At 68.9% G+C, this 55,040-nt stretch carries 55 protein-coding genes and 2 pseudogenes (1 of these 57 running past the window's edge); 36 read left to right on the top strand and 21 right to left on the bottom strand.

Translation table 11 applies throughout. From position 1 onward, the window contains the following. The first annotated feature begins 381 nt into the window (after window positions 1-381). The 6 genes from CXQ97_RS10800 to CXQ97_RS10830 all read left to right on the top strand — a co-directional run bounded on the left by CXQ97_RS10800 (window position 382) and on the right by CXQ97_RS10830 (window position 6,048). Window positions 382-1,467, top strand: coding sequence for a 2-keto-3-deoxygluconate permease (locus CXQ97_RS10800; protein WP_104180883.1), 1,086 nt, complete (start codon window positions 382-384; stop codon window positions 1,465-1,467). Continuing rightward, on the top strand, window positions 1,464-2,771 hold the full coding sequence (locus tag CXQ97_RS19505) for a four-carbon acid sugar kinase family protein (RefSeq protein WP_181035045.1): 1,308 nt from the start codon (window positions 1,464-1,466) through the stop codon (window positions 2,769-2,771). The genes CXQ97_RS10800 and CXQ97_RS19505 overlap by 4 nt, the downstream gene beginning before the upstream one ends. Further along, window positions 2,768-3,793, top strand: a complete 1,026-nt coding sequence (gene pdxA, locus CXQ97_RS10815; protein ID WP_104180884.1) for a 4-hydroxythreonine-4-phosphate dehydrogenase PdxA — start codon at window positions 2,768-2,770, stop codon at window positions 3,791-3,793. Before CXQ97_RS19505 ends, pdxA begins: the two co-directional genes overlap by 4 nt. Before the next feature lie 43 nt (window positions 3,794-3,836). Then, the gene (locus tag CXQ97_RS10820) at window positions 3,837-4,712 is read left to right on the top strand and encodes a GntR family transcriptional regulator (RefSeq protein WP_181035046.1); all 876 of its coding nucleotides are present in this window, start codon (window positions 3,837-3,839) and stop codon (window positions 4,710-4,712) included. A gap of 307 nt (window positions 4,713-5,019) precedes the next feature. After that, the gene (locus CXQ97_RS20560; protein ID WP_306739855.1) at window positions 5,020-5,247 is read left to right on the top strand and encodes a hypothetical protein; all 228 of its coding nucleotides are present in this window, start codon (window positions 5,020-5,022) and stop codon (window positions 5,245-5,247) included. Window positions 5,248-5,331: 84 nt separating this feature from the next. Next, the gene (locus tag CXQ97_RS10830; RefSeq protein WP_104180886.1) at window positions 5,332-6,048 is read left to right on the top strand and encodes a hypothetical protein; all 717 of its coding nucleotides are present in this window, start codon (window positions 5,332-5,334) and stop codon (window positions 6,046-6,048) included. Between the two features lie 32 nt (window positions 6,049-6,080). Here CXQ97_RS10830 and CXQ97_RS10835 read toward each other — a convergent pair whose 3' ends face one another. After that, on the bottom strand, window positions 6,081-6,923 hold the full coding sequence (locus tag CXQ97_RS10835; RefSeq protein ID WP_104180887.1) for a glycosyltransferase family 8 protein: 843 nt from the start codon (window positions 6,921-6,923) through the stop codon (window positions 6,081-6,083). 33 nt (window positions 6,924-6,956) lie between these two features. Beyond that, a complete protein-coding gene (locus CXQ97_RS10840; protein ID WP_104180888.1) occupies window positions 6,957-8,339 on the bottom strand; it encodes a D-arabinono-1,4-lactone oxidase in 1,383 nt (460 codons plus the stop codon). A 168-nt stretch (window positions 8,340-8,507) separates the two neighbouring features. On the opposite strand from CXQ97_RS10840, the gene CXQ97_RS10845 reads away from it, so the two are divergent. Continuing rightward, complete coding sequence (locus CXQ97_RS10845) at window positions 8,508-9,422, top strand: 2-hydroxyacid dehydrogenase (protein WP_104180889.1); 915 nt, start codon at window positions 8,508-8,510, stop codon at window positions 9,420-9,422. A gap of 4 nt (window positions 9,423-9,426) precedes the next feature. On the opposite strand, the gene CXQ97_RS10850 is transcribed toward CXQ97_RS10845, so the two are convergent. The 3 genes from CXQ97_RS10850 to CXQ97_RS19510 all read right to left on the bottom strand — a co-directional run bounded on the left by CXQ97_RS10850 (window position 9,427) and on the right by CXQ97_RS19510 (window position 11,626). Beyond that, a complete protein-coding gene (locus CXQ97_RS10850) occupies window positions 9,427-10,452 on the bottom strand; it encodes a glycosyltransferase (RefSeq protein ID WP_104180890.1) in 1,026 nt (341 codons plus the stop codon). Beyond that, window positions 10,446-11,258 carry a glycosyltransferase gene (locus CXQ97_RS10855; protein ID WP_104180891.1) on the bottom strand — a complete coding sequence of 271 codons (813 nt, stop codon included), beginning with the start codon at window positions 11,256-11,258 and terminating at the stop codon, window positions 10,446-10,448. Before CXQ97_RS10855 ends, CXQ97_RS10850 begins: the two co-directional genes overlap by 7 nt. A 65-nt stretch (window positions 11,259-11,323) precedes the next feature. After that, the gene (locus CXQ97_RS19510) at window positions 11,324-11,626 is read right to left on the bottom strand and encodes a hypothetical protein (protein WP_146069628.1); all 303 of its coding nucleotides are present in this window, start codon (window positions 11,624-11,626) and stop codon (window positions 11,324-11,326) included. On the opposite strand from CXQ97_RS19510, the gene CXQ97_RS19850 reads away from it, so the two are divergent. Next, window positions 11,625-11,762, top strand: coding sequence for a hypothetical protein (locus CXQ97_RS19850; protein WP_181035047.1), 138 nt, complete (start codon window positions 11,625-11,627; stop codon window positions 11,760-11,762). The two genes, CXQ97_RS19510 and CXQ97_RS19850, sit on opposite strands and share 2 nt — an antisense overlap. Before the next feature lie 120 nt (window positions 11,763-11,882). Here CXQ97_RS19850 and CXQ97_RS20635 read toward each other — a convergent pair. The 3 genes and pseudogenes from CXQ97_RS20635 to glnT form a co-directional block, all read right to left on the bottom strand. Then, window positions 11,883-11,978: pseudogene (locus CXQ97_RS20635) on the bottom strand (NAD-dependent epimerase/dehydratase family protein); the annotation flags it as partial. 237 nt (window positions 11,979-12,215) lie between these two features. Further along, a complete protein-coding gene (locus CXQ97_RS10865; protein WP_104180892.1) occupies window positions 12,216-13,211 on the bottom strand; it encodes an alpha/beta fold hydrolase in 996 nt (331 codons plus the stop codon). 5 nt (window positions 13,212-13,216) lie between these two features. Beyond that, on the bottom strand, window positions 13,217-14,578 hold the full coding sequence (gene glnT, locus CXQ97_RS10870; RefSeq protein ID WP_104180893.1) for a type III glutamate--ammonia ligase: 1,362 nt from the start codon (window positions 14,576-14,578) through the stop codon (window positions 13,217-13,219). 192 nt (window positions 14,579-14,770) lie between these two features. Between glnT and CXQ97_RS10875 the strand changes: the two genes are divergently transcribed. Then, entirely contained in the window at window positions 14,771-15,475 is a 705-nt protein-coding gene (locus tag CXQ97_RS10875; RefSeq protein ID WP_104180894.1) for a TetR/AcrR family transcriptional regulator, read from the top strand. Between the two features lie 123 nt (window positions 15,476-15,598). Then, window positions 15,599-16,969: an ammonium transporter gene (locus CXQ97_RS10880; RefSeq protein WP_104180895.1), complete on the top strand. Its 1,371-nt coding sequence runs from the start codon at window positions 15,599-15,601 to the stop codon at window positions 16,967-16,969. Window positions 16,970-17,091: 122 nt separating this feature from the next. Here the strand turns inward: CXQ97_RS10880 and CXQ97_RS10885 are convergent, their stop codons facing one another. The 4 genes from CXQ97_RS10885 to CXQ97_RS19855 are packed head-to-tail and all read right to left on the bottom strand — an operon-like array spanning window position 17,092 to window position 20,490. Beyond that, window positions 17,092-17,712: a TetR/AcrR family transcriptional regulator gene (locus tag CXQ97_RS10885; protein ID WP_104180896.1), complete on the bottom strand. Its 621-nt coding sequence runs from the start codon at window positions 17,710-17,712 to the stop codon at window positions 17,092-17,094. A gap of 53 nt (window positions 17,713-17,765) precedes the next feature. Further along, on the bottom strand, window positions 17,766-18,863 hold the full coding sequence (locus tag CXQ97_RS10890; protein ID WP_104180897.1) for an alcohol dehydrogenase catalytic domain-containing protein: 1,098 nt from the start codon (window positions 18,861-18,863) through the stop codon (window positions 17,766-17,768). Next, complete coding sequence (locus tag CXQ97_RS10895; protein WP_104180898.1) at window positions 18,860-20,317, bottom strand: cytosine permease; 1,458 nt, start codon at window positions 20,315-20,317, stop codon at window positions 18,860-18,862. The genes CXQ97_RS10890 and CXQ97_RS10895 overlap by 4 nt, the downstream gene beginning before the upstream one ends. Continuing rightward, complete coding sequence (locus CXQ97_RS19855; RefSeq protein ID WP_181035048.1) at window positions 20,314-20,490, bottom strand: hypothetical protein; 177 nt, start codon at window positions 20,488-20,490, stop codon at window positions 20,314-20,316. Before CXQ97_RS19855 ends, CXQ97_RS10895 begins: the two co-directional genes overlap by 4 nt. Window positions 20,491-20,621: 131 nt before the next feature. Between CXQ97_RS19855 and CXQ97_RS10900 the strand changes: the two genes are divergently transcribed. From CXQ97_RS10900 to CXQ97_RS10930, 7 genes are all read left to right on the top strand, one after another. Further along, complete coding sequence (locus CXQ97_RS10900) at window positions 20,622-21,419, top strand: nitrilase-related carbon-nitrogen hydrolase (RefSeq protein WP_104180899.1); 798 nt, start codon at window positions 20,622-20,624, stop codon at window positions 21,417-21,419. Between the two features lie 190 nt (window positions 21,420-21,609). Further along, complete coding sequence (locus tag CXQ97_RS10905) at window positions 21,610-22,728, top strand: hypothetical protein (protein ID WP_146069629.1); 1,119 nt, start codon at window positions 21,610-21,612, stop codon at window positions 22,726-22,728. A 137-nt stretch (window positions 22,729-22,865) separates the two neighbouring features. Beyond that, window positions 22,866-26,486: a TM0106 family RecB-like putative nuclease gene (locus CXQ97_RS10910; protein WP_104180901.1), complete on the top strand. Its 3,621-nt coding sequence runs from the start codon at window positions 22,866-22,868 to the stop codon at window positions 26,484-26,486. A gap of 59 nt (window positions 26,487-26,545) precedes the next feature. Beyond that, window positions 26,546-26,869, top strand: a complete 324-nt coding sequence (locus CXQ97_RS10915) for an NIPSNAP family protein (protein ID WP_104180902.1) — start codon at window positions 26,546-26,548, stop codon at window positions 26,867-26,869. Window positions 26,870-27,032: 163 nt separating this feature from the next. Next, a complete protein-coding gene (locus CXQ97_RS10920) occupies window positions 27,033-28,811 on the top strand; it encodes a BTAD domain-containing putative transcriptional regulator (protein ID WP_104180903.1) in 1,779 nt (592 codons plus the stop codon). Window positions 28,812-28,933: 122 nt separating this feature from the next. Beyond that, window positions 28,934-29,770: a class I SAM-dependent methyltransferase gene (locus CXQ97_RS10925; RefSeq protein WP_104180904.1), complete on the top strand. Its 837-nt coding sequence runs from the start codon at window positions 28,934-28,936 to the stop codon at window positions 29,768-29,770. Between the two features lie 160 nt (window positions 29,771-29,930). Beyond that, complete coding sequence (locus CXQ97_RS10930) at window positions 29,931-30,269, top strand: TfoX/Sxy family protein (RefSeq protein WP_146069630.1); 339 nt, start codon at window positions 29,931-29,933, stop codon at window positions 30,267-30,269. A gap of 17 nt (window positions 30,270-30,286) precedes the next feature. Here the strand turns inward: CXQ97_RS10930 and CXQ97_RS10935 are convergent, their stop codons facing one another. Then, a complete protein-coding gene (locus CXQ97_RS10935) occupies window positions 30,287-30,703 on the bottom strand; it encodes a hypothetical protein (RefSeq protein WP_104180906.1) in 417 nt (138 codons plus the stop codon). 180 nt (window positions 30,704-30,883) lie between these two features. Between CXQ97_RS10935 and CXQ97_RS10940 the strand changes: the two genes are divergently transcribed. Further along, a complete protein-coding gene (locus tag CXQ97_RS10940; RefSeq protein ID WP_104180907.1) occupies window positions 30,884-31,759 on the top strand; it encodes a glycosidase in 876 nt (291 codons plus the stop codon). Between the two features lie 172 nt (window positions 31,760-31,931). Here the strand turns inward: CXQ97_RS10940 and CXQ97_RS10945 are convergent, their stop codons facing one another. After that, window positions 31,932-33,461 carry a PucR family transcriptional regulator gene (locus CXQ97_RS10945; RefSeq protein ID WP_104180908.1) on the bottom strand — a complete coding sequence of 510 codons (1,530 nt, stop codon included), beginning with the start codon at window positions 33,459-33,461 and terminating at the stop codon, window positions 31,932-31,934. A gap of 93 nt (window positions 33,462-33,554) precedes the next feature. Here CXQ97_RS10945 and pxpA point away from each other — a divergent pair, with 93 nt between their 5' ends. From pxpA to CXQ97_RS10970, 5 genes are read left to right on the top strand one after another with little or no spacing between them, the layout of a single operon-like run. Beyond that, window positions 33,555-34,298, top strand: a complete 744-nt coding sequence (gene pxpA, locus CXQ97_RS10950; protein ID WP_258062495.1) for a 5-oxoprolinase subunit PxpA — start codon at window positions 33,555-33,557, stop codon at window positions 34,296-34,298. Between the two features lie 34 nt (window positions 34,299-34,332). Next, a complete protein-coding gene (locus CXQ97_RS10955; RefSeq protein WP_104168640.1) occupies window positions 34,333-34,572 on the top strand; it encodes an acetyl-CoA carboxylase in 240 nt (79 codons plus the stop codon). Window positions 34,573-34,575: 3 nt separating this feature from the next. Next, window positions 34,576-35,925, top strand: a complete 1,350-nt coding sequence (locus tag CXQ97_RS10960; protein WP_104180909.1) for an acetyl/propionyl/methylcrotonyl-CoA carboxylase subunit alpha — start codon at window positions 34,576-34,578, stop codon at window positions 35,923-35,925. Further along, entirely contained in the window at window positions 35,922-36,824 is a 903-nt protein-coding gene (locus tag CXQ97_RS10965) for an allophanate hydrolase subunit 1 (RefSeq protein WP_104180910.1), read from the top strand. The genes CXQ97_RS10960 and CXQ97_RS10965 overlap by 4 nt, the downstream gene beginning before the upstream one ends. After that, a complete protein-coding gene (locus tag CXQ97_RS10970) occupies window positions 36,814-37,776 on the top strand; it encodes a biotin-dependent carboxyltransferase family protein (RefSeq protein WP_104180911.1) in 963 nt (320 codons plus the stop codon). Before CXQ97_RS10965 ends, CXQ97_RS10970 begins: the two co-directional genes overlap by 11 nt. A gap of 18 nt (window positions 37,777-37,794) precedes the next feature. On the opposite strand, the gene CXQ97_RS10975 is transcribed toward CXQ97_RS10970, so the two are convergent. After that, window positions 37,795-38,859: a LacI family DNA-binding transcriptional regulator gene (locus CXQ97_RS10975; RefSeq protein ID WP_104180912.1), complete on the bottom strand. Its 1,065-nt coding sequence runs from the start codon at window positions 38,857-38,859 to the stop codon at window positions 37,795-37,797. Window positions 38,860-39,082: 223 nt separating this feature from the next. Here CXQ97_RS10975 and CXQ97_RS10980 point away from each other — a divergent pair, with 223 nt between their 5' ends. The 10 genes and pseudogenes from CXQ97_RS10980 (at window position 39,083) to CXQ97_RS20345 (ending at window position 48,652) form a co-directional block, all read left to right on the top strand. Next, complete coding sequence (locus tag CXQ97_RS10980) at window positions 39,083-40,108, top strand: asparaginase (protein WP_104180913.1); 1,026 nt, start codon at window positions 39,083-39,085, stop codon at window positions 40,106-40,108. A 70-nt stretch (window positions 40,109-40,178) separates the two neighbouring features. Then, entirely contained in the window at window positions 40,179-41,066 is an 888-nt protein-coding gene (locus CXQ97_RS10985; protein WP_104180914.1) for a polysaccharide deacetylase, read from the top strand. Continuing rightward, window positions 41,066-42,454 (top strand): MFS transporter, encoded by a 1,389-nt coding sequence (locus CXQ97_RS10990; protein ID WP_104180915.1) that lies wholly within the window; start codon window positions 41,066-41,068, stop codon window positions 42,452-42,454. The genes CXQ97_RS10985 and CXQ97_RS10990 overlap by 1 nt, the downstream gene beginning before the upstream one ends. Then, entirely contained in the window at window positions 42,441-43,205 is a 765-nt protein-coding gene (locus CXQ97_RS10995) for an SDR family NAD(P)-dependent oxidoreductase (protein WP_104180916.1), read from the top strand. Before CXQ97_RS10990 ends, CXQ97_RS10995 begins: the two co-directional genes overlap by 14 nt. Beyond that, entirely contained in the window at window positions 43,202-43,963 is a 762-nt protein-coding gene (locus CXQ97_RS11000; protein WP_104180917.1) for an SDR family NAD(P)-dependent oxidoreductase, read from the top strand. Before CXQ97_RS10995 ends, CXQ97_RS11000 begins: the two co-directional genes overlap by 4 nt. A gap of 22 nt (window positions 43,964-43,985) precedes the next feature. Further along, window positions 43,986-44,348, top strand: coding sequence for a hypothetical protein (locus CXQ97_RS11005; protein ID WP_104180918.1), 363 nt, complete (start codon window positions 43,986-43,988; stop codon window positions 44,346-44,348). 415 nt (window positions 44,349-44,763) lie between these two features. Beyond that, a complete protein-coding gene (locus tag CXQ97_RS11010; protein ID WP_104180919.1) occupies window positions 44,764-45,777 on the top strand; it encodes a matrixin family metalloprotease in 1,014 nt (337 codons plus the stop codon). A gap of 96 nt (window positions 45,778-45,873) precedes the next feature. Further along, window positions 45,874-46,419, top strand: a complete 546-nt coding sequence (locus tag CXQ97_RS11015; RefSeq protein ID WP_104180920.1) for a heme-degrading domain-containing protein — start codon at window positions 45,874-45,876, stop codon at window positions 46,417-46,419. Between the two features lie 408 nt (window positions 46,420-46,827). Next, window positions 46,828-48,120: pseudogene (locus CXQ97_RS20340) on the top strand (DUF222 domain-containing protein); the annotation flags it as partial. A gap of 190 nt (window positions 48,121-48,310) precedes the next feature. Further along, window positions 48,311-48,652, top strand: a complete 342-nt coding sequence (locus tag CXQ97_RS20345) for a hypothetical protein (protein ID WP_258062518.1) — start codon at window positions 48,311-48,313, stop codon at window positions 48,650-48,652. Between the two features lie 139 nt (window positions 48,653-48,791). Here the strand turns inward: CXQ97_RS20345 and CXQ97_RS11030 are convergent, their stop codons facing one another. Continuing rightward, complete coding sequence (locus CXQ97_RS11030) at window positions 48,792-49,451, bottom strand: SDR family oxidoreductase (protein ID WP_104180921.1); 660 nt, start codon at window positions 49,449-49,451, stop codon at window positions 48,792-48,794. 315 nt (window positions 49,452-49,766) lie between these two features. Further along, window positions 49,767-50,525, bottom strand: a complete 759-nt coding sequence (locus CXQ97_RS11035) for an SDR family NAD(P)-dependent oxidoreductase (RefSeq protein ID WP_104180922.1) — start codon at window positions 50,523-50,525, stop codon at window positions 49,767-49,769. 134 nt (window positions 50,526-50,659) lie between these two features. On the opposite strand from CXQ97_RS11035, the gene CXQ97_RS11040 reads away from it, so the two are divergent. Continuing rightward, a complete protein-coding gene (locus CXQ97_RS11040; protein WP_104180923.1) occupies window positions 50,660-51,037 on the top strand; it encodes an STAS/SEC14 domain-containing protein in 378 nt (125 codons plus the stop codon). A gap of 131 nt (window positions 51,038-51,168) precedes the next feature. Continuing rightward, window positions 51,169-51,471, top strand: a complete 303-nt coding sequence (locus tag CXQ97_RS11045; protein WP_104181047.1) for a GNAT family N-acetyltransferase — start codon at window positions 51,169-51,171, stop codon at window positions 51,469-51,471. Here CXQ97_RS11045 and CXQ97_RS11050 read toward each other — a convergent pair. Further along, a complete protein-coding gene (locus tag CXQ97_RS11050) occupies window positions 51,468-52,046 on the bottom strand; it encodes a TetR/AcrR family transcriptional regulator (RefSeq protein WP_104180924.1) in 579 nt (192 codons plus the stop codon). The genes CXQ97_RS11045 and CXQ97_RS11050 overlap by 4 nt on opposite strands. A gap of 96 nt (window positions 52,047-52,142) precedes the next feature. Here CXQ97_RS11050 and CXQ97_RS11055 point away from each other — a divergent pair, with 96 nt between their 5' ends. Further along, a complete protein-coding gene (locus CXQ97_RS11055) occupies window positions 52,143-52,976 on the top strand; it encodes an alpha/beta fold hydrolase (protein ID WP_104180925.1) in 834 nt (277 codons plus the stop codon). Between the two features lie 92 nt (window positions 52,977-53,068). On the opposite strand, the gene CXQ97_RS11060 is transcribed toward CXQ97_RS11055, so the two are convergent. The 3 genes from CXQ97_RS11060 to CXQ97_RS11070 all read right to left on the bottom strand — a co-directional run. After that, complete coding sequence (locus tag CXQ97_RS11060) at window positions 53,069-53,830, bottom strand: SDR family NAD(P)-dependent oxidoreductase (protein ID WP_104180926.1); 762 nt, start codon at window positions 53,828-53,830, stop codon at window positions 53,069-53,071. 76 nt (window positions 53,831-53,906) lie between these two features. Further along, window positions 53,907-54,908: an acetamidase/formamidase family protein gene (locus CXQ97_RS11065; RefSeq protein WP_104180927.1), complete on the bottom strand. Its 1,002-nt coding sequence runs from the start codon at window positions 54,906-54,908 to the stop codon at window positions 53,907-53,909. A gap of 108 nt (window positions 54,909-55,016) precedes the next feature. After that, window positions 55,017-55,040: the 3' portion of an SRPBCC family protein gene (locus tag CXQ97_RS11070; protein ID WP_104180928.1), read on the bottom strand. Its footprint extends 465 nt past the window's final position; 24 of the gene's 489 nt are visible here — the last part of the coding sequence; its start codon lies off the right edge, out of view — the gene reads right to left on this strand; it ends in the stop codon at window positions 55,017-55,019.

Consider the following 55,040-nt stretch of genomic DNA (forward strand, 5'->3'; position numbering starts at 1 on the left):
GTGGCTCTGATATGGGTACGGTCCTTCCACGCCGATATTCAACTTCAGACGGGAAAAGCAGGCCGACCTTGCACCCTACCGCACCGCGAAATCACCGATGCTCACATACTGCCCGAGAGACAGCAGACAAGAAAGTGTAACGCCAAGAAACGGCGCGAGCGGGACGCCGATCTCCACGTTGATCTGGGGGTCGCGATTCCCCGGTAGAACATCTGGTAGATGTCACCGCTAGGCCTTCTACGCTGACCCGCGCCATGAAGCCTCCTCGCAGGATCTTCTTGTGTGACCCGTACACTCCCCGTACCCTTGGTACATCTTGTCCGTACTAATTGTACGCACCCTTCCGCACCCAGACCTCCCGCATAGAGAGAAGATTCGCCAATGGCAGCCGAATCGCTTCCCAAGTCCCGCATCCCCCTCTTCGACGGCATGAACCGCATCCCCGGCGGACTCATGCTCATCCCCCTGATCCTCGGCTCGATCGTCGGAACGTTCACCCCCGGCTTCCTCGAACTCGGCAGCTTCACCACAGCCCTGTTCGCCGAGTCGGCCCTTCCCCTCATCGCCGTCCTGATCTTCGCCACCGGCATGCAGATCACCGCGAAGGCGTCAGGCCCCGTGCTCGCGACCACCGGCGTCGTCCTGCTGTTCAAGACAATCATCCCCGCCGCCCTCGTCGCAGGCCTCGGCCTCGTCGTCGGCATCGACGGCATCCTCGGCATCTCGATCCTCGCCCTGCTGGCCAGCTTCGACAACAGCAACGGCGGCCTCTGGCTCGCCTTCACCGGCCGCTACGGCGACTACCGCGACCGCGGCGCCTACATGGCCTCCGCCATCAACGACGGCCCGTTCTTCACGCTCCTCTTCCTCGGTATTTCGGGCCTCGGCAACATCCCGTTCCTCACCCTCCTCGCCGCCGTCATCCCGCTGGCTCTCGGCTTCATCGTCGGCAACCTCGACGCGAAGTGGACCGAGGTCATGCGACCCGTGCCGAACATCGTCATCCCGTTCTTCGCCTTCGCCCTCGGCACCGGCATCGACCTCCGCAACGTCATCACCGGCGGCCTCAGCGGTATCTTCGTCGGCATCGCCGCCACCCTGATGACCGGCACCCTCGTCTACTTCGGCTACCGCTTCATTCTTCGCCGCGGCGCCAAGTCGGGCATCGGCATCGCTTCCGCGACGACGGCGGGCAACTCCATCGCTACGCCGGCCATCGTCGCCGCAGCCGACCCGACCTTCGCCCCGTTCGTCGAGGTCGCGACGGCCCAAGTCGCCTCCGCCGTCCTGGTCACCGCGATCTTCGCGCCGCTCCTCGCCACCTGGGTGCTCAAGCGCCAGGGCGGTCTGGACACGGACGACGCCGCGCAGGTGGTCCCCACCTCCGCCTCCGACCTCCCGCCCGCCGGCAACCCGTCCGCACCCGCCACCCTGTCGCGCGGAACCGGACAGGACGGCGACGCGTGACCGCAGCACGGCACGCGCCGATCGTCGGCATCGCGGCCGACGACGTCACCGGCGCCACCGACTCCGTGGTCCAGTTCTCCCGCGCCGGCTGGTCCTCCCGCCTGCTGCTCGGCGAACTGCTCCCGACGTCAGCAGTGCCGGGCGGCGCCCTGGCCATGAACTCCGATGCCCGGGCCATGGACACGGCGAGCGCCCGGACGGCGACGGCCGGTGCGGTGGCCGACCTGGCCACCGCCGGAGCCGACCGCCTGTACCTGAAGATCGACTCCACCATGCGCGGGAGCGTCCCGGCGCAGGTGGCCGGCGCCATCGACGCGTGGCAAGAGCAGCACCCCGGCTGCTTCGCCGTCGTGTGCCCGGCGTACCCGGCAATGGGACGGACCGTAGAGGACGGCCTGCTGCGCGTACACGGCGGGCCGGTCGAGGACTCCCCCGCGGGCCGCGACCCGGTCACCCCGGTGACCACGAGTAACTTTTCGCAGCTCCTGCCGGGGACGACCACGGTCACCCTGAGCGGCATCCCCGAGCAGGACGCACGGGCGCTGCGGGAGGCGGCGAACGGGCGAGTCGTCGTGGTGAACGCCGCGACCGACAGCGACCTCCGCACTCTCGCTGCAGCGCTCGTCGTCGCCGGCCCGACGGCGATACCCGCCGGGTCCGCCGGACTCGCCACCTCGATGGTCGCGGCCTGGGCGGACGCCGGGGCAGTACACACCGCGTCAGAACCTGCGCCTACCGCGCCGGGGCAGCGGATCGTCGTCGTCGTCAGCTCGCTGCACGACGTCGCCCGCGCCCAGACCGACCATCTGCGCAAGCAGCTGGATCCCGCCGACGTGCACGTGCTCCAGCCCGACGCCGCCCTGCTCGACCAGCCGGACCGGCTCGCCCAGTGGGCCGCCGGGGAACTGGCAGCACCCGCCACGCTGCCGCGCGTCGTCGTCATCCTCTCCCCCGAGGCCACCGCTGACGCCGGACTTCCTTTGAGCGGGGCGGAGATCGCCCGCAGCCTCGCCTCGGTGGTCCAGCAGACGCTCGATGTCACCGAGGTCGGCGCCCTCGTGCTGGTCGGCGGCGACGGTGCCCGGGCCGTCCTCGACGCGTCCCGTGCCCAGGCGTTGCGCATCACCGGTGCCATCCAGGAAGGCATCCCGGTCGGCGTCGTCGAAGGAGGCACCGCCGCCGGGACGATCGTCGTCACCAAGGCCGGCGGCTTCGGCCCCGTCCACGCCCTGACCGACACCATCACCGAACTCGCTCGAACCCTCACACATACCCCCGCCCACGCACTGGAGGCATCCTCATGAGCATCCCCACCCTCGCCGTCACCCTTGGCGACGTCGCCGGCATCGGACCGGAGATCACCGCCAAGTCCCTCCTCGGCCACGACGACCTCCGGCAGGAGTGCGTGCCCGTTGTCATCGGCGACGAGGCCGCCATGCGCCAGGGCGTGAAGAACGTGGGCGGGGACCCGGAGACGGTCCGCGTCCTGGACTCGATCGAGGACGCCATGAACAAGCCCGGCGTCATCGAACTCCTGCAGACCGGACCATCCTTGGCCGACGTGAAGCTCGGCGAACTGAGCCCCGCGGCGGGCGACGGCTCCTACCGTTTCGTCGTCGAGGCCTGCCGCCTCGCCCGCGAGGGCAGGGTGCAGGGCATCGTCACCGCGCCGCTCAATAAGGCCGCGATGCACGCCGGCGGGCACAAGTGGCCCGGCCACACGGAGTTGCTCGCGCACGAGTTCGGGGTGGAGAACTTCAGCCTCGTCCTCTCCGCGGGCGACCTCTACTTCTTCCACCTCACGACGCACGTCTCGCTGCGCCAGGCCATCGAGGACGTGACGCCGCAGCGCACCACCAACGTGATCGAACTCGTCAGCGCGTTCACGAAGGCACTCGGCAACCCGGACGAGCCCATCGGCCTCGCCGGCCTGAACCCGCACGCCGGCGAGAACCGCCTGTTCGGCGACGAGGACGCGGACATCCTCGCCCCCGCCGTCGCCGCCGCCCGTGAAAAGGGCATCAACGTGCACGGCCCCATCCCCGCGGACGCGCTCATCCCCGCCGCGGTCAAGGGCAAGTGGAACATGGTCATCGCCTGCTACCACGACCAGGGCCACGCACCCTTCAAGGCGGTCTACGGCGACGACGGCGTGAACATCACCGTCGGCCTGCCCGTCGTGCGCGTCTCAGTGGACCACGGGACGGCGTTCGACATCGCCGGCCAGGGCATCGCCCGCGAGACGAGCCTCGTGCTGTCCATGCGCCGAGCCGCTGCGCTGGCGCCGGGCTGGGACCACGTCTGGCAGACCGCGCAGAAGAAGTAGGAACGGACGGGGACCCGGGGCGGAACAGGCCATAATGACTGGAATGAAGACGCCTGATGCCCCGGGACGCCCGCTCGACGCCGACAGCGGCGAACCGCTGCATCTGCAGGTCCGCGGGCACCTGCGGGCGCAGATCATGAACCACTCCCTGCCGCCGGGCACGTCGCTGCCCAGTGAGGCGCAACTGCAGGTGCGGTACGGCGTCTCCCGGTCCGTCGTCCGGCAGGCCCTCGGCGCCCTCGCGGCGGAGGGCCTCATCGAACGGGGCCGCGGACGCGGCAGCACCGTGGCCCCACGGCGGGAACACCACCGGCTCGTGCACCGCACATCGGGACTCTCGGCGCAGCTCGGGAGCACCGGGGCGAGCGTCGGCACAGAGGTGCTCTCGCTGACCGTGCGGGACGCCGATGCGTCCACCGAGGTCCTCGGAACCGAGCAAGTGCTCGCGCTCGAACGGCTGCGGACAGCCGACGGCGTCCCGATCGCCGTCATCCACACCTGGCTCCCGGTCCCGGCGTTCTCCACGCTGACCGCCGAGGATCTGCATGACGCGTCCCTCCATGCCGTACTGGGCGAGAAGTTCGGAGTGCAGATCGCCTCCGGGAGACGGCAGATCCGGGCAGTTGCCGGTGATCAGGACCTGCTGCGGCTGCTGGAGCTGGAGGCGTCGTCGCCCGTGCTCCTGCTGGAGGGTACTAGCTTCGACCAGGACGGGCGACCGGTGGAGGTCTTCTCGACGTGGCACCACCCGGACCACGTGGTCTTCGACATCGACATCCAGAGGGACGCCTCGGCACCGGCCGTGCCGAGCGGTCCGGCGCTGTCGTCCGGGGCCGCCGATCCGGTCGCCGACCGCGCCCGTCAGCTCGGCGCTGAACTGCTGCGCTTCGCCGATCAGCTGTCCGACGCGGGCCACTGACGCGACGGACCCCTCCCGCACCGGCAAGGCGCTCGAGAATCGAGCGTCTTCGGTTACTCGCGGCACCTGTCGGAAACCCGCCAGGCAGCCGCCGATGGTGCAGCAGTGTGCAGGACCAGCCCAGCCGTAGATACAGGATTTGCCTGACGCCTGAAGGACACCCGGCTCCGTAGCCCCGTCCGCATGAACCTTCCCGTGATCGCCGGAACCATCTCGACCGTGCTGTTCGCCCTGTCGACGCTGCCGATGCTGCTCAAGGCCGTGCGCACCCGCAACATGGAGTCCTACAGCCTGGGGCACATGGCACATGGCACTCAGCAACTTGGCCAACGTGGTCCACTCGGTGTACGTGTTCAGCTTGCCGCCGGGGCCCATCTGGATGCTCCACGCGTTCTACGGTGTGGCGTCGGCCCTCATGCTCATCTGGTACCTGCGCTTCTCGAAGACGCCACGGGAGGCCGACGGCACCGACGTCGTCGCAAGCCCACGCGCCACCGACGACGCCGTGACGGCCGGCGGTCGGCGCGACGCCTGACGCGCGGACGGCCGGGCGGAAACCCCGGCCGTCCGGTCGACCGGCCGTGGTGCGGCGGGCCGGCAGGACTACCCTTGGGCCCTGATGAGGACCGAGGAGCTGACCGAACTCCTGAGCACCGGGCCGGCAGCCCACGCCCGGGGCGAATGGCGTGCCGCATTCGACGCCCTGAGCGCCGCCGACGCCTCCACTCCCCTGGACGTCGACGACCTCGAACTGCTCGGCAGCGCCGCGCGGTGGAGCGGCAACGTGAGGGAGAACTGCGAGGTCTCGGAGCGGGTCTTCCAGCACCACTGCGAGAGCCAGTCCCTGGAGCGGGCCGCAATGAAGGCGCTCGAACTCGGACTCCTCTGGGTGAATCGGGGAGACCTGGCCGTCGGCTCTGGGTGGATCAGCCGGGCCCGGCGAATCCTCCGGGACCTGCCCGAAAGCCCGGCCCACGGATATCTCCACTATCTGGAGGCCGTTCTGGAACTGGACTTTTCGGGCACCTCCCCGCCGTCGTCGTACGCCCCACGGCTCCGCGCGATGAGCGAGCACTTCGCCGGCCCCGCCCTGATGTCCCTCGGGCTCGTCCTGTCCGGACTCGCCGACGTGCGCAGCGGCGAGACAGCGCGCGGCTTCGCCGAGCTGGACGAGGCGATGCTGCCGGGGTTCGCTAACCGGATCGCTCTGGAGTGGGTGGGCGACATCTACTGCATGGTGATCCACGTGTGGCACGAACTCGCCGACTACCGCCGCATGCAGGCCTGGACTGCGCCCACAGGGATGCCACGGGGGGCGCACCCCGGCACACGGTAGAAGGGTCCGGACGAGCACCTCCGCCTGCGGAGTCAGGAGCCGACGGGTGCGCCCAAGGTGTCGGCCATCTCCCACCAGAGCCGGTTCACCTCGACGTACCGGTCGGTGGGGTCGAACGGCTTCGCCCACGGCTTGTCGATGATGTAGTGGATGTTCTTCACCGACGCCACGTCCCAGACCGACGGGTGCTGGTGCTGCAGGGTCTTCAGCGCGTTGTACACGTAGGGCAGCGGACGCCAGCGGTCGCGGTAGAACTCGTTGAGGAAGTCCTGCTCTGCGAACGGGTAGTGCGACAGGTCGTCCACGCCTGCCAGCCGCCCCACCATGTCGGCGAGGACGGCCTCGTCGGGCGACAGCACGAGGAAGCCGCCGTTCAGGTAGTTGTCCATCGCCCCCGGTTCTGTGACGTGGTCTCCGCCCCTGCAGTGGGTGTAGAAGCAGGTCTCGGGTGTCCAGCTCGGCGGATAGCTCGCGATCCGGTTGGGGTTGCACCGGCAGGCGTGGCAGGCGGCGATGGCGCCGTCGGCCAGTTCCAGCGAGAACAGCTCGTCCATGTTCCGGGTCACCAGCATGTCGGCATCCAGGAAGACGACGCGCTCGAATTCGGTAAGGCCCCAGACGGCCAGCTTGGTCCACACTTCCGCGAACCGGGAGTTGGCGTAGCTGTCCGCCGACCCCCCAGACGGGCGCAACGGTGCCACGTCGCGCAGGAGGCACCCGTCGTCCTGCAGGAGGCGCCGGGCCTGCTCGTCGATCCCCTCGGTCACCATGACCACGAGGGGGGCGGTGCTGCCGGAGGCCGCGAGCGAGGCACGCAGCGTCCGGACCCCGATCAGGTAGTCGGGTTGAGTCAGCAAGGTCACCCAGGCGTTCATCGGTGGTGTTCCTGTCCTAGTGGGCGGGTCGGGTCAGTCGAGGAGCGCATCGGTGAAGGCATTTGCGAACCTGTGCTCCGGGTCCAGCGTCTCGCGCACCCGGCGGAAGGCTTCCCACTGGGGGTAGAGCGCCGGCCAGTCGTAGAGGGACTCGTCGAAGTACTTGCCCCAGTGGGGCCTGCCACCCTCCTCGGCCAGGGCCCGTTCCACGGCCCGGAGGAAGCTGCTTCCTTCCTCGGACAGCGAACCGTCCGCCGCGTAGTAGACCACGAAGCCGAAGTAGCAGGTGTCCTGGCCGTTGGACGGGCTCAGCCATCCCTCGGACGCGCCGGTACAGCGCAGGATCACGGGGTAGTGCATGCGGGGACGCGTCTCCGCATGCCAGTCCTTGATCTTCCTGATCACCGCTCCGGCCTGCGCGAGCGGGATGCCGATCTCGACGTTGATCTGGGGGGTCGCGATCCCCTTGCAGAACACCTGGTAGATGTCACCCGTGACGTCGGTGAAGTCCCGGAAGCGCGACACCGTGCGGAGCGACTTGCCGTTGTCGGCGACGCCCTTGCTGTCGTCGCGGAGGTGCTGCAGCGTTGCCTCGATCGTGCTGTTCATGGACGTATCGGTCGTCGCGTACTCCACGAGCTGACTGCCGCCGGCCCGGTACCGCGACACCTCGTCGTCGGACGCCTCGTTGGCGGTCCACACCTGGACCTGGTTCTCCTGCGGGAACCACCACGCCTTGACCAGGATGTTTTCCCGATTCCAGGTTTCCAGGTCCGTCTCGAGCGTGCCGGCGTCGACGGCCTTCTTGACGCAGGTGTAGATCATCGACTCCCGTGCGCGCAACGTCACTGCGGTGATCACGCCCAGTGAGCCGAGGCCGAGCTGGACCGCGGGGAAGTCCGCGTGGTCATGGTCGAACTCCGCGACCGTGCCGTCGGCCAGCACCATCCGGATCGCCAGCGCGGCGCCGGCGATCGAGCTCTGCTGCAGGCCTTGACCGTGGGTTCCGGTGGACAGGGCACCGGCCAGCGTCTGCTCGGCGATCACCCCGGGTGAGGCGTCCAGCATCTGCCCCCGCGCCGTGAGGAACGCGTACACCTCGGCCAGGGAGGTCGAGCCGGCGAAGGTGGCGGTGTCCTCGGTGCTGGAGATGAGGCCGCTCAGCCTGCTCAGGTCCAGGAGCGTGCCGGCCCCGTCCGCGACCTCGATCATCCTGCCGGGCGACATCCGGCTCCCGATCATCCGGACCCGGCCGTCACTGGTGGACAGGAAGTCGCACAGCTCCGCCTCGGTGGCTGGAGCGACGACCGAGCCGGGCAGGCCCAGCCGGGAGTTCCTGGCCCAGTTGCGGAGCCGGGTGTCCTCGCCGGTGAGCTCCGGCTCCTGGTGGGGGTAGGTGAGCTGTGTGATGGCCATGACGCGTCTCCTGTAGAAGTTCGGTTCTGCCTTCGAAGCCGCACCAGCGGGCGCGGCTGATCCACCGGCAGAAGGTGTTCCCGCCGCCGGCAATGAATTTCTCAGTTCTGTAGAAGTCCTGTTTTGACCATAGCCCTGCCTCGTCAAGGGGATGTCTACACTGACAAAATGACTGTCGTATGCGTACCCGATTCGAATGCCCGCGATCTCCTCGGAGCCCTTCCCGACGAGGTCGAGGTGATCGTTTGGGACGGCGAGGGCGACAAGCCCGACCGACTGGCGGAGACCGTCTTCTGGGTGCCGCAGGTCGAGGACTCCACCGACCTCGCCGAGAAGTTCGCCGCCATGCCGAAGCTCGAGGTCACCCAGCTGACGAGTGCCGGCGTCGAGGACATCCTCGAGCACGTCCCGGACGGCGTGACCCTCTGCAGCGCGCGCGGCGTGCACGGCCCGGCGGTCGCCGAGCTGGTCCTGGCCGTCGTCCTGGCGACGCTGCGCCGGCTGCCGCACTTCGGTGAGGCGCAGCGACAGGGCCGGTGGGACCCGTTGGAGGCCGACGACCTGCGCGACAAGCGCGTCCTGATCATCGGCGCCGGTGACCTCGGAGAGCAGACCGCCCGCCGCCTGCGGAGCTTCGATGCCGTTCCCGTGCTCGTGGCGCACACGGCACGGGAGGGCATCCACGCCACCTCGGAACTGCCGGACCTGCTGCCCGGGGCCGACGTGGTGGTGCTGACCGTTCCGCTCACGCCCGACACGACGGGTCTCGTGGACGCCGAGTTCCTGTCCCGGATGCCCGACGGCGCCCTGCTGGTCAACGTGGCGCGCGGCAAGGTCGTCGACACCTCGGCACTGCTCGCAGAACTGACGTCCGGCCGGCTGCGCGCCGCTCTGGACGTGATGGAGCCGGAGCCCCTGCCCGCCGACCACCCGTTGTGGAACGCGCCGAACCTCATCATCACCCCGCACGCCGCCGGCTCCATTGCGCAGTCCGGCCCACGAGCTTTCGCGCTGGTCAACGCGCAGGTGCGCCGCTACGTGGCCGGCGAGGACCTCGTCAACGTCGTGAAGGGAGCCCACTGAGTCCTCAGGCATACGCCGTGAAGTTCGGGCCGAGGGTGTCGAGCCAGGCGACCGGATGCACGGCCACGGCGTCGGCGCCGGGCCGGGCCCACACGGCCGCGACCGCCTCCTGCAGCGCCGCCCCGGTCCGGGAGAACGGGTAGCGGTCGAGCACCCAGCGGCGGTTCGCCGCACGGACCGGCGCCAGGGCGTCGAGGTCCTGGATCAGGTCCGCCACCTGGTCGCGGATCAGCAGCGGTCGCTGGTCCGGGACCCGCCACGCGCCGGGTGCCTCGAACAGTTCGTGACCGCCACCGCCGTCGTACCCGACCACGAGGCAGCCCGACGCCAGCGCCTCGGCGACCGGCAGACCGAAGCTCTCGGTGTGCCCGAGGGCTACGAAGACCGCCGAGCCCGCCAGGGTGGCGGCCACCTCCGCCCGCGGGGCCTGGACAAGTTCCACCAGCTCCACCCCCGAGAGCCGCGGCTCGTCGGCCAGCAGCCGCTTCAGCAGTGAGGCCTCCCGCGGCCGCTTCTTGGGGAACCAGCTCACCCGGAGCTGCCCGGCGGCGTCGGGGGCGAACAGCTCGCCGTCGACCGGGTTGGGCACCACGCTCACCGGCAGGCCGGGCAGCACGGCGGACAGCACGTCGCGGCTCTCCTCGGACACCACCCAGATCGCGGGCGCCGGCGACCATCCCGGGAAATCCTCACCGGGGGCGCCGGCGGCGAAGGTGTAGAAGTGGTTCTGGTTGAAGATGACCTTGCGGGCTCCGGGTGCCGGATCGCGGCCCTGGACGGTCGGTGTCTCCGGCAGCACCAGGAGGTCGTCGGCGCCGATCGCAGTGGTGGCGCCGAACACCATCGGCACGTCGTCGGCGATCCAGTCGGTGCGGTCGTCCGGGTCGGGCAGCCACAACCAGGCCTCCAGGCCGCGCTCACGCAGCAGTCGGACGTGCTGGGTCATCACGTGCACGCCGCCGCTGTGGTGGCGGGTGGCGAAACCCGCGTAGACGATCCGCCCCGGAGACCGTCCGGGAGTGTTCACCATGCTGGAGCCGTCAGGTACCAGGACGCGCCGCTCCCGGTGTTGTGGGCAGGGAATGAGTCCGGGCCGAGCCCGACGTCGGCCCGCCACCCGTCGCCCCACTTGGCGTCCAGACCGTGGAGGATCTCCGCCCGGTTGCCCTCGGAGGTCTGACCGGTCCGGTTCATCGTCTGCCGCCGGAGGTGCGAGACGTAGGCGCCCTCCGTGACCACGCACCGCAGGCCGGCCGCCCGCGCGCGGATCGCCAGGTCGATGTCCGCGCCGTAGCCGTGCCGCGGGAAGGTGACCTCGTCCAGACCCCCCAGCTCGACGACGGAGGGCACCGCGAACGCTATGGCGGTCCCGTCACAGAAGTCGACGTCGCGCAGCACGTCACGCGGGACGTACTCCGCAGCGGTGCTCGGGATCGCATGGGCTCGCTGGTGGAGCCAGAAATCGTCGTAGCAGGCCGCCGCGAGCGCGATGTCGTCCGCGGTCGAGAAGGGCGCGAGCAATCCGTCGAGGAACCCGGGCGACAGCCGGATGTCGTTGTTCAGCACCACGCAGACCGCATGGCCATCGCGCGACGCCGTCTGCAGGGCCCAGTTGGCGGCGCCGATCCACCGCAGGTTGCGCCCCGGGCGGTGGACCTCGATGCGCCCCTCAGGCAACACGTAGTCACCGGCGTTGTCGACCACCACGATGCGCAGGGCCGGATCGAGGTCGCTCCCGTCGCGGCACAGGTCACGCACCACCGCATCGGTCAGCTCCGGCGAACCGAAGGCGGGGATGACCACCAGTGCCGATGCGGCGGTCGTCGAGGGGGTCACTGCTCCGCGCGGGCGGCGCGGCCCCCGCGGTCACCGCTCAAGGTGATGATCAACATCGGTTCCCGTCAGGTCAGGTGGACGTGTTCCACGGCAGCGAAGACTACGAAGTAGTTCTGCCAGGCCCAGCGAAAGGATGGCTCTTTCTTGTGTGATGTGCCCCACGCGGCCTGAGGTAGCTGCTCGTCCGACCGGACCGGCTCGCGCGACGGGCCGCGGAGGAACTCGAGCTCCCGGAATCCCTGCCGTGGGTCGTCGTCACCGTCTCCCCGGAGGCGGTCGGCGGCTCCGAGACCCTCAGCGGTGCCGCCGCCGCCCGCGCAAACGGCATCGACGTGCTCGGCACCCTCGGCCTCTAGGATCGGAACCATGACAAGCGATGAAGACCTCGACCCGCCCGTACCCAGCTACCTCGACGGCATCGAGCTCAAGCGGGTCCACGACGGGAAGGTCATCGAGGAACACGACGACGACGGCTCGTCGCCGTCGGACGGCGCCGACACGTAGTTCCGGTCGACACATGACGAAGGGCGGGACGTGGGTCCCGCCCTCTGTCGCACCAGGCAACACGAAACTGTCGCGGATCCGCGGGCCGAGGAAATCCCGTTCGGGGAAGAAGCCGGGGACGGTCTCGCTCGAGATGTAGACGAAGCGTTCGACGCCGAAACGGATGGCCGCTTCGAGGACGGTGAACGTCGCCATCAGGTTGGTCCGCAAGACCACGTGGGGCGGGTTACCGGTCGGCTGCGCCGTGTGCTCCGGTGACCAGGGCTTTCATGAGCCCTCGTTGAGTGGTGCGGGTGGGACGGATCGATCGGAGGGGACATGGCGATCGACCGAGCCTTCCTCGCCACGTGGTGTGGGCGACGGCCGTGACGATCATCAGGCCAGAGATGGCCTCTGAAAGCGTGACCTCACCGATACCCGACGTCCCGGTCATCCGCCCAACGCGCGACGGAGTCAGTCTCGCAGTAGCTCACGCACCGCAGCCATGATCTGTGCAGTCTCGGCCGCGCGGATGCCGGGCCGCCCCGCTAGGTGACCGAGGTCCGACACCAGCGGACGCAGCTCCCCGTGCTGCAGGAGCTCCACCTCCCGCTCGCTGTCGGCCTGCGGGAAGTACAGGTCGGTGCTGCCCGGCATCACGACGGCCCGTGCCGTGATGCTGCCGATCGCGCCCGCGAACCCGCCCGGGTGGTGCTTCCCGACGTCGGCCCGTTGCCAGGTGCCGAGCATGGCGAGGAGGTCGTTCGCGTCCTCGAGCTCATGATCGGTGGCCCAGCCCTGAACCAGCGCGTCCACCGACGCGTACCCGAGCTCCCGGTACATCCCTTCACGGAAGAAGGCCTGCGAGTACGCCCACCCCGCGTAGACCGTGCCGAACGCGCGGAGCCCCTGCACCGGCGGTGCGGTGTAGCGACCCGCCCGGAAGGCCGGATCGGCCAGCAGCGCCGACTTCACGCCCTCGAGGAAGACGACATTGTGCGGTGAGCACCGTGCCGCTCCGGCGATCGGCAGGATCGCCTCCACCAGCTCCGGGTACCGGGCGGCCCACTCGTACGCCTGCAGCGCACCCATGGACCAGCCCGCGATCAGCCTGATCCGCTGCACCCCGAGATGGGTGAGGAGCCGGTGCTGCGCGATCACGTTGTCGGCGATGTCCACTTCGGGGAACGCCGCCCCCGCGATGTCCGGGTGGGCGTTCGAGGGCGACGTCGACACCCCGTTCCCGAAGAGGTTCACCGCGACGATGAACCATTCCGCCGGGTCGAACAGTCGTCCCGGCCCGATCCACGGTTCGTAGCTGGAGGACGTGCCGGTGTAGTAGGACGGCAGCAGGATGCAGTTGCCGCCGTCGTCGTCGAGCTCGCCGTGGGTCTCATAGGCGAGATGTGCCGAGGGCAGGTCCGCGCCGGAGATGAGCCCGAACCTGCCGAGGTCGACGTCGGAGCGCATGGGGCTCAGAAGAACTTCAGGTAGCGCTTGGTCTCCCACTCGGAGACGTGGGCCTGGTATTCGTCCCATTCCTGGCTCTTGTAGTCGATGTACGCGTTGTACATCTTCTCGCCGAACACCTCGCGGGAGAGACTGTCGGCCGCGAACTCCTCGATGGCCTCCCCCAGGCTGCGCGGCAGCAGTCCCAGGCCGTTGGAGATGATCTCGGCCTCGGTGTAGTTGTACATGTTCTCAGTGTGCGGCTCCCCCGGGTCGAGATTCTCGCGGATGCCCTGAAGACCTGCGGCAAGGATGATGGCGGCACCGAGGTAGGGGTTGCCACTGATGTCGGCCGCCCGGCACTCGACCCGGCCTCCGACGAGGGGCACCCTGATCATGTTCGTGCGGTTGTTGTTGCCGTAGCTGACGAAGACGGGGGCCCAGGTGGACCCGGACATGCTGCCCTTGCGGACCAGCCGCTTGTAGCTGTTGACCGTCGGGGCGATGACGGCGCAGATCGCGGGGGCATGCTTGAGCACGCCGGCGATGAACTGGTACCCGAGTTCGGAGATACCGCAGCCGCGGGGATCGTCGTCCGTCTCGAAGAGATTCACGCCCGTCTCGATGTCCGCGAGGGACATGTTGAAGTGCGCGCCGGATCCGCTGCGGTCGGCGAACGGCTTGGGCATGAACGTGGCGAAGTAACCATGCTTGCGGACCATCTCGTTGGCCATCAGCCGGAAGAAGACGGCACGGTCGGCCATGGTGAGCGCGTCGGCGTACTTGAAGTCGATCTCGAACTGGCCTTGGGCGTCCTCGTGGTCGAAGGAGTAGACGCCCCAGCCCATCTCGTTCATCGCCTCCACCATCTCGGTGAGCCACTCGAAGTTGTCGAGTGCCGCGGGAGCCGTGTAGCAGGGCTTGCTCAGGTTGTCCCGGTCGCTGACCTCGACCGGCCCCTCGGGGGTGTCCTTGAGGACGAAGAACTCGGTCTCGATACCCAGGTTGAAGGTGAACCCGAGCTCCTTGGCAGCCTCGAGCTGGCGCTTGAGGATGTTCCGCGACGCCGCCTCGAACGGCTTGCCCTCGTGGTACAGGTCGCTGGAGAAGTACGCGACCTCCTTGCGCCAGGGCAACTGCACGGCGCTGTCGAGGTCCGGCCGGGCCGAGAGCTCCTCGTCGCTGATGTCCTGCGGCAGACCGTCGAGTGCTGCCCCGGTGAAGAGTTCCGACCCGGCGGCCATCTGCGGCAGGTGGGACAGGGGCACGAACTTCGTCTTGATGTTGCCGTGCAGGTCCACGAAGCTCGACATCGCGTACTTGACGCCTGCCTCCTGCAGCTTGCGCTGCACGGTCTCGACGGCTGCTTCTGCTGTGGTGACACTCATGTCGATCTCCTGTTCTTTTCAGCGGCGCCTGACCGCTGTTTCGATAACCTATAGAAAGTCTCGGTGGGCTCAATTTCGATACCATGTCGAAAGTGTTACGAGGCGGTAAAACCCGCCCTGCCCCTGCCTGGCTGGCACTTTCGGGACAGGACCCACCGCTAGGCTTCAGGCGGACCGACAGGAGGAGCGGGAATGGGATCAGGAAAACCGGCGGGGTCGACGGCGGGGCGGCCGAGGCTCAGTGGCGCCGCCGGCGGCTCCCCCCGCCAGGAGATCATCCGGGAGGCGACGGCGCTGTTCATCGCCAAGGGATACGCAGAGACCACGATGAGCGAGATCGCCCGCAGCGCCGGGCTCCGCCAGTCCTCGGTCTACTACTGGTTCGCCCGCAAGGAGCACATCCTGCAGGCCCTCCTCGAGGAGAACCGCGACTCCCTCCAACTGGCACAGGCACTGGAGCCGGCGGTGGACCCCGCGGCGGTGAGGCTCTATGCGGTACTGCATGCCGACGCCGTCCAGTTGTGCGCCTCTCCCCTGGACTTCTACGAGTTCGAGCGCGTCGCCCGCTCGCAGCCCCAGAACTTCGGCGCCTTCTTCGAGGACTACGGCGAACTGCACCGGCTCGTCTCCTCGATCATCCGGCAGGGTGTCGACTCCGGTGAGCTTCGGACCGCCGATCCGGACGCGGCCACGACCGCGGCGCTCAGTCTCAACGAGGGCCTCCAGCGCCACTACCGCCAGCCGCTCCCCGGGTTGCGCACGTACACGGCCGACGACGTCTCCGCCCTGAGCGCCGACACGACCCTCGCCTCGCTCCTCCGGACTCCGGACGCCCTTCCCGGCATCCGCACCGGGGCGGCTGCCCTGGCCGCAGTCAACAGCCGCGACGAGAGTTAATGCACCCGTAACGATATCGATATGGCATCGAAAAGGCTGGCGCCAAGCATTTAGATAGCGTATCGAAACGCTGCTTCCGCGGCTGTCGCGGAGTGCCTGCTTCTAGTCGTCATGGAGATTCGAATGGACACTGCTGCAATCGCGGGCAATACGGCGTGGGTACTGACCGCCGTCATCGCCGTCGCGCTGATGCTTCCGGGGCTCGCCCTCTTCTACGGAGGGATGGTGAGCCGCAGGACCACCATGAACATGATGCTCATGGTGCTCGGCGCCTTCTGCGTCGTCGGAGTCCTCTGGGTGGCCTTCGGCTACTCGGCGGTCTTCGGCAACTCGATCGGCGGACTCGGACTGCTGGGCAACCCGTTCGAGTACGCAGGCCTCGGGCAGCTGCTCACAGCCCCTGCCGACGCCGCCCTGCCACCCCTCGCGCTGGCCGCCCTGCATCTGATGTTCGCCGGCCTCACCGCGGGCATCGTCGCCGGTGCCGCCGCCGACCGCATGAAGTTCAGCGCCTGGCTCGTCTTCGCCGGCGTGTGGGCCGCCCTCGTGTACTTCCCCGTGGCGCACTGGGTGTTCGCCTTCGACTCGGCGGACGGCGCAGTGCAGGGTGGCTGGATCGCCAACACCCTGGGCGCCATCGACTACGCCGGAAGTACCGCCATCCACGTCAACTCGGGTGTGGCCGCTCTCGCACTGGCGCTCGTCCTGGGCAAGCGGCGCACCTGGCCGGTTCAGCCGAAGGCCCACAACCTGCCCTTCACCCTGCTGGGCGTGGGGCTCCTGTTCACCGGATGGATCGGCTTCGACGGCAGCGGCCTCGGTGCCGCCGACAACAACGCGGCGGTCGCCGTCTTCAACACGGTTGCCGCCACCTGCGCCGGGGTCTGTGTCTGGCTCCTGGTCGAGCGCCTCCGTGACGGGCACCCGACCACCCTCGGTGCCTCCTCCGGAGCGATCGCCGCGCTCGTCGCGATCACGCCGTCGTGCGGTGCCGTCACTCCGCTCGGAGCGCTGGCCATCGGTGCAGCGGCCGGCGCCGTCTGCTACTTCGCCGTATCCCTCAAGTACAGGCTGGGCTTCGACGACGCACTGGACGTCACCGCCCTGCACTTCATCGGCGGTGTCGTGGGCGGACTGCTCATCGGCCTCATCGCCACACCGGAGGCCCCGAGCGGAGCGACGGGCCTGCTCTACGGCGGCGGTTTCGAGCTCCTGGGCCGGCAGGCAGTCGCGATCCTCGCAGTCTTCGCCTACACCTTCACCGTGACCTGGGTCCTCGCCACGGTCCTCGATCGGACCATGGGTATCCGCGTCCCTGCGGAGGTCGAGGCACGTGGGCTCGACATCGCACTCCACGCTGAGAATGCCTACGAGAACGGCTCGGACAAGGCTCACTCGCCCCGCGGTCACGCCGAGCAGCTGCACCACCTGGAGAAGGCCGGCGCGGCCGCCGAGCCGGGGGTGGAGGAAGAGGTCCCACAGCACCGCCGGTAGCAGGACGCACAGGCGTCGAGGACGTGCGGGCTGTCGGACCACCGGTTCGACAGCCCGCACGTCCTGACGTGATGGCCGGGGCGCATCCTTCGTCCGGGTAGTTCGTCACGTCATCCGACGACTCAGTGCTGGGGCAGCAGCGTCCCCAGATGGGCGATGATCGCCGTCACGCCCGCCTCGAATCCGATATCGGACCGCCTCCCCTTCAGGGAGGCTCCTGCGAACGCACCGTGCAGCGCCGGCTGCGCGTCGGGATCAGCGAGCCAGGCCAGCTCCGGTGACGCCATGTCGAGGGCGGAACCGAGCAGAAAGCTGTCGAGGACGGTCACGGCCACCACGACGTCGTCCGCCGCGAAGCCCTGCTCCACGAGGACAGCAGCGAGGTGCTCGTAGATCTCGAGCGTGGCGGTGTCCGTCACCGCTTCCCCCACCAGCAGCGGGATCGCTTTCGCGTGCTGGCCCAGGGCGCGGCGGTAGCTCCTCGCCCACGCGGCCGCGCGGTCCTGCCAGTCAGGGCCGGCCGTGAAGAAGTCCCCCGCCGCCAACGCGTCGGAGCCGATGACCGACCGGATCCCGTTGATGATCTCCGGCCGACCCTGCACGTGGTGGTAGATGGACGACGGGCTCACCGACAGCCGTCGCGCCAGCCCCGGCAGCGTGAAGTCGCCGAACTCGTCGACCAGCTCCAGCGCTGCCCGATAGATCTTCTCCGGCGACAGAATCGCCTGGCGTGGCCGCCCCATGTTCCCCCTGACATAAGCGGCTGCGCCGCACGATCCTGCTTCCGTCGTCGTCCCTAGAACACGATGACGCTGCGCGCCCGCTCGCCGCGGCGCATCGCGTCGAAGGCCTCGTTGACCTCGTCCAGACCGATGCGGTGCGAGATGAGCCGGTCCACAGGCAACCGCCCTGCCAGGTACAGGGCGGCCAGGCGCGGGAAGTCCCGCCCGGGCACGGTCGAACCGTAGTTCGACCCGATGAGCGACTTGCCGCTCTCCGCGAGGGTCAGCGCGTCGATGGACACCGGGCTGCCCTCGGGCGGCAGCCCCACGATGACGGCCTTGCCGCCGGGGGCGATGAGCGACGGGAGGGACTCGATGGTCTGCACCCGACCGATCGCCTCGAACGCGTACGCGGCGCCTCCTCCGGTGATGGCGGCGATCTCCTCCGCGAGCCCGTCCGACGGCACGAGGGCGTGGGTGGCGCCGAAGTCCCTGGCCGCCGCGAGCTTGTCCTCGCTGAGGTCGACGGCGATGATCGGGTTCGCGCCGACGAGCCGCAGCGCCATGATGATCGAGAGCCCCACGCCGCCGGTCCCGACGACGACGGCAGACGTCCCCGCCTCGACGCCGGCGTCGTTCACCACCGCGCCGAAGCCCGTGGCGACGGAGCAGCCGATGAGGCTGGCGACGTCGAACGGGACCTCGTCGGGGATGCGGATGGCGCCGGCTTCTGGCACAACCGCGTATTCGCTCATGGACCCGACGGTCAGGTACGGGAACACGCGGTCGCCATCGAGGGTGAGCGGGCTGCTGCCGTCGGGCAGGAGGCACTCCTCGGACCGGCTGCCCGTGCACACGTAGGACTTCCCCGACAGGCACGCGGTGCAGCGGCGGCAGGGGTAGAACCAGGAGAGGATCACGTGGTCGCCCACCGCGACGTCGGTGACGCCGTCGCCGATCGCCTCGACGGTCCCCGCACCCTCATGACCCATCACCGTGGGCGAGGGCAGGGTCCAGTCGCCGTCGAGCACGTGACGGTCCGATCCGCACACCCCCGACGCCCCCATGCGGACGAGGACAGTCCCCGGGGTGGGGTCGGCGACCTCGACGGTCGTCAGGTCGAGATCCTGCGAACCGATGCGGTGGACAGCGGCGCGGGAGGTGCGGCTCATGCGCGCCCCTCGACCTTCTCTGCAGGAGCGTAACCGCCGACGCCGCGGCGGACGTAGAGGACGCGGGCGAGCACGTAGTAGACGACGGCGCCGATGATCGCCGCAGGGAAGGACGCCGTGATGTAGCCGAAGATCGGCTGCGCGGTGAGGGTGACGGGGTTGTAGATCACCAGGTAGAAGATGGCTCCGACGGCGACGGCGGCCATGCCGGCCCAGTTGACGCCTCCGTGGAAGTGGTAGGCGCTCTCCCCACGGTGACGGTAGAGGTCCTCGAGGATGACGCGCTGACGGCGCAGCAGGAAGTAGTCGGCGATGATCGCCCCGCACATCGGGGCCAGGAACGCGCCGCTGAGGGTCACGAACGTCATGAACCGCAGGTACATGAAGCCCGGGAAGAACGCGAGGATGGCCGGCAGGACGAAGAACGCCGCGCAGAGCCACGCCCACTTGACCCGGGACAGCAGGTTGCCGCTGGCCTGCCGGATGGCCAGCACCGTCGAGTAGACGATGGAGGACGTGCTGGTGATGTTGGCGAAGGCGATGAACAGCAGGATGAAGGCGCCGAGGACCGGGCCGCCGAAGGGGAGCATCCAGACGGTCGGGTCGGAGTCGCCGAGCGTCAGCGCTGCCGCCATGCCGACGATCTGCGCGATCAGCGTGGCTCCGAGCAGTCCGCCGTACGAGGGCCAGAGTGCGGCTTTCGGAGTCTTCGTCAGCCGTGCGAGGGACCCCATGACCGGGTACCACGACACGCCCACGCCGACGTTGAACTCGACGGCGAGGGCGAAGTTGAGGCGCTCGTCCTCGAACGGGGCCAGCGGTGCGGCGCTGAACAGCGTGTCCCACGAGGTGTTGATGACGAGGAAGACCATGAGGAAGACCGTCACGACGATCAGGCCCGGGGCGATGAACTTGTTGAACCGGCCGATGGTCACGGGTCCGCGGGAGAGGATCCACCAGGACACGGCGATCGCAACGAGGGCGAAGACCGTCACCATGAGGCTCTCCGGACCGAAGTCGGTGCTGAACGCGGAGTTGGAGACCTGGGTGACCGCCCTGCCGACCATGATCGCGAGCAGTGACGACCAACCCATTTCGGTAATGAGGATGACGGTGAAGACGAGGATGCCCACGCCGACGATCCCGAAGACCGGCCGGAGGATGGTGTACTGCTCGACGCCGTAGCGCTGGCTGGCGACGACGCTGGCGAGGATCATGAAGCCCAGGCCGATCGCGTTGCCGATGACCATCGCGGCGATGCCCTGCTGGAAGCCGACGAGCAGCGCCGTCGACCCGCCGACGAGGAACGCCCACGTGGCGATGGCGAGGCTGATGTTGACGCCCGTGAAGTCGGCGCCGTTCCAGATGCGCTCCTTGCGGAGGAGCGGCAGCGAACCCAGCGATCCGGTGGTTTCACCGGCGACGTCGGTGGAGTCCTGGTGGTTCCCGCTCACAGCGCCAACACCAGGAAACCGAGCAGGGTGATCCCGAGGGTCACCAGGGCGTAGATCCCGAGGTCCCGGCCGGTGAGCGCAGCCCGTGAGGCGTCGCCCTGTTCCAGGGTCTGGATCTCCTCGAGCCGCCGACGCAAAGCGGCTGCCGTAGACGCGTCTGCAGAATCCATCATTCCCACCTTCACTAATCGAATGTCATTCGGTTCGGGTCAATAGTTGTGCCTACCATGGGGCCTGTCAATGGATCGGTGCTGGGAGTCTGCACCGCCCGACAGCGTTGACCACCGTTCGAGAGGGAGGGCTCATGCCCGGACTGGCTGTACTGCAGGCCGACGGCGCGACCGGTGCCGTCGAGGAGAACCTGCGGCGGATCGATGCGTTCGCCGCTCGCGCCGCCGAGCAGGGCGCCGAGATCCTCGTGACGCCCGAACTCTTCGCGACGGGCTACGCCCCCGCGCTCGTCGCCGATTCGGACGGCCCCGGCATCCGTGCTTCGCTCGCCGACATCGCCCGCCGACACGGCATCGCCCTCGTCGGGTCGACGGTCGACGCCACCCCTGAAGGTCGCCACATCAGCGCCTCCCTCTTCGACCGCGAGGGCGCCGAGCTCACGCGCTACAGGAAAGCGCACCTGTTCGGGGCCGAGGAACAGTCCGTGTTCCAACCCGGCAACGATCTCCCGGAACTGGTCCCCCTGCTGGGTCTGACCGTCGCGCTCGGCATCTGCTACGACATCGAGTTCCCGGAGTTCGCCCGCAGCGCGGCACAGCGCGGCGCCGATGTACTCCTCATCCCCACGGCCGTGCCGACAACGGGCGACGTCGACGGTCGGGCGCCGGAATACACGTACAACGCGGAGATCATCTCGACCCTGCTCGTGCCGGCCCGCGCTCTCGAGAACGGCGTCTACGTCGCCTATGCCAACCACACGGCACCGGACTTCACGGGATTGAGCTGCATCGCCGGCCCTTACGGGACGTTCCTCGGGTTGGCGGGCCACGGCGAGGAGCTGATCTTCGCCGACGTCGACCACGCGGAGGTGCAGCGCGCCCGGCAGATCAACACCTACCTCACCTGCCGGCGGCCGGAGCTGTTCGACTGAATCTCCCGGGTGTCGCTACCGCGAGCGGTCGGGACACCCGACCGCCTGGCACTCATGGTCGGGCATCCCGCACAGGCAGTTCACCGGTGGCGGACCGGACCGCCGTCCCTCGGCCGGCGTAGACCACCGGCGCGTTCTCCTCCCGCAGAACTGCTTAGATGGAAAAATGGAGATCTCGCGTTACGCGGAAATGACTGAGACCGGGCAGCACATCCTGAAGTCCATCAATGCGGGGAGCGCGGCAGATTCCTACGACGCCGTGAAGGATCGGGCGTCACGGGACTACAGGAATGAAGCCTCGGAATCGAGCATCCTCCGCATTGCTCCCTTGCTGTTCGTCGCAGGGGGAATTCCCGACCGGAAGATCTTCATCGGGGACGTCCGGGTAGTCGTCAGCGACCTGCATCATGCGGCGTTCGAGGTCCACATCAAGACGTCGTGGTCGGAAATCAACGAGGACCACTTCGAAATGATGGAGTTCGGCCTCGACGAACTGAACGACCTGACGGTCCATAATTTCCCCCTGCTGCAGGAGTTGCCTGATTGGCCCCCGACTCCCCCGGTCGACCAGGAAGGGCTCGCGGCCTACTTCGCCAAAGCCATTTCTGAGCAGTCCCGGGATTGCATCTCCCAGCTCCGCGAGATCCGCTACGGGCTCGAGAATCGACTCGCGCACCACAGTTCCCACGATTCGGGCTCCGAGGACCATGCATCAGTGGTCTCCTCGCTCCTTCAGCTGAACATCATCCTCGGCCGTACCGCGGACCAGGCTCGTGAGGCCGTCCGTGAGGGCCTCTGGGTGTACATCAGCGATGAGGAGGCATACCACTCCTACCGGCGCCTGCAGGACCCCAGCATCATCAACGAATATCCTCCGGCCACTGCTGACCTGCGTCCGTGGATGCGGCTGCACGATGCCGCCGTCAGACAGTGCGGGGAGCTACGGAAGCAGGCCGACGCAGAAGCGGGGTCGGTCCGGGCGCTGCTGGCGTCGGCCTCGAGCATCTCGAATGCCTGGGAGGCCGAAGCCCAGTCCCGTTTCAACGTCCTTCTCGCTGTCGTCTCCGTGGGTCTCGGCGTACCGGCGCTCGTCCTGGCTCTGTACGGTGCTGAAGTGTTGGTCCCTTTGAACACACCGCCGAGGGTGCTCGCCTTCGCGCCTGTAGCAGCAGGCCTACTCCTGGCCGCGTTCATTGCAGTCCTCAAAGCACCCAAGGGCAGGCACCGGGCTATCTGGCGACTTGGCGCAGGTGTCATCCTGCTCGCTCTGGCACTCCTTGTCGCAGCGGGCATCTCCGCACCGGCGTAGGCGTCGGGGCCCGTAGGTCGTCCGCGGACAACGGGCTGCCACACAGCCTCGTCGCCAGTCCCTGGATGTCCGAGGGTCTTGCTACATTCTGAGCAGCGCGGGATCCGTCCCCGCGCACCACTGATGCCGGGGGCACCATGTTCTTGCTCGACCCGATCGCGCCGGCCCTGCAGCCGGATCTGGTCTTCTCCGCGACCGACCTCGTCGCGGCGAGCGAGTGCGAATACCGGACCCTCCGCATCCTCGACGAGAAGCTCGGGCGCACACCGAAGGCCTCGTTCGCCGTCGACGAGCTGCAGCAGCTCGCCGGCGCCCTGGGCGACGTCCACGAGCTCAGAGTGCTAGACGACCTGACCGCTAGGTACGGGCCGTGGGACGTGAAGCGAAAAGCCGGGGTGTACCGGGTGGAACGGGGCGACACCCTCGACCGCGCCGCACTGCTCGCCAAACACGAGGAGACCGCCGCCGTCCTCACCGCCGGTGCCGACGTCGTCTTCCAGGCCACCTTCTTCGACGGCGAGTTCCTCGGCTACGCGGACTTCCTGGTCCGTCGGCCCGCCGAGGACGAGTACGCCGGGCGCTACGCGGTGTGGGACACCAAGCTCGCGCGGCACGCCAGGGTCGGAGCGCTGCTGCAGCTGGCGGCCTACGGCGACCAGCTGATCCGCCTCGGCCTCGAGCCCGCCCCGCAGGTCACCCTCGTACTCGGCAACCTCGAGCACAGCGTCCACTCCCTCACCGATCTGCTGCCCGTCTACCGCGAACGCCGGGACCGGTTCCGTGCCCTCACCGCAGCACATCGCGCGGCCGACGCGACAATCGCCTGGGGTCAGGGCGGCGTCGTCCACTGCGGGCGCTGCGACTACTGCGCCGAGCAGGTGACTGAACACCGGGACCTGCTGATGATCGCCGGCATGACGTCGTCCCAGCGGAACAAACTGATCACCAAGGGCATCACCACCATCGATGCTCTTGCCGAGCTCCCCGACGCCGAGACCCGCGGCCCCCTGGTGCGGCTGCGGGACCAGGCCCGCATGCAGACGGGGACCGCCGCCGTCGACGGATCCCGCACGTTCGTCAAGAACGACGTCGAGCACACGCTCGGTTACAAGGTGCTCGCCGAGCACACGCTGGCGGCGCTGCCCGCCCCGAGCAAGGGCGACATCTTCTTCGACTTCGAGGGCGACCCCCTCTGGCAGGACCCGGCCACGAAGAGCTGGGGGCTGGAGTACCTCTTCGGTGTGATGGAGCCGGCCGACGCGGGAGATGCGCCGGTGTTCCGGCCCTTCTGGGCGCATTCCCGCCGGGACGAACGGCGGGCGTTCCTCGACTTCCTCGAGTACGTCGAGAAGCGCCGCAGCGCCCACCCGGACCTGCACATCTACCACTACGCGCCCTACGAGAAGACGGCGCTGCGCACCCTCTCGCTGCGCCACGGCGCCGGCGAGGACATCGTCGACGACTGGCTCCGCAGCAACCTGCTGGTGGACCTGTACGCGACGGTCCGGCACTCCTTGCGCGTGTCTGCGGCCTCCTACTCCATCAAGGAACTCGAGCCCCTCTACATGGGCGACCACCTGCGCACCGGTGACGTGGCCGACGCCGGCGCTTCCGTGGTCGCCTACGCGAAGTACTGTGCGGCGCGGGACGACGGCGACGAAGCGGGTGCCGCGACGATCCTTGCCTCGATCACCGACTACAACGAGTACGACTGCCTCTCCACGCTGCGCCTCCGCGACTGGCTGCTGCAGCTGCCCCGGCCCGATGCGCCGGAGGGAGCCGACCATTCCGGCGGCGGCCATGGCGCACGGACGAAGCCCGAGCCTAAGCCTGCGGACGAGCCCACGCCGGACGAGATCCGGTTGCGCGATTACCTGGCCCAGCGTGCGGCTGACCGGCCGACGGCGGAGGACCAGGCCATCGCGATGGTCGCCGCCGCCACGGGCTACCACCGCCGCGAGCGCAAGCAGTTCTGGTGGGAGCACTTCGACCGGCTCGAGAACGATCGGGACAGCTGGTCCGACCAACGGGATGTCTTCGTCGTGGAGTCCGCAACGGTGCTGGAGGACTGGGCGAAGGCGACGCCGAAGGCCAGGACTGAGTCCCGGACGATCCGGCTCCGAGGCGTGCCGGCCGACGGGTCCGACGTCCGTCCTGGGTCGAAGTGGTTCCGCATGTACGACGCCCCGGTACCCGACGGCGTGCAGGTCCCGACGGACAGCACGCTCGGCCGGGGCGGGTGCTTCGGAACGGTGGTCGAACGCGTCGAGGCTGACCCGGACGCTCCCGGCAGGACCCTCATCACGGTCACGGAGAAGTCGTCGTCGAATGTTCCGCCGTACCGGCAGCTGCCCGCGGCTCTGACGCCCGATCAGCCGGTGCCCACGGCCAGTCTGGAGGCGGCCCTCGCCGAGCTCGCGAATACGGTGGGCGCGGCATTGCCCGACCTCCCCCGGCACCCGGGCCTCGACATCCTGCAGCGCTCCACGCCACGCCTGGCGACGCGGGATACGTTGCCCGTCGTCACGCACGACGACGACGGGCAGGCCGACTACGTCACCGCCGTCACGGACGCCGTGCTCGGCCTCGACTCCTCCTATCTCGCGGTGCAGGGCCCGCCCGGCACCGGGAAGACCTATGTGGGCTCGCGCGTCATCGCCCGGCTGGTCGAGCAGGGCTGGAAGGTCGGCGTCGTGGCGCAGTCCCACGCCGTCGTCGAGCACTTCCTCGCGACGGCCGTCGACGCGGGAGTAGACCCGAAACGGATCGGCAAGAAGCTGCAGCAGGAGCACCCTGTCCCCTGGCCGCACACCTCGGACGGCGCCATCAGCACCCTCCTCGCGGGAGACGGCGGGTGCCTGATCGGTGGGACGTCGTGGTTCATGACCGGCAAGCTCGTACCGCCCGGGTCGCTCGACCTGCTCGTGATCGACGAGGCCGGGCAGTTCTCGCTCGCCAACACGCTGGCCGTGTCCCGGGCGTCGTCGCGGCTGATGCTGCTGGGCGATCCGCAGCAGTTGCCGCAGGTCACGCAGGGCTCACATCCGGAGCCCGTCGACGAGTCGGCCCTGGGCTGGCTGTCCGCCGGACATGCCACGCTCCCCGTGAGGCTCGGCTACTTCCTTGCCGACTCCTGGCGCATGCATCCGCACCTGTGCGACGCCGTGTCCCGGCTGAGCTACGACGGAAAGCTCGACGCCGCCCCGGCGGCGGCGGAACGTCGGCTGGAGGGGCTGCCGGCCGGGGTCGACGTCGTCCTGGTCGACCACACCGGCAATGTCGTCGCCTCCGACGAGGAGGCTGCGGAGGTCGTCGCGCAGGTGCGCAAGCATCTGGGCCTGACCTGGCATCCCGGCGGAACCGAGCCGTCGAGGCCGCTGGCGCAGACCGACGTGCTGGTGGTCGCCGCCTACAACGCTCAGGTGCAGCGGATTCGTGCCGCACTCGACGCCGTGGATCTGCAGGACGTCCGGGTGGGGACGGTCGACAAGTTCCAGGGGCAGGAGGCCGCGGTGGTCCTCCTGAGCATGGCCTGCTCGTCGGTGTCGGAGGCGCCCCGCGGCGTGGAGTTCCTGCTGAACCGCAACCGTATCAATGTGGCCGTCTCGCGGGGCCAATGGCGTGCCGTCGTCATCCGCTCGCGCGAGCTGACGAACTTCATGCCGACCCGACCGGCTGGTCTCGAGGAGCTCGGTGCCTTCATCGGGCTCGGTGCCGCGACGGGCTCGGCGGGGTCAGCCGCCGAGGTCCTCGCCTGACGACTGACCCGGAAGCCTAGGCTGGGTCTGACCACCAGCCCGCCAGCACAGGGAGAACCATGACCTACGAACTCCGCACGTACACCGCATCACCCGGCAAGATGGACGCCCTGATGGACCGGTTCCGCGACTCCACGATCAACCTGTTCATCGAGCACAACATGAAGAGCCTGGGCTACTGGACGCCGGTCGACTCCCCCGATGTCCTCGTCTACCTGCTCGAACACGACGGCGATCCGAAGGCGAACTGGACGGCGTTCGGCACGGACCAGCGCTGGATCGACGCGAAGTCCGCATCGGAGAACGACGGGCCGCTCGCTGCGAAGATCGAGTCCGTGATGCTGGAAGCGACCGACCTCTATCCGATCGCTGTCGCCCGGTAAGCCGTCGACCGGTTGACAGTTCACCGCGCTGAAGGGTGGAAGGTGGCCACTTCCGGGCGCCGATGGGAGTGCACTCCGGGTCACGCGCCACACCGGTGCCAGGTGTGCGTCATGAGCGCCCCGGGCCGTTCCGCCCCGCAGTCCCGCGGATCTACAGTGGGGCATGGCCGGGATCGTCATCCAGCTTCTCGGGCCTCCCTCCATCACCTCCGCCGATGGAGAGGGCCGTCAGCCGCGTGGCCGGAAGTCCTGGGGCCTGCTCGCCCACCTCCTCCTGCACGCGACCCCGACCGCCCGCAGCCAGCTCGCGGCCCTGCTCTTCGCCCGCGCTGATGATCCGCTCGGAGCCCTCCGCTGGCACCTCGCCGACCTGCGGCGCGTCCTCGCACCGGGTGCCGTCCTCGGCGGGAACCCCGTCACCCTCACCTTGCCGCCGGGGTTCCGGCTCGACACCGACCTCGGCGCAGAGCCCTTGGCCGAGGTCCCCGCCGAACTGCTCGACGGGCTCGACTTCACGGACCACCCGCCCTTCGACGCCTGGCTGACCATGGAGCGGCACCGGCTGCGGCACGCCGTGGAGACGCTCGTCTACGAGGGTGGGCTGGCGGCACTCGCCGACGGCGACACCGCGACAGCGGTCCGGCTCGGCGCCCGGGCGGTGGAGCTCGATCCGCTCAACGCCGACTTCCACGCCCTGCTGGTCCGCTCACTCGTGGCGGCGGGTGACCGCGCTGCCGCACGAACCGCTGCCGCCCACTGCGGGGACGTCTTCGAGGAACAGCTCGGCATGGGCCTGCCCGCCGAGGTACAGCACGCCCTGGCCGCCCCGGACACGAGCACGGCCGGTCTTCCCGCGACGCCCACCGCCGTCGGGTCCTACCTCGAGGCCGCGCAGGCCTGCCTCTCGGCCGGCGCGACCGCCACCGCCCTGACGCACCTCCGGGTCGCCGGAAACCTGGCGGAGCGCCTCGGGGACCGGACCCTGCAGGCGGAAGCCCTGCTCGGCCTGGCCGGAGCGCTCATCCACGGCGCGGGCGGCCGCGGTGCGGAAGTCGCAGATCTGCTGCACCGCGTCCTGTCCCTGACCGGCGATGGTCCGCCGGCCATCCGGTCGGCGGCCTTCCGCGAGCTCGGCTTCCTCGCCGTGCAGCGCGGCTTCCCCGACAGCGGAGCCCGATGGCTGGCCCGGGCGACGGCTGCTGCCGAGGGGTTCCCCGACGAACGGGCCCGGGCGCTCGGCGTGACCGGGATGCTCGCGACCGATACCGCAGACTACCCCGGCGCCGTCGTCGCCCTCGAGGAATCGGTGCGCCTCAGCGCCGGACTTGGGCGGCCGCGACAGGAGGCCTTCTCGCGGGCCATGCTCGGCCGGGTCCATCTTCTGACCGGGCACCGTGATCGTGCCGCCGTCGAGCTCGACACGGTCATGGCGCTCGTCGCCGGCGAGCACTGGACCGCGTTCACGCCCTTCGTGGAAGCCCTCCGCAGCGAGGTGCACCTCGCCACCGGGGACGACTCCGTGGCCGAGGACATGGCGGACCACGCGATGGCCCTCGCGGCATCGTTCGGCGACCGCTGCTACCTCGACGCCGCGGCCCACGCGAAGGCGCAGGTGCTGCTCGCGCGCGGGGACACCGGGGCCGCGAGCACCTGGATCCGACGCGGCGTGCAGCCCAATCCCTGGTACCGCTGGTTCCGCGGCCGTAATCTCGACCTCGCGAGCACGGCGGCCCTTGCCACCGACCCGCAGCAGGCGCTGGTGTTCGCACGGGAGCTCGGAGAACGGTCGAGCCGGTACGGGCATCGCGAACTCGCGGTCCGCGCCTACTCCGCGCGTGCGGCGCTCGGGGACGAGGCCGTGTTGCCGGCCATGACGCTGCTGGCGCGGCGCATCGACAACCCTCTGCTGACGGAGGACCTCGCCGCTCGCCACCACCTGTAGGAGAAGAGCCCGCTGGAAGGCGATGCCGTCACACGCCCGTGCACACGGCCGGCGAGAACACTGGTGCCGTCAGACACCGGGCGGACACGCCGCCCGGACCCAGCACAGGAACAGGAACCACCATGACCGATACGACCACCACCACCGACGCGGACAGGGCGCTGAAGGCCAAGCACCGCGCCATGTGGGCGCAGGGCGACTACGCCGCCGTCGCGTCCGACATCATCCCGAGCCTCGGCGTGGACCTCGTCGGCGCGCTCGGCATCACCCGGGGCCAGCACGTCCTCGACGTCGCGGCCGGGACGGGCAACGCGGCCATCCCCGCGGCGGAGCGCGGGGCGACCGTCACGGCGTCGGACCTGACCCCTGAACTCCTCGACATCGGGCAGCAGATTGCGCAGCAGCGCGGCGTGACCCTCGACTGGCGCGTTGCCGACGCCGAGGCCCTCCCCTTCGACTCGGGGGCCTTCGACACCGTGATGTCCTGTGTGGGCGTCATGTTCGCGCCGCATCACCAGCTCACGGCCAACGAGCTGGCGCGGGTCTGCCGGTCCGGCGGCAGTATCGGCCTGATCAACTGGACGCCCGAGGGATTCATCGGGCAAATGTTCGCCACGATGAAGCCGTACGCACCGCCGCCGCCTCCCGGGGCGCAGCCTCCGCCGCTGTGGGGCAACGAGGACCACGTCCGGTCGCTCCTCGAGGGTCAGGTGAGGGATCTGCGGGCCGAGCGGCGGGTCGTGCGGGTGGACCAGTTCGGGTCGCCGGAGGAGTTCGTGAACTACTTCAAGTCGAAGTACGGGCCCACGATCAGCGTCTACAAGTTCATCGGTGACGACGCGGAGAAGGCGGCAGCGCTCGACGCCGACCTGACGGCGCTCGTCACCCGGTTCAGCGCCGGCACGGGCAGCACTGCCGTGGACTGGGAGTACTTGCTGGTCACGGCCAAGCGGAACTGAAATCCGGCAGCACTTCGCACAGGATGACGATGCCCGGCACACTGTGCCGGGCATCGTCCGCGCGACGGGCACCTTCCGCCAGGTGCGCCGCCGGCCCGACCCTTGACAGGGCGATGCAGCCACCCCATATTCGGCGTGTACCTCGAGCGAAGGAGCGACAGTGCACACCCCAGATCCCCGCGACACCTTGGCGCAACGGCTCCGGGACCTCCTGGCCCCGCACCGGAACGTGCGCGAGGTACGGATGTTCGGCCTCCAGTCCTTTCTGGTCGACGACCGGCTGGCGGTCGGTGCCGGTCGGGACGGCGACCTGCTCGTCCGCACTGATCCCGCCGAGTACGACGAACTGCTGGAGCGCGGCGGGATACCGGCGCAGATGGGCGGCGACCGACCCATGGGCAAGGGATGGCTCACCGTGCCGAGCCGGATCATCGGTGACGAAGCGGACCTCGCGTTCTGGCTCCGGAAAGGCATCGGCTCCCGCGGCATACCGGGCTGAGCCGCCCACCGGACGGGTCAGCGCGGCCTCCGGTCCCGCCAGGCCGCCGTCGACCACAGTGCCCACAACACCAGGACGGGCTGGAAGAAGAGGCGGATGAGCCGGGAGGTGTCGGTATCGAGGCCAAAAGCGCTCACGCCGTCGACGTACTGGGCGATGTTGCCGGGGAAGACCGCGACGAAGAACGCCGCGACCACCCAGCCGACGAGCACGCGGCGCCTGCCGGCGAGAACCAGGGCGGCGCCGAGCACCAGTTCCACGACGCCGGACGCCACCACCACGAGATCCGTGTCGAGCGGCAGCCAGGCGGGGACCTGCGCAGCGAACTCCGACCGCGCGAACGTCAGATGGGCGGCACCCGCGAACAAGAGGAAGGCCCCGAGCACCACGCGGGCGGCGGTACGGACCGGCGAGGTGCGCGCTGGAGACGTCATTCAGCGCACAATAGCCGCAGAACGCAGGACTCGGCTAAAGTCAGGGTGCTGTCGTCCGCAGTCCCCAGCACCGTCGAGCCCGCCCGGGGAGGAATCCATCCCGTGGGATGTCCTCCGCCAGGTCGGAGAAATGCAGGGACGGAACGGCAGATTGCCGCCCGCCCCACGAAGGAGACCGCCATGGCCCCCCGGAACAGCACCAATGACCGACTGCGCACCACCCTCGCCCTGCTCGCCGCCCACCAGGCCGCGGGCACCGTCGTCGCCCCCAGTGAACTGATGGCGCAGGCCGTGGCCGAGGTCCCGTTCGACGAGAAGGAATCCGAACTCCTGGCCGGCGGTGTCCCCCGCGGCTTCAAGGCCCTGACGACGGCGACGTCGAAGCTCGTCAAGGCCGGCTGGCTCGTCAAGGGCCGCAGCGGTTGGACCGCCACGGACGAGGGTGTCCGCGCGGTCCGCGCCTTCACGGACTCCGACCACTTCGTGAACGCCATGATCAGCGGCGCCCCGGTGCCCGAGGTGGCTCCCGACGCTCCCGTGCACGCACCCGTGGCTCCCGAGCAGCTCGGCGAGGAGGCCCAGGCAGCGCAGGCCGCCGAGATCGAGGTCGATCCGACCGAGGTCGCTCAGGCGAAGGCCGCGCTCGCCGAGGACCCCACGCCCCCGGACGTCACGCCGACCCTCGAGCTGGTTCCCGATGCCGCACCGTCCGCGGGTGCGTCCGACGGGGCTCCTTCCGACGACGCCTGGCACGACCAGCCCCAGTCCGTCGCCCTCTCCGGCGACTTCGACCCGCTGTTCGGCGAGGCCGGGCACTGGAGCTCCGACCTCCGCGAACTGCAGCTGACCTACGACGCCGCAGGGAACGTCTGGCTGCAGACCCTCGAGCTGCCGGCCGGCACCTACCAGTTCAAGATCCTCGTCAACGGCTCGTGGGAGGAGAACTACGGCCGCTTCGGCGTGCGCGACGGCGCCAACCACGAACTGCACCTGCTGTCCGACACGTCGGTGACCTTCCGGTTCGACTTCGCGACCAAGGACATCGAGACCTCCTAGGCCCTGATCCCCTCGGCCCCGCCTGCTGCCCTTTCGGGTGGCGGGCGGGGCCGTCGTCGTTCCGGCTTTTCGACCCTCGATGAGCGTGTCGCTCCGAAACACGCCGCTCGTCGTGCCGGCCGACCGGAAGAACCAGGAACGACGGCGGCTGCCGCGGCGGGGCCGTCGTCGTCTACCGCCGATCGACCAGCGACATCGAGGCACGGCCCGACGACGGCAGGGCCTCCGACCGCAGGATCTGCAGAGCCATGAGGCAGGTGGCCTGGCCCTCGAGCGAGGTGAGGGACACCCGCAGCAGGCCCTCGAGCTTCCCGAGGCGCTGGGCCAGCGTGTTGCGATGGATGAACAGCTTCGCCGCCGTCCGTCCGGGCTGCGCATCGTGCTCGAGGAACGCCTCCAGGGTGCCGAGCAGGTCGACGGAATGCGCGTTGTCGTACTCGAGGACCGGCGCCAGGAGCCGGTGGGCACCCGCTCGCGCACCGGAGGAGGCCGTCGAGGCGATCAGGGCGCGGATGCCGAGATCCGGTGCGCGCACGGACGTCCGGACCTCCCCGACCATCGTCCCCGCCTGATGGATCCCCAGTCGCAGCTCGTCGATGCTGTGGCAGGGCCCCTTGAGCACGAGGGGCTGGTGCGGGAGCTCCCGGGCACACGCCGCGAGGAACCCGGCAGCAGCTCCTTCGGCGTCCGCGCCGTCGAGCGGCCCCTGCGCGAAGGCGTACAGGATGCCCACCCGGACCTGCACACGCACGTCGAGGAAGCGGGACTGCAACAGGAGGCGGATCCGCCAGGCGTTGGAGAGGTTCCGGCGTCCCGCGGTCGCCGCCAGCACGAGCGTGGGCTCGTCAATGCCCAGGCCGGTGGACCGGAAGGTCGAGGTGAACTCCTCGAGGGCGACACCGGCCCAGTCGGGCACCTGATCGAGCAGGGTCTCGAGTTCACGTTCCTTGTGCGTGGTGGTGTGCAGCGCGGTCTGCAGCTGCACGGCGATGATCGACGCCGCCGGCGCGAGCAGCGTCGCCACGGGGTGGTCCGACGTCGCCTCCCGCACGATCAGCTGGAACGAGTCGCCGCTGCCCATCGGCAGGGGGATGCTGCCCTGGCCGGCGCCCGGCACGTCCGTGAGGTCCGCGGCGGTCCAGACCGAGGCCGACGGCGAGCGCGCGATGACCACGCCCGCCGCGTCGACGATGGCGAGGGTGCCCTCGGCCGCCTGCGCGGCGGCGTCGAGCACCACCTGCAGATGTGACCCGGAGGCCGCGAGCTGCGCACACTCCTGCGCCAGCTCCCAGGACCGGTTGACCGCGGTGAACCGCTCCACCTCGAGGACGTTCGTCACGTGGCGATGGACCTGCAGGAACGGGACCGACTGCGGGATCTCCAGGAGCGGCACGTCGAGGGCCGTCGCCGCCCGGACGAGCCCGGGCGGGATGAGCCGGTGCGCCGTCCCGGTGCCGAAGGCGATGGCGGCCACCCGCACGCGGACGAGTCGCTCCACGTAGGCGGTCCACGTCCGCTGGTCCTCGATGTTCAGGCCGATCCCGTTGGTCAGCAGGACGACGTTGCTACTGAGGAACGGCGTCGGATCGATGGTCTCCGCGGGGGCGCACCAGCTGATGTCCCAGCCCAGCCGTTCCACCGACGACGGCGTGTGGAGGCGCAGTTGAAGGGCATCGGCGGCCAGCAGATCGGCGACGATCATGGGGTCCTCCTGTGTGCATCTGCACTCCGAGGGGGGAGAAGCGAGGGCGAGCGCCCACTATATCCACCCGCGGACGGTCTCTAGGGTTGTCGCATGACGGACGTCACAAACCGGCGCGGGACGCCGATGATCAATTCGGACATGGGCGAGTCGCTCGGGCTGCATTCCTTCGGCAACGATCCTGCCCTCCTCGAGACCGTGGACGCCATCAACGTGGCGTGCGGCTTCCACTCGGGAGACCCGGACACGATGGCGGAGACGGTCGCCGCGGCGCAGGCAAAGGGCGTGCTGATCGGCGCGCATCCCGGGCTTCCGGACCTCGTGGGGTTCGGGCGGCGCGAGATGAAGCTGTCCCCGCAGGAGGTGGAGCACCTGATGCTCTACCAGGTGGGTGCGCTCACCGCCTTCCTGCGGCGCGAGGGCGCCGTCCTCAACCACATCAAGCCGCACGGCTCCCTCTACGGCATGCTCGCCCGGGACGCGGATCTCATGAGGGGAGCCGCCCGGGTGGCGCAGCTCTTCGACGTATCTGTCTACGGGATCGCCGGCACCGCCCACCAGAGCGTGTGCGAGGAACTCGGTGTGCCCTTCGTGGCCGAACTGTACGTGGACCTCAACTACGGGCCTGCCGGCGAACTCCTCATCCAGCGCCGGCCGGAGCCGACGGACCCGACCGCGGCGGCGCGCCGCGTGACGCGTGCCCTCGCGGACGGCGTCGTCGAGGCCTCCGACGGCACGCTCCTCACCATCCCGTTCGACAGCATCTGCGTGCACTCCGACGCCCCCAACTCCCCCGAGGTGGCGGCAGCAGTCCGCTCCGCCCTCGATTCTCTCTGACCTTCCAGCTTCCATCCCACCCGAAAGGACCCCCGTGGCCGACATCGTCTCCCCACTGCCAGGCATCTTCTACCGCAAGCCCGGCCCTGACAAGGACCCCTACGCGAACGAGGGCGACGCCATCGAGGCGGGCCAGACCATCGGGGTGGTGGAGATCATGAAGCAGTTCTCCGAGATCCGCAGCGACGCGTCCGGCACGCTCGAGAGCTTCGCCGTCGACGACGGCGGGACCGTGAACCCCGGTGACGTCATCGCCACCGTGTCCGAGGGCTAGCGGATGGAACGCCTCCTGATCGCGAACCGCGGGGAGATCGCCGTCCGCGTCATCCGCGCCGCCCGGGAACTGGGACTGGAGACCGTGCTCGCCGCGAGCGAGCCGGACGCCGATTCCTATGCGGCATCGCTCGCCGACGAGGTCCGGGTGATCGGCCCGGCGCCGGCCGCCAAGAGCTACCTCGACGGGGCCGCGGTGCTCGCCGCGGCCTCCGGGTGTGACGCTCTCCATCCCGGGTACGGCTTCCTGTCGGAGAACGCGCGCTTCGCCCGCTCCGTCCTCGACGCCGGCATCACCTGGGTGGGCCCCTCCCCCGACGCCATCGAACTCATGGGCAACAAGTCCCGTGCACGGCAGGCCGCGGAGGACGCCGGCGTGCCGACCCTACCCGGGAGCGACGGCGCCCTGGACCCCGACGTCGACCCCCTCCCCATCGCGCGGGAGATCGGCTACCCCCTCGTGGTCAAGGCGTCCGCCGGCGGCGGAGGGCGCGGCATCCGACTGGTGACCCAGGAGGAGGACCTCGTCCAGACCCTCGACGTCGCCCGCGCCGAGGCCCAGGCGGCCTTCGGCGACCCCACGGTGTACCTCGAGCTGTTCGTCTCCCGCGCACGCCATGTCGAGGTGCAGATCCTCGGCGACGGCGAACGCGTGATCCACCTCGGCGACCGTGACTGCTCGCTGCAGCGCCGCCAGCAGAAGATCATCGAGGAGGCTCCTGCTCCCGACCTGCCCGACGACGTCCGCGACACGATCCGTGCCTCCTCCATCGAGCTCGGCCGCCAGTGCGGCTACGCGGGCCTGGGCACCGTGGAGTTCCTCTACGACCCCGACCGCGGGCAGGCCGCCTTCATCGAGATGAACACCCGGCTCCAGGTGGAGCATCCGGTCACGGAGATGGTGACGGGCATCGACCTCATCCGGGAGCAGCTGCTGGTGGCATCCACCGGCCGCCTGCGGCTCACCCAGGAGGACATCACCTTCCGGGGCCACGCGTTCGAGTTCCGCATCAACGCCGAGGACCCCTCGCAGGGGTTCATGCCGAGCCCGGGCACCCTGGCGCGCCTCGAGTGGCCGGGCGGTCCCGGGGTGAGGATCGACTCCGGCGTCGTCGCGGGATCCGCCGTCGCGCCGTTCTACGACTCGCTGCTCGCCAAGCTCGTGGTATGGGATGAGACCCGCACCGAGGCCATCCGGCGGTCCGCGCGGGCTCTCGCGGAAGTGCGGATCGAGGGCGTCAAGACCACCCTCCCGCTCCTGTCGACGGTCCTCCACCGGCCCGAGGTGCGCGACGTGACCCACCACTCGAAGTTCATCGAGACGACCCCCGACCTCCTCGGAGCTGACGCATGAGCCACGCACCCCAGCACCTCGACGCCGCCCGCTACACGTGGGGCGGCGACGAATTCCTCTTCGTCGAGATCTCGGAGAGCATGAGCCTCGCCGCCAACTTCAAGGCGAACGCGATGGCGGCCCGCCTCTCGGCGCGGGAGATCGACGGCGTCGTGGACATCTGCCCCGCCAACGCCTCCCTCCTGCTGCGCTTCGATCCCGACACGGTGCCGCCGGACCAGCTGGAAGCCCTCGTGCGGCAGGTCGAGGAGGAGGTCGCCCAGCTGAGCGAGCAGACCCTCGAGACCCGCATCATCGAGATCCCCGTCTGGTACGACGACCCCTACACCCGCGAGACCGGTGCACGCTTCCGCAAGGGCCACCAGCGGCCCGACGGCACCGACCTCGACTTCGCTGCCGAGGAGAACGGCCTGTCCTCCCCGCAGGAGTTCATCCGGAAGCACCACGAGTCGCCGTGGCTGGTGTCCATGGTGGGGTTCGTCGCCGGGTTGCCGTTCATGTTCCAGATCGTCCCGCAGGAGGAACAGCTCGAGGTCCCGAAGTACCTCAGCCCCCGCACCGACACTCCCCCGCTGACCGTGGGCCACGGAGGCTGCTTCGCCTGCATCTACTCGGTGCGGGGCGCCGGCGGCTACCAGATGTTCGGTCTCGCCGCGGCGCCGATCTTCGACCCCGCGCAGAAGCTCCCGGACTTCTCGGACTTCATGATCTTCTTCAGGCCCGGCGACATCGTGAAGTTCAGGCCGGTCGACGAGGACGCGTACAAGGCGATCCAGGCGGAGGTCGACGCCGGGACGTTCACCTACCGCCAGACCCCCGTGACCTTCGACCTGCAGAAGGCACTGACCGACCCCACCGCGCACAACCGGGACATTCTGGAGAAGCTCAATGGCCTTTGACATCCTCGAACCCGGCCTCGCCACGTCCGTCCAGGACCGGGGTCGGTTCGGCCACTACAACGTCGGCATCCCGCAGGGCGGGGCCATGGACCAGTTGTCCGCGTCGATGGCGAACGCCCTGGTGGGCAACACCGCCGGTGACGCCGTCCTCGAATGCGCCTACCTCGGACCGCGCTTCACCACCGACGCGGACACCGTCATCGCCGTCGCGGGTGCGCCCGTCACTGTGCAGGTCAACGGGAAGCCCGCGGACCAGTGGACCCGGCTGTCCCTGAAGGCCGGGGACGAGGTGTCCTTCGGGATGCTCTCGGGCGGGACGCGCTACTACATCGCGGTCCAGGGCGGCATCGACGTGCCCGAGGTCCTCGGCAGCCGCAGCACCTACACGCTGGGCGCCCTCGGCGGCTTCCAGGGGCGCACCCTGACGGCCGGCGACACGGTGCCGGTCGGAGCGCCCTCGGGTTCCCCCTCTCCGAGGGACGTGATCCCCGAGGAGCTGCGTCCCGCCTACGCGAAGAAGGTGACCGTCAGGATCCTGCCCGGCCTCTACGACCACCGCCTCACCGCGGAGGGCATGGAGACCCTCGTGAGCACGGCGTGGAAACTGACTCCCGTGGCGGACCGCATGGGCCTGCGCTACTCCGGCCCGGCCCTCGAGTGGAAGCCGCGCGTACAGCCCTTCGGCGCCGGGTCGGACCCCTCGAACATCGTCGACGCGGGCTACGCCATCGGATCGATCCAGGTGCCGGGCGGCAAGGAGCCGATCGTGCTGCACCGCGACGCCGTCTCCGGCGGCGGGTACGCGATGGTCGCGACGGTCATCAGCGCCGACATGGACGTCGTCGCCCGGAGCGCCCCGGGGACGCTGACGCACTTCGAGCCCGTGACGATGGAGCAGGCCCTCGCTGCGCGGGCGGATGCGGCGAAGGTACGGCGCGCCGTCTGGGGGTGAGGCCGCGGGGCCTGCGGGTCAGCCGACCCGCAGGCCCCGCCTGGCACCGACGGCGCCCGACTCGCTGCTCTCGCGCACGAAGAGTTCGGCCCGGTGGCGCACCGATGCGACGTCCTCGCCGGCCATGACGCGCCGGAGCATCCCGACGGCGGATCTACCGATCTCGAGCATCGGCGAGCGCACCGAGGTCAGCGGGATGGGCAGCTGGGCGGCCAGGGAGGTGTCGTTGAACCCGACGACGGCGATGTCCTGGCCGACGACGAGTCCTGCGGCGCGGAACGCGCCCATGGCGCCGATGGCCGCGAAGTCGTTGACGGCGAAGACCGCCGTCGGGGCCTCGCCGTCGCGGCGCAGCAGCTCCTCACCCGCCTGGCGGCCACCCTCGGTGTCGAAACGTGAGGGCAGGATCCGGTCCGCCGGCACGTCTCCCCCCAGCTCGTTCCAGCGTTCGACGAACCCGGCCGTGCGGTCCACGCCCGTGCTCGCGTACGTCTCGCCCGCGATGATCGCCACGGAGCGGTGGCCCGTGCTCCACAGGTGGTCGGCCACGAGCCGGCCTCCGCCCGTGTCGTCGCAGGTGGACGAGGGGAAGCCGGGGTAGCGGCGGTTCATGAGGACGAAGGGCACATGGCGCTTGACGAGGTCGTCCACCAGGCTGCTGCCCGCATGGACGTCGCCGAGGATCAGGCCGTCCACCCGCCTCGCCAGCATGATCTCGGCCTTGCGGCGCTGCTCGTCGAGGTCGTCGTGGGAGTTCATCACGAAGGTGGAGTGGTTGCTCTCGGCAGCGGCCTCCTCGACGCCCTCGTACATGGTCGCGAGGACGATGTCCGAGAGCCGGGGCACGATGACTCCGATGGCCCGCGTACGGCGGGTCCGCAGGCTCGTCGCCTGCGGGTCGGGCGAGTAGCCCCTCAGCTTCGCGAGGTCGCGCACCCTCCGGGCGGTCTCCGTCGATGCCGCACCCCGTGCCACCTCCGACTCGGAGTGCAGCACGCGCGAGACCGTCGAGACATGGATGCCGAGCTCCGCGGCGAGGTCCTTCAGGGTGACTGCTGCGCGCCTTCTGCCTGTCGGCTCCATGTTCTCCCCCTTTTTCCTTACGCGTCATTGTTTCGACCAGGTGAAATCTCGGGCGATCCATTGACGAGATGCAGGTCACATCCTATGGTTTTCCCTATTCAACCCAAACGTTTGGGTTTCGTCCAGTTCCGCGAAGGTCGCAGTCCCGCAGAACCCTCCAGATCCTTGAGAGCTCTGCTTTCCGAAACGCTCGCCCAAACGATTGGGTAAGGAGGAAGCACCGATGGAATCACTTCCCGGGCACGTCGTGCTCCTGGCCACGGGCGGCACGATCGCCTCCCGTACCGACTCCGCGGACGGCGCGACACTGGCTGCCGATGCGGGCGGCACGGTCCTGGCCGCAGCGGGGACGAGCGCCGTCGCCGTCCAGGTCGTGGACCTCATGCAGAAGGGCTCGTACCTCCTCACCTTCGACGACATGCTCGCCGTCTGCGAAGCCGTCCACGCCGCACTCGAGGCCCCGGAGACCCTCGGCATCGTCGTCACGCACGGCACCGACACGATGGAGGAGACCGCCTACCTCGCCGACCTCCTCCACGACGACCCCCGACCGGTCGTCTTCACGGGAGCGCAGCGCGCGGCCGACAGCTCCGAGCCGGACGGTCCGGCGAACCTCCGTACCGCGATCGCCGTCGCGGCGTCGTCCGATGCCCGGGGCAGGGGTGCGCTGATCGTGTTCGACGGCGAGGTCTTCGCCCTTCCCGGGACGCGGAAGACCGAGACGACGAAGCTCCGGGCGTTCGGCAATCCGGACCTCGGGTCGGCGGGGTCGGTCGCGACCACTGGCGAGGTCCTGCTGGGCCCTGCTCCGAGGCGGCCGGCACCGCTCGACATCCCCCCGACCGTCGCCGGAGTCCGCGTCGACATCATCGCCTGCTACCCAGGAGCCGACGTGACGCTGTTCGCCGCAGCGCTGGCTGCCGGTGCCCGCGGGATCGTCCTCGAGGCCACCGGGCTCGGGAACGCCAATGCCGAGCTCAGCGATGCGGTCCGCGATGCCGTGCGGGACGGCGTCGTCGTCGTCACCAGCACCCGCGTCCACGCGGGACCGGTGCGGGGCGTGTACGGAGCCGGTGGCGGCAGGACCCTCGAGGACGCCGGGGCCGTCACCTCCGGACTGCTCCGACCGCCCCAGGCCCGCACCCTCCTGCAGGCGTTGCTCGCGCTCGGGCTGCCCACCGATCAGGTGATCCACGAGATCCGCAGGCGGGGCGACCCCGCCCTTCTGGCCCCCGTTCCGCCCGACTGACCGCTTCTCCCCGGTTCACTCCCCCATCTCCCCGACTAGAACCCCCACCCGCACCAGGAAAGGCCGACCCATGACGAAAGACATCCAGATCGCCTTCGGCGTTGACGTCGATGCAGTTGCCGGAATGCTCGGCTCCTACGGCGGCGAGGACTCGCCCTGCGACATCTCCCGCGGACTCTTCAGCGGGGAGGTCGGCGGCCCGCGGATCCTCCGGCTCTTCGAGAAGTACTCCCTGCCCTCCACCTGGTTCGTCCCGGGCCACTCGCTCGAGACCTTCCCCGACCTCACCCGGATGATCGTCGACGCCGGGCACGAGATCGGCGTCCACGGCTACTCGCACGAGAACCCGATCGCCATGACCCGCGACCAGGAGACCGCGATCCTCGACCGGTCGATCGAGCTCATCGAGCAGGTCTCGGGGCGCCGCCCCACGGGGTACGTCGCACCGTGGTGGGAGTTCTCCCCCATCACCAACGAGATCCTGCTCGAGCGCGGCATCAAGTACGACCACTCCCTCATGCACAACGACTTCGAGCCCTACTACGTGAGGGTCGGGGACAGCTGGACGAAGATCGACTACTCCAAGCCCGCCGAGGCGTGGATGAAGCCGCTCGTCCGGGGGAAGGAGACCGACCTCGTGGAGATCCCCGCGAACTGGTACCTCGACGACCTGCCTCCGATGATGTTCATCAAGGCAGCGCCCAACTCGCACGGGTTCGTCAACCCTCGGGACATCGAGCAGATGTGGCGGGACCAGTTCGACTGGGTCTACGCGGAGATGGACTCCGCGGTCTTCACCATGACGATCCACCCCGACGTCTCGGGCCGGCCGCAGGTCCTCCTCATGCTCGAGCGCCTCATCCAGCACTTCAACTCCCACGAGGGCGTCACCTGGCATACCTTCGACCAGATCGCCGACTCGTTCCTGGCACGCAACCCCCGAAAGGAAACCAACTGATGTCCATCAAAGAGGCGGGCGTCGATCTCTCGACGCCGACAGGGGACGAGCAACGGCAGTTCCCCGTATTCTCCAAGAAGAAGACCAGCACGGCGACCGTCCTCGCCCTGTGCGCCTGGACCGTCGCCGTCTTCGACTACGGCCTGTTCGGCACGCTCCTGCCGGCCATGCAGTCCGAGTTCGGCTGGACCGCCCCCGAGGCCTACGCCATCAACACCTGGATCGCCGTCGGAACGGCGATCGTCTGCTTCGGCATCGGCCCCGTGATCGACCGCCTGGGCCGCCGGAAGGGCATGATGCTGACGGTCGGCGGAACCGCGATCGTCTCGGGCGTCACCGCCTTCATCCCCGCCGGCCTCGGCGTCATCAGCAACTCGCTCCTCGTCGTCGTGCGGTCCTTCGGCGGGCTGGGCTTCTCCGAGCAGGCCGTCAACGCGACCTACATGAACGAGGTCTACCAGGTCACCGAGGACGAGCGGAAGCGCAAGCGTCCTGGCTTCCACTACTCCTTCATCCAGGGCGGCTGGCCGCTCGGCTTCCTTCTCGCGAGCGCCCTCGCCCTGGTGTTCCTGCCGCTCCTCGGCTGGCGTGCGCTGTACCTCATGGCGACGATCCCCGCGATCATCATCGTGCTGCTCATCAGCAAGAAGCTGAAGGAGACCCCGCAGTTCGAGCTCCACCACAAGCTGACCGAGCTCGAGAAGGGCGGCAAGACCGACGAGGCGCACGCGCTGGCACGTGCCTACGGCGTCGAGCACTCCTCCACGTCACCCCTGAAGCGCATCTGGGAGCCGGAGTTCCGCCGCAACACGATCGTCTTCTCGCTCGCCTGGATCCTCAACTTCTTCGGCATCGCGATCTTCAGCGTCCTCGGCACCTCGGTGCTCGCCAACGCGAAGGGTGTCGAGCTGTCGGACGCCTTCTGGATGCTGATCGTCATCAACCTCCTCGCGTACTTCGGCTACGTGTTCCACGGCTGGATCGGCGACAAGGTCGGCCGCAAGCGGACCATCATCGTGGGCTGGATCATCTCGGGCCTGTCCTTCGCCGTGATGCTGAGCCCCCTCGTGTCCAGCCCGTTCCTGATCATCCTCACGTACGGCACCGGCCTGTTCTTCCTGGTGGGGCCCTACGCCGCGATCCAGTACTTCATGGCCGAGTGCTACCCCGTGAGCTGCCGTGCCACGGGCCTCGCGTTCATCGGTGCCATGAGCCAGCCCGGGACGATCATCGGCGGCGCCCTGTTCACCGTCGTCGCCACGCAGGCCGGCACCGGTGCTGCCGCCCTCTGGGTGGGAGCCGTGGGCACGCTGCTCTCCGGCGTCCTGATGATCGCGGCGCGGCCCGTCGCGGCCGTCGCACTCGAGGAACCACATGCAGCAGTCTGAGGTAGCCATCGTCACGGGTGCCGCCAGCGGTATCGGCCGCGCCCTCGCCGTCCACTACGCGGGCCGGAACGTCCGGACCGTCATCGGCACCTTCCCCGGCGACCCGCACGATCCGGAGGAGACCCTCTCCGGCGTGCGGGCCGCGGGTGGCGACGCCGTCATCCACGAGGTCGACGTACGTTCCACGGAATCCGTCGACGCCTTCGCCCAGCGCGCCCTGGACGAGTACGGGCGCCTCGACTACGCCGTCGCGAATGCGGGCATCCTGCGCAACGCCCCGCTCAACGACCTGACGGACGACCTCTGGAACGCGATGCTCGACGTCGACCTGACCGGCGTGCTCCGCACACTCCGGTCGGCGTCCCAGCGGATGACGGGACCCGGCGCGCTCGTCGCCGTGTCCTCGATCGCAGGGGGCATCTACGGGTGGGAGGAACACGCCCACTACGCCGCCGCGAAGTCGGGGGTGCTCGGACTCATCCGCAGTGTCGCCTCGGAGCTGGGGCCACGGGAGATCCGTGCCAACGCGGTGATCCCCGGCCTGATCGAGACTCCGCAGTCCCTCGACCCCGTCAACTCGCTCGGCCCCGAGGGCCTCGAGCGGGCGGGCAAGGACATCCCGTGGGGTCGGGTCGGCAGGCCGGACGAGGTCGCGGACGTGATCGGCTTCCTGACGTCCGACGCCTCCCGCTACGTCACCGGGCAGTCGCTCGTCGTCGACGGCGGCCTCACCATCAAGATGCGCGCATGACGTCGGGTGCTGAGGGTCACCGCTCGGGCCCCCGGGCCACCGGTTCTCTCGGTTCCCTCGGCGCGAGGCCACGGGCGGTCGTCGTGACCGGTGGTGGCAGCGGCATCGGGGCGGCGATCGCCGAGGCGTTCGCCGCCCAGGGCGACAGGGTGGCGGTGATGGACCGGGTCTCCGGCCCGGGGATCATCGAGGTCGACGTCGCCCGCGAGGAGAGCGTGCGGGACGCCTTCGCGGAGGCCCGGGACGGGATCGGGACCATCGACGTCCTGATCAACAGCGCAGGACTGCTCACGGAGTCGCCCCTCGAGGACATGGCGCTCGCGATGTGGACGGAGACCATCTCGGTGGATCTCACGGGCGTGTTCCTCTGCTGCCGGGAGGTCGTCGGTCCCATGCGGCAGCAACGGTGGGGGCGGATCATCAACATCTCCTCGCAGCTCGGCATCAAGGGCGGCACGGGGTTGAGCCACTACAGCGCAGCGAAGGCAGGCGTGATCGGCATGACCAAGGCGCTCGCCCTCGAGGTGTCGGCCGACAACGTGCTCGCCAACTGCATCGCACCGGGGCCCATCGAGACGCCGCTCGTCGACGCGATCTCCGAGGACTGGAAGGCCGCGAAACGGAAGGAGCTGCCGTTGCGGAGATTCGGGCTGCCGGCAGAGGTCGCACCGACGGCCCTGCTGCTCGCGAGCGATCCGGGCGGCAATCTCTTCGTCGGCCAGACGCTCGGACCCAACTCGGGCGACGTGATGCCGTGACGGCTCGGATTCCGGGCCTCTGATGTGCGGCGCGTGTGGCCGCACCGTCGTCGCGGATCCGGTCCTCGGATCGGTCCGGACGACGCGTGACCTGCTGCTCGTGGCACAGACGGTCAACGCGATCACGTCCGGCCTGCCGGGTCGACCGGTGGTGCGGGTGGCAGGAGACGGCTGGGTCCTGCCAGGTCGGACGGGGACGACCACGTCGTGTGACACCGTGGAGCAGGTCTGGTCGGCGTTGGTCTCGATCCATGCGTCGGGTGCGTCCCGTCTCGCCGAGGCGTTGACCAGTTCTCTGCCGGCGTCGTCCGCGCTCGCCGACCGTGTGCTGCGTGAGGGTATAGCGGTCGTCGAACCCTTCCGGTCGGGTGTCATGGCGACCTAGATTCCTGTCGCCTCGGCCTGCTCTTCTCGGCCCCGTCTGCCGCCTCCGGCCCGTATGCCACCTCCGGCCCGTCTGCCGCCTCCGGCCCCGTCTGCCACCTCCGGGTGGCGACGGGGTCGCCGTCGTTCGCGGGTGTGCCTGCCGCCGTCGGTCCGCGCTTAACAGCCCGCTCCTCGTGGCTTGCTCGTTACGGCAGGCCTCATCTGTCATCTCCGGACCCGTGTGCCTGATCCGCCTGCTGGCTGCGGGTGGCGCCAGGGTCGCCGTCATTCGCGGGTGCGCCTGCCGCTGTCGTGGTGGCGTCCGGACTCGGCAGCCTTCGCGCAGCATTGGCGAAGGACGGCTTGAACGGCGGGGGCGCACGCTGGCGTACAGCAGGATGGACGAGGATCATCGGTTGGGGGAAGCGGAGAGCATGGGGATACCGGATCGCGAGTGGAACCACGAGCGGAACGACAGGGCGGAGGGCGTACCCCGGTCGCCGTCGGGCCGCGTTCCCCTCTGGGCGTTCGACGACGAGCCCGGGCAGCCGTCCGCTCCTTCCCCGTGGCGGGCGATGCCGTCGGATGGGTCGAGGCGACGTGGTGCGTCCGCGTCGCGACGCCGCCGGGTCGGTCCACGCCGGCGTTTCTTCAGCCCGTGGCTGAGGCTGCGCTTCGCCACTGTTGCTGTCCTCGGGCTCGTTGTCTTCCTGTACGCGACGCCGTCGCTGTTCGACCGCTTCGTCTTGCCGGCCGTCCTGCCGTACGTGCCCGGCTCCGACGTACCGCCGCCCGGCGTCGAGGCCGGAGCGGTGCCACTCGGCACTCCCCCACCCGCTCCGGCGTCGACGTCGTACCGGCTCTTGGAGTCGCCGGTCGAGGATCAGGAGTGGATCGCCTACGACCCCTGCCGCCCCCTCCACTACGTCGTACGGCCCGACAATGCGCCCGCGGGCTCGGAGGGTCTGGTGCAGGAGGCCGTCGCCGAGGTGTCGGCGGCGACGGGGCTGCAGTTCGTCGACGACGGCACGACGACGGAGGCACCCAGCGAGGATCGCGACCTGTACCAACCGGAGCTGTACGGCAGGAGCTGGGTGCCGGTGCTCATCACGTGGACGAGTCCCGCGGAGATCCCCGAACTCGCGGGAGACGTCGCGGGGCTCGGGGGCAGCGATTATGCCCAGGCCCCGGGACAGCCCCTGGTGTACGAAGGCGGGCAGGTGCAGCTCGACGCGCCCGACGCCGTCGACACCCTGCGCTTTCCCGACGGCCGCGCCTACCTGAGGGCGATCATCATGCACGAGCTCGCGCACGTCGTCGGGCTGGACCACATCGACGACCCGGCCGAACTGATGAATCCCGAGAACTTCGGCGTGACCTCCTTCGGTCAGGGCGACCTCGCCGGGCTCGCGCTCCTCGGTACGGGACCCTGCGCGCCCGGGCTCTGACCGTGCAGTCCGGAGGAACATCCGGTTGTCAAGATCCGTGGGACGTGGTCGCCGGATCAAATTCCGCAGCGGCCCTTCACCGCGTAGATTTATCCAATGAGCAACGACGCCCGTTCGACAGTGATTCGTCCGTTTGACCCCGACGGCGGCGGCGACCAGCCTGCCGAAGCGCTCGAGGCGCTGATCGCCAAGATCGAGGGCGAGGTCGCCGAGCTCCAGTTCACGCGATTCACCAACGACGACGCCGTCGCCCTGGGGCAGTTGCTCGTCCAGCTGGGAGTGGGGCGTAACCTGCCGATCGCCGTCAGCATCTGCAAGCCGAACCACATCCTGTTCCGGGCTGCGCTCGAAGGCGCTACCCCCGACAACGACCACTGGCTCGATGCGAAGAGCCGCACGGCGCAGCGCTATGCGGTGCCGTCGCTGCTCGTCGGCCTGCGGGCACGGCGCAACGGCGGCAGCATCGACGACAACCCGATGTTCGACACCTCGACGCATGCTGCCCATGGCGGCTCCTTCCCGTTCTACATCAGGGGCGTCGGTCCCGTGGCGACCGTGACGGTCTCCGGGCTGCCGCAGCTCGAGGATCACAGGCTCGTCGTCGAGGCTTTGCGGACCTTCCACGCCGCGAACGGCCTGTAGTTCTTCCGAGTCTTTCGCCTTTCATCAAGAGGGGTTCCACAGCAGCGGGGTATGTGGACAAACGCTGCGACTATCGCTCCACATTCGCCCTCCGGCCTCCGGATTAGTACGTGCGTTCGATAAAATTGAGGCATGGCTACCGCCCCGATCGAGCGCTTTCCGCGATCTCCGAGTTCCTTGGACTCGGCGATCGCCCTGCTCGCGGAGTCTGCCCGAGAGGCCGAGGATCGGCACGGAATCCTGTCACGGCCGGATGCGATCCAGTTCGTCATGCAGGTCGAGCAGGCCTCGAGAATGGTCGATCATCTGCAGATAGTCGCTGCGGGTCTCGCGGCAGAAGTCCATGCGGGCGGCGACGGTGGACGGTCGACGGGCACTCCCCTGCTCGGTGCGGGTTCATCATCGGCTGTGGCCCCATCTACCCCATCGCCTCCCGCCACGGCGGCAGCATCCGGCGATCCGGCGGACAGCGGCTACAGGGACTGTGCCGATTTCCTGAGGGGAACGCTCGGGATCAGTCGGGCAGAAGCTCGACGGCGACTGAGCCTCGTCGAGGTCGTGCTTCCCAGTATCTCGCCGTCGGGAGCTGCGGTCCCGCCTCGGTGGGAAGTCCTGGGCGAGGCGGTCGGGGCAGGGGTCATCAGCGGGAGGGCTGCCACGGTGGTCGCGCAAGCCCTCGATCGGGTGCAGTCCTTTGCGACGCCGCAGCAGCGCGAGTCGATGGAGCATCACCTGACGAGACAGGCGATCGAGTCGGACGAGGACATCCTCCGGGTGCTGGCACGCCGGTGGGAGTCGGTGCTCGATCAGGACGGGCAGGAGCCCACGGAGAAGGTGCTGCGGGCGCGGCAGGGCGTCTTCCTCAAGGGTCGCCGCCACGGACTGCATCTCCTGGAGATCGGGGCGACCGACGAGCAGTTCGAGCACCTGGTGACGGTGATGAACTCTGCCGCCAACCCGAGGGGATCCTCAGGACGTGCAACTGATCCTGCCGGTGGTGCAGTCGGTAGTGCAGTCGGTAGTGCAGTCGGTAGTGCAGTCAGTGGTTCAGCCGGCGGTTCAGCCGGTAGTTCAGCCGGTAGTTCAGCCGGTAGTGCAGCCGGTAGTGCAGCCGGTAGTGCAGCCGGTGGTGCAGCCAGCGGTTCAGCCGGCGCATCGGCCTGCGCCAAGGAGAGGGATTCATCGGCTGTCGTTGCAGGCTTCCCGGGCGCCGTAGAGTCGCGCCTCGACCCCGATCCCGTGACAAGAGCCCAGAGCCTCCTCGACGGTCTCGTTTCCGCCTGCAAGATAGCCCTTGCCTCGGCTGATCTTCCGGCTACCGGCGGTCACCGTCCCCAAGTCATGGTGACCATCGACTACAAGGACCTGCTCGGGGAGACGCAACGTGCAGGCCACGCCGTCTTCACATCGCAGATCAGCGCCAGGAACATCAGGAGGGTGGCCTGCGATGCCGACCTCATCCCGCTGGTACTGGGCGGCAAAGGTCAGGTACTCGATATCGGACGGGCCCAACGACTCTTTCCGCCACATCTCCGGCGAGCGCTGGTGGCTCGCGACAAGGGCTGTGCCTTCCCGGACTGCTCCATCCCGGCCTCCTGGTGCGAAGCCCACCACATGAGGCCCTGGTCGCGAGGTGGCTCGACCAGCATCGACAACGGCGTGCTGCTCTGCTCACGACACCACCACGTCATCCATCAGGAGTCATGGACGGTCGAACCACGAGGAGGCATCCCCTGGTTCCGGGCGCCCGGGAGACCAGGGCGAGCGAGTGTGTCCCGCAGGAACACCTACTGGCAGGCGGGGAAGGTAATCGACGAAGAACTCGTACACTCCCGATCTCGGCCTGCTCCCGGTCCTGCTACTGGTCGTGGTCCTGATCGTGGCTCCGATCATGGTCCTGATCCTGGTTCTGCTCCCGGCCGTGATCCTGCTACTGGTCGTGGTCCCGATCCTGGTCCTGCTCCCGGCCCTGATCCTGGTCGTGATCCTGGTCGTGGTCCTGATCCTGGTTCTGATCCTGGTTCTGATCCTGATCCTGGTTCTGAACCTGCTACTGGTCGTGGTCGTGATCCTGCTACTGGTTTCGATCCCACACGCGTTGATCGCTGCGACGACTTCTGGACGACGTGATGGATGCCGTGAACGAGCACCACTCCTCGGTCGTCGGGTCAAGTGCTGTGATTCATCTCCCGGGCCGCGCCGCCGATCTGTCGGTGCGACCCCAGGACGGTGAACGCAGTGGGCGTCACGACCCTCGGCCCCCTGAGAGTGTCGCCTGACGAAGGCGGGTCACCATGAACCGGGGCACGAGGCGGCACGGGGACACGACAAGGGCGGCGCCTCCGAAGAAACGCCGCCCTTGACCTACGGGATCAGCCCGCCAGGGAGGCCTCGATGGCTTCCGCGATCGGGGTGTCACCGTTGTTGAACCGGATCGTCCTGTCCACAGTGCCGAGCTCACCGAGGACAACGGCGGCAACGTGCGCTACATCCTCGCGGGTCACGGTGGTCTGGTGGGGCTCATCAGAGATCTCGATGTTCCCGGTACCCGGCTCGGTGGTCAGCGAGCCGGGGCCGAGGATGGTCCAGGCCAGCTTCGAGTTGCGGAGGTGCTCGTCCGCTGCGGCCTTGGCCTCCGCATAGTGGAAGAAGCCGTTGTCCTCGGGGACGCCATGGTCCTTGCGGGAGCCGATGTAGGACACCATGACGTAGCGGCCCACCGAGGCCTCCTGCGCTGCGTCGATCGAACGGATCGCAGCATCCCGATCCACCGCATAGGTGGCCTCCACGCTGCTGCCACCCGCACCTGCAGACCAGACGACGGCGTCGTGCCCACTGAAGGCATCGGCCATCTGTGCGACCGACAGTTCGGACACATCGGCCACGACCGGAGTGGCGCCCGCCTGCTCGACGTCGGCGGAGTGGTCCTGGTTGCGGAAGATCGAGCTGACCTGATGGCCCTGACTGCTCAGGATCTTCGCGAGGTGCAGCGCTACTTTTCCGTGCCCACCGATGATGGCTACGCGTGACATGGGAACTCCTTGTGGTCGTCGTCTGGTCGAGTCGTGGTCGTCCGCCTTCACGTCGACGCTAACCCTCAGATGCGAGCACCCGCCACCGGTAGCACCATGTTCAGCCACTGGCGCAGGCGTATTCCCGGTCGTCGACACTTTTTGTCCGGGAGCGCTGGAACTCCGTTTCGGCAGGATTCGTCATGCCGAGACGGCATCGTCGGTTGCTGCAGATCTTCCCTGTGAAGCAGGATTCGGTCGTTCGCGCGCCAGGCTCTGCCTCCCGGCGGCCCCAGGGAGTCAGTGAGCCCTCCTTGCCAGGAGCTACGCGAGTGGCTACCGCAGGTAGGACGCCCCATTCGCGTCGACCACCGTACCGCTGACCCAGATCGGGGCTTCCGTCGCGAGCCAGGCGACCGCCTGAGCGATCTCCTCCGGCGTCGCGACCCGGTTGAAGGGACTCTGCGCCCGGACTGCATCGCCACCCGGACCGTCCAGGACGGTCCTGCCCATGTCCGTCTCCACGAAGCCGGGCGCCACCGCCGCCGCAAGGATGCCGTGAGGGGCGAGCGCGACGGCGAGCGACTGCGTCGTCGCATGCAGTGCCGCCTTGCTGGCACCGTACGCAGGAGTGACGGGCTCACCACGGTAGGCACCGCGTGAGCCGACGGAGATCAGCCGTCCGCCGTCCGGCCCCGAGGGCCGATCGAGGAGGTGGCGTGCCACCAGCCAGGCCAGGTTCGCGGGTCCCAGGAGGTTCACGTCGAGCGTCCGGCGCCACGCCTGCTGCCAGTCCTCGTAGGATGTGCTGTCGATGGGATGCGCTTCGAAGATGCCGGCATTGTTCACCAGGACGTCGATACCCCCGAGGTCCTGCACGACGCCATCGATGATGCTCCGGCATGCCACCGGATCCCCCACATCACCGACGACGACAGCGTGTCCGGAACCGGGAAGACCCTCCTCGACAGCTCTCGCCGCCGACACGTCACGACCGGCATGCACGGCGATGCGGTGTCCCCTGCCCGCGAGTTCGCGGGCGATGGCCGCGCCGATCCCACGGCTCGCTCCTGTCACCAGAATGCTCAATGTCATGGATCAGACGCTACATCCTGCACGCTGCCGACCGCCGAAGATGGGCATCCGTGGACACGGAAACGATCCCGAGGGAGGTCCTTGCTACGCTGCAAGCCATTCCCATTGCCCCGCCTCTCCCATGAAGGACCCGGATGGACTCGTTCAGCGCGCACCTCGACAGGGGGATCCTCAGACTGCAATGGAACCGTGGAGTCGAGATCACCCATGCGGACGCCGTTGCCGCAGCCCGCGCCCTGGCAGAATTCCATGGTCCCGCCGTCCTGCCTCTCCTGGTCCACATGCACGGCATCATCGGTATCACGCCGGAAGCACGCGTGGGGATGGCAGCGTATCGAGGCTTCTCCAGAGTGGCACTCGTGGGTGCCGATTCCGTGGACGAGGTGATGTCGGGCTTCTCGCACCGCTCCCCGACCACCACGCGCTACTTCACGTCGGAATCCGAGGCGCTCACGTGGCTCCGGGAGAGCGCCGTGGTCCACCAGGTTGCCCCGGCACAGCAGCGCGACTGAAGGCCCGTAGCACTGCAGCACCAGCACCCGACGGACCGGAGCTCGCCACACGATGGCGCGACCGACGAACTGCTATGTGGCCCGGACGGGCTGCGTTGACCGCCCTGCGCGACGGGTGCCACAGTGGCATCATGAGCACCGAGAACACCGGGAACGACGACGTCCAGGTCACCGACAACGAGGGCAAGAGCCGCTATGTCGCCACCCTCGACGGCGCATCCGCCGGCATCGCCGCCTATGAACGCTCGGGCGACACGATCGTCTTCACGCATACGGTGGTGGACGCGGAGATGGAGGGCCACGGTATCGGGAGCACCCTGATTCGTCACGCACTCGACGACGCCAGGGAACAGCACCTGACGGTCGTGCCTCGGTGCGAATTCGTCGCAGCCTTCATCGAGGACCACCCCGAGTACAAGGACCTGGTGGGCTAGGCAGCCCTGCGGGCCGTCACGCCTAGTGCGGCGTCGATCAGCACCTCGGCAGCGCTCCGCGCCTGCCGGGCAGCTTCGGCGGTTCCCGCGATCGCCGCCGTCGTCTGAGCACCCTCCGCAAGGATCGAGAGCTGCGGCGCGAGGTACGTCGGCGCACCCGCGTCATCCGCCAGCCGCGAGACGTACTCCTGGAAGGACGCCTTGTGCTCCCGCGCGTACTCGGCCACGTCGGGGCTCACCGCACCGAGTTCGGCGAAGCTGTTGATGAAGCCACATCCGCGGAAGGAATCGTCGCAGAACCACTGGGCGAGGTAGTCGAAGATCGCGAGGAGACGCTCGCGGGGTGCCGCGACCTGGCCCACCGTCGCCTCCAGCCCCTCCGCCCACGACTTGTGGCGCCGCTCGAGCACCGCCATCACGATGCTGCCCTTCGACGGGAACTCCTGGTACAGCTTCTTGAGGGAGACACCGGCCGCCGCGCGCAGCTCGTCCATGCCCACGGCCTGGATCCCCCGCGCGTTGTACAGCTCGTCGGCGGTCGCGACGATGCGCGTGCGCGCCTCGGAAATATTCATCGGTCCATTCTACTTGATCAGAGAACGATCGTTCTATACGATGTGAACACCGAGCGAGAACGAACGTTCTCCCCTCTCGAGACAAGGATCAGCACTATGGCTTTCATCAAGGTAGGCACCGAGAACAGCACGGACATCGAGCTCTACTACGAGGACCACGGCGCAGGCCAGCCCGTCGTCCTGATCCACGGCTATCCCCTCGACGGCGGCTCCTGGGAGAAGCAGACCGCCGCGCTCCTGAAGGCCGGATACCGAGTCATCACCTACGACCGTCGCGGCTTCGGCAAGTCCAGCAAGCCCACCACGGGCTACGACTACGACACCTTCGCGGGTGATCTGAACACCGTCCTCGAGACCCTCGACCTGAACGACGTCGTCCTCGTCGGCTTCTCGATGGGTACCGGGGAGGTGGGCCGCTACATCGGCACCTACGGCGAGGGTCGCGTGGCGAAGGCGGCCTTCCTCGGCTCGCTCGAGCCCTTCCTCCTGCAGACCGACGACAACCCGTCGGGCGTGCCGTCCACAGTGTTCGACGGCATCCGCAGCGCCGCGATCGAGGACCGCTACGCCTGGTTCAGCAACTTCTACAACGACTTCTTCAACACGGACAAGTTCCTCGGCAACCGGCTCAGCGAGGAAGCGCTGCGCAACGCCTGGAATGTCGCCGCCGGTTCGTCCTGGTACGCATCGTTCGCCGTCGTCGACTCGTGGCTGACCGACTTCCGCTCCGATGTCGAGAAGGTGACCGTGCCGGCACTGATCGTCCACGGCACGGAGGACCGCATCCTGCCGATCGACTCGACCGGTCGTGAGTTCACCAAGCGCCTGCCCTCCGCCGAGTACGTGGAGATCGAGGGTGCTCCGCACGGCCTGCTGTGGACCCACGGCGCCGAGGTCAACGAGATCCTGCTCCGCTTCCTCTCCAAGTAGCCGATCCGGGTAGATCAACGACTCCGGGTACTGCAGCAAGTGAAGGGCGCCGGGTTCCCGGCGCCCTTCGTCGTGCCGGGCGACGGGGTGTCCTACACCTGGATACCTCGGGTGAGGGCGCCGTCGATCAGGATGTTGGCACCGCTGGTGCGGCTCGAGCGGGGACTTGCGAGGAACACGACGGTGTCCGCGATCTCCTGCGGGGTGCCCATACGGCCGGTGGGATTCAGTGCCATCGCCGTGGCGAAGAGCTCCGGGTTCCCCTGCTCGATGCCCTCCCACACCCCGCCCGCATGGTAGGTGTTGCCCGGCGAGACGGTGTTCGCACGGATGCCCTGACCGGCGAGCTGGAACGCCAGCCCCGCCATGTAGCCGATGAGCGCCGTCTTCACGGTGCCGTACGGGCCCGACGCGAAGTCGACCTCCCGGCCCGAGACGCTCGAGATCGCGGTGATCGACGGGATCGAGCTGCGCTCGAGGTGCGGCAGGGCCGCCTTGACCAGACCCACGGTCCCCAGGAGATCGACGCGCAGACTCGCCTCCCAGTTCTCCTCGGTGTCCGCAATGGCGAGTGCGCTGACGTTGCTCACGACGGCGTCGATCCCGCCGAAGTCGGCGGCCACCACCTCGACCCAGGCGGTCACCGCGGGCCCGTCTCCGACGTCCAGCACGTACCCTTTGACGCGGCCGGGTGACCCGGTGAGATCGGCCTCGGTGGCGGCGACGTCGTCGGCGTGACGCGCACAGAACGCCACATCGGCGCCCTCCTGCACGAAGGATTCGACGATCGCACGACCGATACCCTTCGTGCCGCCGGTGACGAGTGCTGTTGCGCCGGTGAGGTGCAGGTCCATGGCTGTCCTTCGGTCGAGGGTGGAAACGCGGGGTCGGGCGTTGCGGGTCGGAGGCGGGTCCCGAACACCACAGGGCTCAGCGCAGCTCTGCTGCCTGCCGCCGGAGGTGCGCGTGGAGTCCTCCGTAGGCGTCGGTAGCCGGGAAGAGAGCCTTGGGCGCCTTCACCACCACGCTGTAGTTGGCGTCCACCGCATTCGCGATGGGCGCGAGGGCGGTCTGCGTGAGGAGCTGATAGGCATCGAGCTGATGCAATCCGAAGAGGTCGCCGAACCAGCGGATCATCTCCAGTTGGCCGATGCGCCACGAGTCCTCCATGGGGCGCGAGGAACCGACCGCCATCCAGTGGTAGTCCGTCTCCAGTCGCGGCCAGGCGGGAGCGCCGCCCTTGATGAGTTCCACGATGATCGTCGAGTGCATGGCACCCTCGACGGCTGTGCCGCATGCCTCGCCCTCACCCTGGCGGTAGTGGCCATCCCCGATGGAGAACAACGCACCCTCCACGTTCACGCCGAGGTACACGGTGGTACCCGCCTTGACGTCCGGGGCGTCCATGTTGCCTCCGAACCGTTCGGGGACGAGTGACGAGCGGACCTCGCCACCCGGCGGCGCGACGCCGACGGTGCCGAGCATGGGCTCGAGCGGCAGTGCGACCTCGAAGTCACCGCGCCGCGACTGGAACCCGACCGTCCGCCGCTCGGTGTCGACGTGGTAGATCCAGGTGATGTCCGGCAGGGGTTCCTGCAGCATCGCCGTACGGTCGGTGCCGGTGAGCCCACCGAAGAACGGGATGGTGGCCGATGCCCCGTAGGTGCGGGCCGGCGTGAGGTCGACGACGTGGAGCGCGAGGGTGTCGCCGGGCTCGGCACCCTCCACGTAGAACGGACCGGTCTGCGGATTGACGAAGTTGAGGTCCACCTTCTCGCCGGAGACGTCGTCGACCGAGGTGAGTGCGTTGTTGAAGGCATCCTCGGACCAGAGCTTGAGCGCCGTCCCGGGCTGGACGGTCAGCACGGGTGCACTGCCGCCGAAGGTGTACACGAGCTGGTCACGCCGCGGGTGGTACTCGATGATCTCCATGACCGGATGCTACGGGGCGGTCCCGGAGCGGACAAGGGTCCGGGACCGCCCCGACAGGCGCTCGAACAGCACCTCCGGGCACGACCGGCACTGCCGGCGCAGCAGGTGTCAGCTCGCGACGGAGAGCGAGGA

It is taken from the genome of Arthrobacter sp. B0490, assembly GCF_002929355.1.
Lineage (GTDB): Bacteria > Actinomycetota > Actinomycetes > Actinomycetales > Micrococcaceae > Arthrobacter_D.

Bases quoted from the DNA above. Each gene is read 5' to 3' on its own strand.
- CXQ97_RS10850 (WP_104180890.1), bottom strand. From the start codon at position 10,452: ATGGTGAACACTCCCGGACGGTCTCCGGGGCGGATCGTCTACGCGGGT.
- CXQ97_RS19510 (WP_146069628.1), bottom strand. From the start codon at position 11,626: ATGGTTCCGATCCTAGAGGCCGAGGGTGCCGAGCACGTCGATGCCGTT.
- CXQ97_RS10935 (WP_104180906.1), bottom strand. From the start codon at position 30,703: ATGACGTCTCCAGCGCGCACCTCGCCGGTCCGTACCGCCGCCCGCGTG.
- CXQ97_RS19855 (WP_181035048.1), bottom strand. From the start codon at position 20,490: ATGATGGATTCTGCAGACGCGTCTACGGCAGCCGCTTTGCGTCGGCGG.
- CXQ97_RS10940 (WP_104180907.1), top strand. From the start codon at position 30,884: ATGGCCCCCCGGAACAGCACCAATGACCGACTGCGCACCACCCTCGCC.
- CXQ97_RS10845 (WP_104180889.1), top strand. From the start codon at position 8,508: ATGACTGTCGTATGCGTACCCGATTCGAATGCCCGCGATCTCCTCGGA.
- CXQ97_RS10945 (WP_104180908.1), bottom strand. From the start codon at position 33,461: ATGATCGTCGCCGATCTGCTGGCCGCCGATGCCCTTCAACTGCGCCTC.
- CXQ97_RS11010 (WP_104180919.1), top strand. From the start codon at position 44,764: ATGGGGATACCGGATCGCGAGTGGAACCACGAGCGGAACGACAGGGCG.
- CXQ97_RS11045 (WP_104181047.1), top strand. From the start codon at position 51,169: ATGAGCACCGAGAACACCGGGAACGACGACGTCCAGGTCACCGACAAC.
- CXQ97_RS10985 (WP_104180914.1), top strand. From the start codon at position 40,179: ATGACGAAAGACATCCAGATCGCCTTCGGCGTTGACGTCGATGCAGTT.
- CXQ97_RS11060 (WP_104180926.1), bottom strand. From the start codon at position 53,830: ATGGACCTGCACCTCACCGGCGCAACAGCACTCGTCACCGGCGGCACG.
- pdxA (WP_104180884.1), top strand. From the start codon at position 2,768: ATGAGCATCCCCACCCTCGCCGTCACCCTTGGCGACGTCGCCGGCATC.
- CXQ97_RS11040 (WP_104180923.1), top strand. From the start codon at position 50,660: ATGGACTCGTTCAGCGCGCACCTCGACAGGGGGATCCTCAGACTGCAA.
- CXQ97_RS20560 (WP_306739855.1), top strand. From the start codon at position 5,020: ATGGCACTCAGCAACTTGGCCAACGTGGTCCACTCGGTGTACGTGTTC.
- CXQ97_RS11015 (WP_104180920.1), top strand. From the start codon at position 45,874: ATGAGCAACGACGCCCGTTCGACAGTGATTCGTCCGTTTGACCCCGAC.
- pxpA (WP_258062495.1), top strand. From the start codon at position 33,555: ATGACGGACGTCACAAACCGGCGCGGGACGCCGATGATCAATTCGGAC.
- CXQ97_RS11000 (WP_104180917.1), top strand. From the start codon at position 43,202: ATGACGTCGGGTGCTGAGGGTCACCGCTCGGGCCCCCGGGCCACCGGT.
- CXQ97_RS10820 (WP_181035046.1), top strand. From the start codon at position 3,837: ATGAAGACGCCTGATGCCCCGGGACGCCCGCTCGACGCCGACAGCGGC.
- CXQ97_RS11030 (WP_104180921.1), bottom strand. From the start codon at position 49,451: ATGTCACGCGTAGCCATCATCGGTGGGCACGGAAAAGTAGCGCTGCAC.
- CXQ97_RS10875 (WP_104180894.1), top strand. From the start codon at position 14,771: ATGGGATCAGGAAAACCGGCGGGGTCGACGGCGGGGCGGCCGAGGCTC.
- CXQ97_RS10980 (WP_104180913.1), top strand. From the start codon at position 39,083: ATGGAATCACTTCCCGGGCACGTCGTGCTCCTGGCCACGGGCGGCACG.
- CXQ97_RS10900 (WP_104180899.1), top strand. From the start codon at position 20,622: ATGCCCGGACTGGCTGTACTGCAGGCCGACGGCGCGACCGGTGCCGTC.
- CXQ97_RS10960 (WP_104180909.1), top strand. From the start codon at position 34,576: ATGGAACGCCTCCTGATCGCGAACCGCGGGGAGATCGCCGTCCGCGTC.
- CXQ97_RS10990 (WP_104180915.1), top strand. From the start codon at position 41,066: ATGTCCATCAAAGAGGCGGGCGTCGATCTCTCGACGCCGACAGGGGAC.
- glnT (WP_104180893.1), bottom strand. From the start codon at position 14,578: ATGAGTGTCACCACAGCAGAAGCAGCCGTCGAGACCGTGCAGCGCAAG.
- CXQ97_RS10905 (WP_146069629.1), top strand. From the start codon at position 21,610: ATGACTGAGACCGGGCAGCACATCCTGAAGTCCATCAATGCGGGGAGC.
- CXQ97_RS11035 (WP_104180922.1), bottom strand. From the start codon at position 50,525: ATGACATTGAGCATTCTGGTGACAGGAGCGAGCCGTGGGATCGGCGCG.
- CXQ97_RS10885 (WP_104180896.1), bottom strand. From the start codon at position 17,712: ATGGGGCGGCCACGCCAGGCGATTCTGTCGCCGGAGAAGATCTATCGG.
- CXQ97_RS11065 (WP_104180927.1), bottom strand. From the start codon at position 54,908: ATGGAGATCATCGAGTACCACCCGCGGCGTGACCAGCTCGTGTACACC.
- CXQ97_RS10880 (WP_104180895.1), top strand. From the start codon at position 15,599: ATGGACACTGCTGCAATCGCGGGCAATACGGCGTGGGTACTGACCGCC.
- CXQ97_RS10965 (WP_104180910.1), top strand. From the start codon at position 35,922: ATGAGCCACGCACCCCAGCACCTCGACGCCGCCCGCTACACGTGGGGC.
- CXQ97_RS11005 (WP_104180918.1), top strand. From the start codon at position 43,986: ATGTGCGGCGCGTGTGGCCGCACCGTCGTCGCGGATCCGGTCCTCGGA.
- CXQ97_RS10995 (WP_104180916.1), top strand. From the start codon at position 42,441: ATGCAGCAGTCTGAGGTAGCCATCGTCACGGGTGCCGCCAGCGGTATC.
- CXQ97_RS10830 (WP_104180886.1), top strand. From the start codon at position 5,332: ATGAGGACCGAGGAGCTGACCGAACTCCTGAGCACCGGGCCGGCAGCC.
- CXQ97_RS10835 (WP_104180887.1), bottom strand. From the start codon at position 6,923: ATGAACGCCTGGGTGACCTTGCTGACTCAACCCGACTACCTGATCGGG.
- CXQ97_RS10915 (WP_104180902.1), top strand. From the start codon at position 26,546: ATGACCTACGAACTCCGCACGTACACCGCATCACCCGGCAAGATGGAC.
- CXQ97_RS10910 (WP_104180901.1), top strand. From the start codon at position 22,866: ATGTTCTTGCTCGACCCGATCGCGCCGGCCCTGCAGCCGGATCTGGTC.
- CXQ97_RS10920 (WP_104180903.1), top strand. From the start codon at position 27,033: ATGGCCGGGATCGTCATCCAGCTTCTCGGGCCTCCCTCCATCACCTCC.
- CXQ97_RS10970 (WP_104180911.1), top strand. From the start codon at position 36,814: ATGGCCTTTGACATCCTCGAACCCGGCCTCGCCACGTCCGTCCAGGAC.
- CXQ97_RS10840 (WP_104180888.1), bottom strand. From the start codon at position 8,339: ATGGCCATCACACAGCTCACCTACCCCCACCAGGAGCCGGAGCTCACC.
- CXQ97_RS10975 (WP_104180912.1), bottom strand. From the start codon at position 38,859: ATGGAGCCGACAGGCAGAAGGCGCGCAGCAGTCACCCTGAAGGACCTC.
- CXQ97_RS11050 (WP_104180924.1), bottom strand. From the start codon at position 52,046: ATGAATATTTCCGAGGCGCGCACGCGCATCGTCGCGACCGCCGACGAG.
- CXQ97_RS19850 (WP_181035047.1), top strand. From the start codon at position 11,625: ATGACAAGCGATGAAGACCTCGACCCGCCCGTACCCAGCTACCTCGAC.
- CXQ97_RS11055 (WP_104180925.1), top strand. From the start codon at position 52,143: ATGGCTTTCATCAAGGTAGGCACCGAGAACAGCACGGACATCGAGCTC.
- CXQ97_RS20345 (WP_258062518.1), top strand. From the start codon at position 48,311: ATGGTCCTGATCCTGGTTCTGCTCCCGGCCGTGATCCTGCTACTGGTC.
- CXQ97_RS10865 (WP_104180892.1), bottom strand. From the start codon at position 13,211: ATGCGCTCCGACGTCGACCTCGGCAGGTTCGGGCTCATCTCCGGCGCG.
- CXQ97_RS10925 (WP_104180904.1), top strand. From the start codon at position 28,934: ATGACCGATACGACCACCACCACCGACGCGGACAGGGCGCTGAAGGCC.
- CXQ97_RS10800 (WP_104180883.1), top strand. From the start codon at position 382: ATGGCAGCCGAATCGCTTCCCAAGTCCCGCATCCCCCTCTTCGACGGC.
- CXQ97_RS10890 (WP_104180897.1), bottom strand. From the start codon at position 18,863: ATGAGCCGCACCTCCCGCGCCGCTGTCCACCGCATCGGTTCGCAGGAT.